Source organism: Meishania litoralis, assembly GCF_042611095.1.
Lineage (GTDB): Bacteria > Bacteroidota > Bacteroidia > Flavobacteriales > Flavobacteriaceae > Meishania > Meishania litoralis.
The window spans coordinates 573,751-630,942 of the sequence record NZ_JBHFPV010000002.1 but is presented as its reverse complement, the minus strand read 5'-3'; the positions used below and the strand labels follow the sequence as shown (position 1 = coordinate 630,942).

Genomic DNA, 57,192 nt, shown 5'->3' with positions numbered 1-57,192 from the left:
TGTTTATACCGAGGTTGTAAAAAACAATATCATAATAAAGATAAAGGATCAAGGTGCTGGTATGGGCAAGGCGGTCTTAAAAAAAGTATTTGAGAAGTTCTATCGAGAACATACGGGAAACATACACAACGTCAAGGGTCATGGCCTAGGTCTGGCCTACGTGAAAAAAATAATTGAAGATCATCAAGGGGAAGTTTATGCTGAAAGCGAAAAAGGGAAAGGAAGTACTTTTTTCATTAAACTGCCCTTAATATAAAAACTATGGAAACAGCAAACAAAAAGATTCTTTTGGTCGAGGACGACCCCAATTTTGGTATTGTACTTAAAGACTACCTGTCAATGAACGATTTTGATGTTACATTGGCCAAGAACGGTATGGAAGGTTTTGAAAAGTTCAAAAAGGACAATTATGATGTCTGTATTTTGGATGTTATGATGCCTTATAAAGATGGCTTTACATTGGCCAAGGAAATTCGTGAAAAGAACGAAAATGTACCAATCGTCTTTTTGACCGCCAAGACCATGAAAGAAGATGTGCTAAAAGGGTATAAGGCCGGTGCAGATGATTACCTGAACAAACCTTTTGATTCTGAAGTTCTTTTGATGAAACTTAAAGCAATAATTCAGAGAAAGGCATCGAATACGTTGGCAGATAGCAAGAAATTCGAATTTAAAATCGGAAACTTTCACTTAAATTCCAAATTACGTTTTTTAAAATATAAGGACAATGATGCGATTAAACTCTCACCAAAGGAGAATGAACTATTGCGGCTTTTGGCACTTCATGAAAACGATTTAATGCCGAGGGAATTGGCGTTGACCAAAATTTGGAGAGACGATAACTACTTCACTTCTCGAAGTATGGATGTTTACATTGCAAAATTGAGAAAGTACCTCAAGGTTGATGAAGATGTGGAAATTTTGAACATTCACGGCGAAGGATTTAGGTTGGTGGTGAAGAATGGAGAAGAATAAAAAGATAATTGCCAAAGATTACCGAGGGCGCTCTTTTTAATGAGCGCCTTATTTTTTGCCTAAAGTTCTTAGTATTTTTTCAACAATAATGTCCGGCGGATTGGCAATCGAAACGGTTATGGCCTCAATTGGGGGTTCCAAAGCTTCAAACTGCGATTTGAGTAATCCTGCTGGCATGAAGTGGTCGCTTCTCTTCTGCATACGCCGATGTATTTCATCGTAAGTACCTTTCAAATATATGTAGGTCACGCGTTCGAATATCGAATCTTCAAGTAGTTTTCGATAGCTTTCTTTTAAGGCCGAGCAACCAATTACGGCACCATGGGCCATATTTTCTATAGCCAGTTGGTTGAGTGTTCGTAACCAATCCATTCGATCCTCATCGGTCAGCGGTTTTCCATTTGACATCTTGGCCACATTTGCACTAGAATGGTAATCGTCTCCGTCAAAAAAGGGTATGTCAAGTTTTTTGGCCAACAATCGCCCAATGGTAGACTTTCCACATCCTGAAACACCCATTACAAAAAAGATCGTTGCGTTCGCTTCGTTCATGCCGATTCAAGCTTTTTTTCAATAACGGAAATGGCACCCGAAATATCATCCTGATAATCTACCCATAGGGTATTTTCGCCCTTTCTGAACCATGTTAATTGGCGTTTGGCAAACCTGCGGGTATTTTTTTTGATTTCAGAAATGGCGAATTCGAGAGACCACTCCCCATCGAGGTATTTGAACAATTCAGTATAACCCACAGTTTGCAAGGCGTTTAACGAGCGATATTTATATAGTCTTTCAGCCTCTTGGATCAGGCCTGTGGCGATCATGACGTCAACGCGTTCATTGATACGGTCATAGATTATTGGTCTATCGGCAGATATGCCAATGGTAAATGTCTCGAAAGGGCGCTCTACTCTTTTTTGGTTTAAAAAAGTAGAGTAGGGCGAACCTGTGCCCAAGCATATTTCCAAGGCCCTTATCAGTCGGTGCGGATTGGCTCTGTCTACTTTGGAATAATAGGTTGGGTCCAAGATTTTTAGCTGTTCTTGAAGGGCTTTAATACCATTTTTCTTATAAGTATCGTTAAGTTTGCTCCTTATTTTTGGGCTTACCTTGGGAAAATTGTCAAGACCTTTTGTGATCGCGTCAATATAAAGTCCACTTCCACCAACCATAACGGCAATATTCTTGATACGAAAAAGTTCATCGAGTTTGGCCATGGCCTCATGTTCAAAATCACCTACCGTATAAGGCTCTAAAATGCTCTTGTGCTGAATAAAATGATGCGGTACATCGGCCAGCTCATCCTTTGAAGGAACTGCGGTGCCAATTTTCATTTCCTTGTAAAACTGGCGTGAATCGGCCGAAATAATCTCTGTTCCGAAATATTTCGCCAAGGCAATGGCAAGGGTCGTTTTTCCTATGGCAGTGGGCCCAACTATTGCCAGTAGCAGCTTCACGCCTCATCGGTTATATCATACCCACATTTTCTGCAAAAATCGGCATCGGAGCGATAGATTTCGGCACTGCAATTCGGACAAGATCTTCCCTCATCCAAATCTTTGGCCTTGTTTTGTGCCGAGGCGTATTCGGCCGATACAATTCCTGTCGGTACCGCGATTATTCCATATCCAATGATCATGATCAATGTGGCAAGAAACTGTCCTAAAGCCGTTTCAGGTGAAATATCACCGTAGCCGACCGTTGTCAAGGTAACAATCGTCCAGTATACGCTATGGGGTATACTGTTAAAGCCATGTTCGGGCCCTTCAATAAGATACATTAGGGTGCCCAGAAGTACGGAAATGACCAATACAAAAAACACGAAAACAAAAATTTTCGTCCGACTGGCTTTCAAAGCTCTTACCAAATTATTCGACTCACCAACGAAACGGACCAATTTCAAGATCCTAAAAACCCTTAACAATCTCAGGGCCCTGAAAGCGGTAAGATATTGCGATCCTACCAAAAAATAAGAAAGATATTTCGGGATGGTGGACAATAGATCGACTATACCAAAAAAACTGAAAATATACTTTCTAGGCTTATTGATACAGATTACCCTGAGAATATACTCTATGGAAAATAGAATGGTGACCACCCATTCAGAGATGTTCAAGAATTCATGGTACTTAGTGTCAAATCGAGGAACGCTTTCAAGCATTACGACGATAATGCTGTAAAGTATAAGAACAAGCAGAAGAATATCGAACAGTTTTCCTGCAGGGGTATGTGTACCGTATATTACCTCATGGAGTTTTCTTCTCCATCCAGTATCAGATTTATCGTCTTTCAAACTATGTCTAATTCTATTTTCTTGATGACCTTTCTTTTTCTTAGGTACGAGTCGATAATGTGAGCGGTGTTTTCGTTGCTCTCCATCGGGGTAATCAATGATTCTAAGATATGAATATTATTGATTTGATGGTTAAGGTCGTAGTACCCCAATCCCTTAAAAATACCATTTTTGATAAGAATGGCACTGTATTCACCAATTTCACGCCCCTTGTCTACAAGAACAAAACTCTTTCCGTTCGAGCTATATTTTTTTAGTGCAGATTCAACTCGAGCATTATACTGCTCGACGGGTTCTTGGGCCGAACACGCCCCGTTACATTTTTCAGGATTATGCCCTGGGTCATTCGCACCGGTCCCGGCAAGACCATTTAGTTCGGGACACAATGTAAATTCTTCGTTTAATTTATCAAGGAAGTTAATGGCACTATGAATACCATTGAAAGTCATTAGGCCCTTTTTTGTTGGGGTCGCCTTAGCGATTTGCAGACAAATGTAGCCTCGATCATTTTCTTCGGCCAACATTATGTGGCTATAAAGCCGTTGTTTTGTATGTGAATTAAACTTGGGCGAGTTGCGCCGCAACTCTTCCTGTTCTTTAAGAATGGCCACGAGTTCGCTTCCAGTCTTTTCGAAGGTCACCTTTTTGGTTTCCTTTTGTAATCTGCGTGCCCGGTTTCCTTCTTGGGTGAAATGTTGATTTACCCTTTTTTTTATGTTATTGCTTTTGGCAAGGTAGATTATTTCCCCATCCTTATTATGCATATAATAAATACCGGTTTCAGAGGGCATTCGTTCCACGATATCAAGTTGCCTTTCAGATAGCTCGCCGTGGGCCTCTTTTCGTACAACGGTCTTGAGTATGGATTTGTCGCTGTCTTTGGCCAATAATAGTTTGAACAATTTTAGCGTCGCCAATGCATCACCATTGGCTCTATGCCTATCGCTTACCGCAATGCCCAACGAACGCACCAATTTGCCGAGACTGTAAGATTCGGCTTCTGGCAACAATGTTTTGGAAAGCTCCACCGTACAGAGCGTTTTACGTTCGAAATTATACCCCAAGCGCCTAAATTCGGTACGTAAAATTCGATAATCGAATTGCGAATTGTGGGCCACTAATACCGAGTCTTCGGTAATTTCAACGATTCTCTTGGCCACTTCATGAAATTTAGGGGCCGTTCGCAGCATCTTATTGTTAATGCCGGTAAGATTGACTACGAATGGCTGTATTTCACGTTCGGGATTGACCAAGCTTATGAATCGATCGATTACCTTATGCCCGTCAAATCTATGGATGGCGATTTCGGTGATGCCTTCCTCGTTATACTTTCCACCTGTTGTCTCTATATCAAGAATCGAATACATTGCTTTTTGTTCAATACATGTTACCGTAGACGATAGGTTAGCTATAGTTTCTAGAACCAAAGATACTACTTCCGATGCGGACCATTGTGCTGCCTTCTTCGATGGCGATTTCGTAATCACCGCTCATACCCATGGAAAGTATCGATATTTCAGGTAGTTGGGCATTCACCGCGTCAAACAGGTTTTTGAGGGCTTTGAATTCCCTTCTAATCTGTAACTGGTCTTCAGTGAACGTAGCCATACCCATTAGACCCACTATCTGGGCATTTGGCAACTGCGGTAACTCTTTCGATTCAACAAGTTCATTCAGCTCATCGGGGTCGAAACCAAATTTTGTATCCTCTTCCGCTATATGCACCTGTAAAAGACATTTGATGACCCGATTATGTTTTTTGGCCTGTTTGTCTATCTCTCTTAAAAGTTTAAGACTATCAACACCATGGATCAACGATACGAATTCGGCCAGATATTTTACCTTGTTTCGTTGTAGATGCCCGATCATGTGCCATTGAATATCCTTGGGCAATTGTTCCCATTTTGAAACCATCTCCTGTACTTTGTTCTCGCCGAAGGTCAAATGACCACTGTTATAGGCCCTAAGTATATCTTCAACAGGCTTGGTTTTCGATACCGCAACGAGTTCAACACCCGGGGGCAGCCCTTTTTTTATTCTTGCCAGATTATCGGTTATCGTCATTTCACAGTTAAATTTCGATTCTTTTTATACTCTAATTCATAAATGGCCAATCCACTTCTCAACTTGGGCTCGATATAAGTGCTTTTAGGGGGCATGACCAGGTTGGCATCGGCGATATCCTTGATTTCATCCATTGTTAATGGTACCAAGGTGAAACCAACCTTGTAGTTGCCCTTATCGATTTCATCCTTCATCCTTAATACATTGTGTTTGCCATATCCATAGGTGATACGTTTATCATTTCGCAGATCTGTAATACCCAAAATGGGTTCAAGGATGGTTTTATACAATATTTGCGTATCGAGTTCGCTCAACGGATCGGTAAAAGCGTACGCTTTCTTTCTTAAGTATAAGGAATAGAATTCCCCGTCTAGATACATCCCAAAATGATGTTTCCGTGTGGGCTTGTAAAGTATGACACCTTTGTTTTGAATGCGGAAGTATTCATCGAGACGAACCAAAAATTCCTCTTTGGTCAATCCGTTCAGGTCTTTTGCCATTCGGTTGAACTCATATATATAAATTTCGGATTCGGGAATCAAATACCCCATAAAATAATTGTAAGGTTCTTTGCCCGAATGTTCAGGGTTTGCCTTTTCGCTAATGTTGGCCAACAAATCTGAGGACGCACATCGATGATGGCCATCGGCTATATAAAGGGCGTTTATATCGGCGAACTCATCTTTTATTTTGCGTATGATCTTTTCGTCTGAGATTGGCCAGAGCCTATGCGTAACCTTATCAGTGGTGGTAAAGTGGTATTCGGGAGACCGTTGTTTCTCTTGGTCGAAAATTTTCGCAATGGAATCGGTGTCCGGGTATGTCATCAAGACCGGTTCGGCGTTGAATTTGACCGTTTGAAGGTAGTTTGCAAAAAGTTTTTCGCGTCGGCTTATGGTGTCCTCATGTTTTTTGATAACACCATTTCGATAATCCGCAACGCTGGTGGCCGCGAAAAGACCACAGCAACTGAAATTGTTCTTCTCAATCTGATACAGGTAGAAACAGTCTTGGGCGTCTTTCATCAGAACATCCTCCTCCAAAAACTCCAGGTACCTATTCCGAACTAATTTGAAGCGTTCGTTTCCAACGACCTTTTTATCGAATTTGAATCCAGGGTTGATAATATGTAAAAACGAAAACGGATTAAACTTTAAAGTAGCGTTCAGTTCTTTTTTTGAATAATCTTCGTACGAGCGTGAGACGACAAATGATGCCTTGTCATTTTTAGGGCGTATTGCCTTGAACGGTCTAACAACGGCCATAATTCTTATTTGAACTGTTCGGAAACAATTTCAGCTTTACGCGACGCTGAATAATCATAAAAACCCTCGCCCGATTTAATACCTAATTTCTTTGCCCTGACCATATTGACCAATAAAGGGCAAGGCGCATATTTTTGGTTTTTGAAACCCTCGTACATGACATTGAGAATCGAGAGGCATACGTCGAGACCTATGAAATCCGCCAATTGCAAGGGGCCCATTGGGTGGGCCATTCCCAATCTCATGACGGTATCGATTTCTTGAACCCCCGCAACCCCGTTATATAGGGTTTCGATAGCCTCGTTTATCATGGGCATCAAAATGCGGTTGGCCACAAAACCCGGGTAATCGTTTACCTCGGTCGGGGTTTTGCCCAATTTTTCAGCAAGTTCCATGATCGCTTTTGTGGTGTCGTTCGAAGTGCTATATCCTCGGATGATCTCAACCAGTTTCATAATGGGCACGGGGTTCATAAAATGCATGCCGATTACCATTTCGGGCCTATTTGTAGCTGCGGCGATCTGGGTTATGGAAATTGAGGAGGTATTGGTCGCTAAAATGGTCGTTGCCCCACATGCTGCGTCCAATTCCTTGAAAATGGCCAACTTCAGTTCGATATTTTCGGTGGCCGCCTCAACGACAAGATCAACATTTTTCACCCCTTCTACGAGTATCGTATTCGTAGTAATATTTGCCAAGGTAGCGGACTTGTCAGTTTCATTTATTTTTTCTTTGGCCACCATACGGTCAAGGTTCTTAGATATTGTCGCTAGAGCTGTATCAAGAGATTTCTGCGAAATGTCGATAAGGTTGACCTGAAACCCGCTTTGGGCAAAAACATGTGCGATACCATTACCCATGGTACCTGCTCCGATAACTGCAATTGTTTGCATGCGAATATGATTTAAAAAGATTCGATTATAGCCAATGCTACCTTTAGTGCCGCAGTACCCTGTTCCAATGTTACCACAGGAACCGTATCATTGTTAATGGCATCGGCAAATGTTTCGAGCTCATCTAAAATAGCATTGTTTTCAAAAATCTCAGGATTTTCGAAATAGATCTGTTTTTTTTCTCCTTCGGCATTCTGCAAGACCATATCAAAATCGCCAATGGTTTCGGGTGCATCCTTCATTTTGACGACCTCCACTTTTTTTTCCAAAAAATCGACCGATATATAGGCGTCTTTTTGAAAAAAGCGTGACTTGCGCATATTCTTCAGCGATATACGGCTCGCCGTTAAGTTGGCAACACATCCGTTTTCGAATTCAAGCCGTGCATTGGCAATGTCAGGAGATTTACTTATTACGGAAACCCCGCTCGCATTGATCTGTTTTACATCAGACGAGACCACGCTTAGAATGGCATCGATATCATGGATCATAAGGTCTAATACTACCGGAACATCGGTACCCCTCGGATTAAACTCTGCCAATCTATGGGTCTCTATGAACATCGGATCCTTGATACTCTCCTTGACGGCCTTAAAAGCGGGATTAAAACGCTCGACATGGCCCACTTGACCTTTTACACGATACTTTTTTTCCAGCAATAACAACTCGTTTGCTTCTTCGAGGGTATTGGTAATGGGCTTTTCGAGAAACACGTGTTTGCCCTGTTCCATCGCTTTTTTCGCGCACTTGTAATGGGAAAGGGTAGGGGTAACGATATCTACAACATCAACACTTTTGATGAGCTGGTTGATATTGTCAAAATAGGTATAACCGAATTCGGCGGCTACATTTTTGCCGTTGATCTCGTCAGCATCGTAAAAACCGATAAGTTCATATTTGGTCGATTCGTTCAGAAGGCGCAAATGAATCTTACCGAGATGGCCGGCACCCAAGACCCCTACTTTAAGCATAATTTTTATTTTGCCCAAAAATACATAATTGTTAAGAGTAAACGGTCCATGCCTTTAGGTTTAGTAGCTTCTTTTGGCCATAGCGATGAAGGCCCGGCAGTGAAAGTTGACGACATTTTGATACGGTAAACGTAGTTCGGCAAACTTTGTTTTGATTTTTATTTGAATTACTTCCCTAACTTTGGAATTCAAAAAAACCAAACCTTTGAAAGATACATTGAAGCATCGTGGTATGCGCAATAAGTTGGCAGAATTGTTGATTGCCAAAGGAATAAGCGATAAAAAAGTATTGAATGCCATCCGTGCCGTTCCCCGTCATTTGTTTATGGACAGTAGCTTTGAAGGCCATGCGTATCAGGACAAAGCTTTTCCCATTAGTGCTGAACAGACTATTTCACAACCTTATACTGTCGCCTTTCAAACAGAGCTTTTGCAGGTAGAACCGGGGGATAAGATTTTAGAAATAGGTACCGGAAGCGGGTACCAGACAGCAATATTATTGGCATTGAAAGCCAAGGTTTTTACCATTGAACGTCAAATAGAGCTCTTTAAAAAGACAAATATATTTTTCAAGAAAATGGGTTATCGCCCTAAAAAGTCCATCTTCGGAGATGGTTATAAAGGTTTGCCCGAAGAAGCCCCTTTTGATGGTATTATTGTGACCGCTGGAGCGCCTGAGACCCCGAAATCCCTATTGTCGCAGTTGAAAATGGGGGGCAGGTTGGTTATACCCGTGGGCGAAGATGACCAAACCATGACTCTATATATACGAACATCTGAGAAGGAGTTCGAGAAAAAGGAATTAGGGGTCTTTCGTTTCGTACCTATGTTAGAAGATAAAAACTAAGCTTTTCATTATAATCTTCAAAGGAGGAACGCGCATATAACGCCACTCTTGACCATATCATTAAACAACAAACCCATCACGGTAGGTTCTTCCAACAAATTGATTGGCTTCTTCAAGATTGGTAATGCGCATATTTTCGCCGTCCCATAACAATTTTTTGCGGCCGAAGAACTCCATTTGGTTTTTTTCGTTTTCCCTGCGGAGCAAATACGAGCGAATGGCCAAGTTGCCCATCAATACGGTCTCGGTCATAGGTCCGGCATAATCGAAGGAAGAAGTCAAACCTAAATGTTCTTCACTTCCGAAGCCTGCCTTACAGGCATCGACCCATTTACGTTGGTGGCCATATTCGGGTTCCTCGTTATCCTCGATTTCGGGGCCAAAGTCGGTAGTGCCGTCGTTTAAATACAGCTTCGGCATAATCGGAGAGCTATCGTTGATGTTCGTCGAAATGATTCCTTTTTCACCGATTATCAATACACCGTTCGCACTGTTCTTTCCTCCTATGTCATGGTCGGCGGGAATGATATCTGGGTGTGAAGGACGAATACCACCGTCGCTCCACGTCATTTCTATGGGCGACTTGCTTTTTTCGGTCGCATCGAAATGCAATGTGATGAACGAAGAGGCAGGACAGCCTTCAGGGTGATAATCAGGACTCCACATTTGAGAGAACACCGACCCCACACTACATTCGGCATCGGTCGGATATTTAAGGCCTAAAGTGCGGAATGGAATGTCTATCAAATGGCATCCGACATCGCCAAGGGCCCCTGTGCCGTAATCCCACCATCCTCTCCAACTAAAAGGATGTAGATTAGGAGTATATTCCTTGAACGGCGCCGGCCCCAACCATAGATCCCAATTTAGTGCCGATGGCTTTGAACTTGGGTCAGGAGCGGGCATTGCGCCTCCTTGGGGCCATACGGGGCGGTTGGTCCATACCTGGACTTTTGAAATGGCCCCGACCGCATCGGTATCGATCCAATTTTGTACCATATTCAAAAGTGGATTCGAACCTCCTTGATTCCCCATTTGGGTCACTATCTTCTTTTCACGGGCCATTTCGGTAAGCATTCGAGCTTCCCTGATATTATGTGTCATCGGTTTTTGAACATAAACGTGAATGCCGCGTTCCATAGCATATTTGGCGGCCGGACCATGAACATGATCGGGCGTAGAGATCGTTACCGCATCGATGTTTTTCTTTTTGTCCAACATCACACGGTAGTCGTCAAATAACTTGGCCTTCGGAAAATTTTCTACTGACCGCTTGGCCGAACCTGAAAAATCGACGTCACAGAGTGCAACTACTTTTTCGCGACCGTTGACCGAGGCGTTCTTGATGTCGCTGGCTCCTTTGCCTCCGGCACCGATGGCCGCCAAGGCTAAACGGTCACTGGGCGCAACGTACCCTACTCCTCCCAAAACATGCCTGGGAACTATGAAAATAGAGGAAGCCATTGCTCCTTGCTTGATAAATTTTCTTCTTGAATTGCCCGGTTTTTTGTCTTTGTCGTCTTTCATGATAGTGACCAGTTGATTTTATGACAACAAATTACAAAAGAATACCTTAACAAAGAATAGGATTTTTGGGAAGAACCATCAAGCCCGGATCTAGTTGTTGAAGTTTTTCTTGATCCTATCCAAATTCCTCTTGTTATCGCGATCCCTTATGGTTTCGCGTTTATCGTATAGTTTTTTTCCCTTGGCGAGAGCTATGGTCAATTTGGCGAGTCCTCGTTCGTTCAGAAAGAGGTTTAAGGGAATAATCGTATATCCCGAAGTAGTGACTTCTTTTCGAAGTTTTTTAAGTTCTTGTTTGTTGAGCAAGAGTTTGCGCTCTGCCTTGGGTCTATGGTTGTAATGGGTGCCATGCGAATATTCATCGATCTGCATATTGATGATAAAAAGCTCCCCGTGCTCATTGAACTCGCAAAAACTCTCTGCTATTGCGGCCTTGCTTAAACGTATTGATTTTATTTCGGTTCCCGAAAGCACGATTCCGGCCGTGTACTTGTCCAGCAATTCGTATTCGAATCGAGCCTTCTTATTTTTTATATTCACATTTTGTTGCATCGGGCAGCAAAAATAAAAACAAAATGTTGCCAATGGTGCTTCATTTTGGTTTTGCTTTAAAATATTTACTTATTTGAAGTAAGATAAGTGTCTTTAATCGAACTACTAACAAAATCAAAGATGAAAAAATACGCTCTACTATTGTTCTTCATATTGCTTTTTTCCTGTAGGCAAAAAAAGGATAGTTTATTAACGGCGCAGCAAATCGTTGACAAAAGTATCGAGGTCTGCGGGGGCGATCTGTACAAGACCAGTAACATTTCCTTTGATTTTAGGGATATTACATATACCCTCGATGTTACCAAGGGCCAACGAATACTTAAGCGCGTTATTACCGCGGACTCTTCGGTCGTTGTGGATGTACGCCATCCTCATAAATTTGAAAGATATATCAACGATAGTCTGGTGGTTCTGCACGATACCTTGGCCAATAAATATGCAAACTCGGTAAATTCCGTCCATTATTTCGCCTATTTGCCCTTTGGCTTGAACGACGCGGCCGTGAACAAAGAATTACTGGAAAAAGTTGCCATAGAGGGGCAAGATTATTACAAGGTCAAGGTAACATTTGATCAAAAAGGTGGCGGTAAGGATTTTGACGATATTTATGTGTATTGGTTTAATGCCGACACTTTTAAACCCGATTTTTTAGCTTATGAGTTTCATGTGGATGGAGGCGGAATGAGATTTCGCGAAGCTTACAATGAAAGGTCGATAGGAGGCATACGGTTTGTCGATTACAACAACTACGAACCAGAAGACCCGCTGCATTCGATTTATGACATCGATAGCTTGCTTATGGCGGGCAAACTTAAACTGCTTTCTAAAATCGAATTAAAAAATATTACTCTCGAGTAGGGCAACTGCAGTTGAACGTCAATTGCATATCGGTGGTCTTGCCATTGACAATTTGAACGATGAAAAGTTTGCCGTTCTCATGATCGTCAATATCAGGGTACTTGTCTTCACCTATCATTTTATTGACCAAAGCAGGCGTAGTATTACTATGTCCGACTACAAGAACATTTCTATTCAAGTTGTCTGCTTTAAATTGCTCAATATCAATAATTTCAGGGTCATAATATTGAACGGTAATATCTTGTTTCACAGATGTTGGCGCGGCCGTCATTGATGTACGCTCAAAATCAGTGGTATAAATGGCATCAAGTCTTACATCGTTAAGAATTTCTGCCCAGTGCATGGCACGGCCCAGACCGGCCTGATTTAGTTCTGGATCTTGATTTTCAGGATTGGATCTATCCTTCTCGGCATGTCGAATGAAGTAGAAGGTCGAAACTGTGGGCGGGTTGAAATCTACAGCGATTTTTTTATCTTCCTTACAGCTGGCCAATATTAATATCAGGCAACCGATGAACATGGTGAAACTTCGTTTCATTGAATGCTTTTTAGTAGTTTTTTGCAGTTTTATTAACATTTGTCAGCATAAACCTTTATAGGGGCTGATCGATGTAATGCACTGTTTGATGGCTATTTTCGGGGTATTTGATTATTTTTCTTTTACTCTAACTAAAATAATCGCAAAATAGTATGTAAAACTTAAGGTTTTTCGTTTTTTTTGCATATGCTGAGAACACTACCTACAATACTTTTCCTATTCCTCTTGTTTGTCGTACGGGCGCAAGATGTCACCTTGCCCGTAGACCTTCGACAGCACAATCTTACAGAATATAATTCGAGTTTTTTTCATCCTGCATTTTCATTGACAGCGAACAATCCGAGTTCTATTGCCGTATGGTCGCGTTGGCAATGGCAATCGCCAGATGCAGATCCAACGACCTTGTTTTTGAACTATACGCACAAGCTGAATGAAAGTTCTGTGGCGGGCGCTGGGTTTTATCAGCATAATACGGGTATATTTCTCAATACGGGAGGGGTATTGAATTATTCCTATGTAATGGAAATCAACGAAAGGGCAACGTTGGCTTTGGGCCTGAACCTTTTCGGTTTCAAGCAAAAATTATCAGATGATAGATTTCAACCAGACCCGCAGATACAGCTTCCCCAACTGGTGATAACCGATGATTTCGTACTGCAAATGGCTCCGGGGCTTCTTTTTTCTTTGGATAGGTTTAGCGTTGGCATTGCTTCCGAGAACCTTTTTGACTACAATTTCACAACCAATGAAAGACATTCAAAGCCAGAGGATAGAATCTATACGGCCTTGGCTTCCTATGCCTTTCCGTTGGGCCTTTTCAATTTTAAAGAAACCGTTTTAAGGCCGATGGTATATTATAAGTCCATTCCCGATAATGATGCGCAGATCGGACTAACAACCTTGCTTTCGACCGAAAAATTTTGGGCGCAAGCAGGTTATAATAACTTTTATGGAATCTCATTCGGAGGTGGGGGAAGGTTTTTTAAACGTGTTTCCATAGGTGCTTTAATGGAGCTGGGCATGGGTAATGATTTAAGCGGTAAGGATCCCACATTTGAGGTACTTGCGGCCTATCGTTTTATGAAATCGGATAAAGAAATAGAAGAAAATGCAGTTGCGGATGAGGATGTTGAAGATGAAAAATTAGAGAAGAAATTGGCCAAGGAAGAGGAGAAGGCCCAAAGACTTGCTGAGAAGGAACAGGAGAAACTGGCGAAGGAAAAGGCGAAAAGAACGAAGGACTCGCTCGACCTTGCTAAGAAACAACAAGACATCGATAGGAAAAAAGAATTGGAAGAACGTCAGAAAAGAATCAAGGATTCACTTGACCTGATCGAGAGAAACAACAAAGAAGTCATTGCCCTGCAAAGGGAACAACAAAGAAAACAAGATTCTATAAACAAAGTAAGGGAAGCCGAGGCATTGGCAGAGAAGCAACGTCAAGAACAATTACGCAAACAGGATTCGATCGCCAAGGCCGAAGCCTTGGCCGAGGCAGAACGACTAAGGGCCAAACGAGAAATCGATTCGTTGACGCAGGTAAGAATTGCAGAAGCGGAGGTTGCTAAAAAGGCCGAAGAAGAAAAAGCTGTGGAACAAGAGGAAGTCGTTGAAGTAGATCCAGCGGATAGACCTCAGGACGGAGAGAAATATGAGGAGGTAAATACCGAGGATGGACTTGAACCTGGCTACTATTTGATCACGAACGTATTCGGCACCAAAAAGTATTTCGATGCCTTTATGAAAGACTTGACCCGAAGAGGCCTAGAGCCAAAGTCGTTCTTAAGAAGCTTGAATAATTATAATTATGTTTACTTGAAGCGATATGACACCATGACCGAGGCCAGAAAGGCGAGAGATAGTAAGTTTGATGGACGCTATCAAGATAAAACCTGGATTTTCAGGGTTGTGGGCAAATAGTCCATTAATTTCCTAAATAAAAAGAGCCTTGGTAAGCACTGTCAAGGCTTTTTTATTTGCCAATAAAAAAGGCAAAGGAATATTATTTCTTTATTTCACGATTGATAAGTACCTCGAGATAGGCCACCGTATTCATTAAATATTTTCTGTCTCGAGTAATGGTAGTCATCGCTACCGCCCCCTGAAGCATGGTGTACATTTGTTTTGCGAACTGTAACGGGGTTACAGGAAGTCGAAGCTCATTGCCGTTCACACCGTTTTCAAGTACCAGCGCTATTTTACCCTCGATGGTCTTTATCGTTTCGCGCACAGCTGCCGCCAATAGCCTATTGTTGTTCTGTGCATCTACCCCCACGTTCAAAACGGGGCACCCACCCAACTCATCGGTAAAAATATCATAGTTGCGATAAAATTTTGTGAGCACAAAGAGCTTTTCCAGTGAGGTTCCTTCGGTATTCAATTGCTCATCAATGGCGCTCAACAAACGTTTGCTACTATATTCGAATGCCGATAAGGCCAGGGCCTCTTTATTTTCGAAGTTACCATAAAGTGCTCCCTTTGTGAGTCCGGTCGCCTCGGTGAGATCGCTCATACTCGTAGCAACATAGCCCAACTTATTAAAAATAGGCGCTACGGTCTCGATGATATATTTTGTGGTTTTTTCGGCTTTGGAGGTCATTTCGGGCAATTTTATACGAATATAAAAGATCTATATACTGTATGGTATATATTGTTGATAAAAAAAACACCCTTCCATTTGTGGTGGCTTGGGTGTTTTTTTCTTCTGTAAAAGGATTACCCTACAAGTTCTCCTTGATTTCTAAAGACGAGTTTTTCATCGAAAGAATCTATGAGCACGATGCTATCCGCTTTGATATTGCCACCCAACAATTCTTTTGAAAGGTTGTTGAGCACTTCTTTTTGAATGACCCTTTTGATGGGCCTGGCACCATATTGCGGATCATAACCTTTATTCGCCAAATAGGTTATGGCCTCTTCGGTAGCGTCGATAGTAATCTGTTGTTGCGACAACATTTTCTTTAAGGCGTTCAATTGCAACTTTACGATTTCTGTGATGTCTTCTTTGTTCAATGGCGTGAACATGATGATATCATCGATCCTGTTCAAGAACTCAGGGCGGATCGTTTTACGCAGCAATCCTAGAACTTCAACCCTTGCGGCTTCTGTGGCACTATAAATATCCTTGCTGTTCTCGAATTTCTCCTGAATAATATGGCTTCCCATATTACTGGTCATGATAATGATACTGTTCTTGAAATCGGCAAGCCTACCTTTGTTGTCGGTCAGGCGTCCTTCATCCAGGACCTGTAGCAGCACGTTAAAGGTGTCGGGATGCGCTTTTTCTATCTCGTCCAACAACACCACGGAGTATGGCCTTCTTCGAACGGCTTCGGTCAACTGGCCACCTTCATCATAGCCGACATATCCTGGAGGGGCACCTACCAAACGGCTGACCGAATGACGCTCTTGGTATTCGCTCATATCGATTCGGGTCATGGCGTTTTCATCATCGAAAAGGTAGGCTGCCAAGGTTTTGGCCAATTCGGTCTTACCGACCCCGGTCGTACCCAAGAATAGAAATGACCCTATTGGTTTTTTAGCATCCTGAAGCCCGGCGCGACTACGGCGTATGGCATCCGATACGGCCTGGATCGCTTCTTCTTGGCCCACAACCCTTTTATGCAGTACTTCTTCCAACTTTAAAAGTTTGTCCCTTTCAGATTGTAACATTTTGGTAACGGGTATTCCTGTCCATTTGGCCACCACCTCGGCAATATCCTCATTGGTAACTTCTTCTTTGATCAAAGTGCCTGAGCTTTGTTGCTCGTCGAGTTCTTTTTGAAGGTTTTCCAACCTTTCCTGGGCTTCCTTGATCTTTCCGTACCGCAGTTCGGCTACCTGCCCATAATCACCGTTGCGTTCTGCACGTTCTGCCTCCAGTTTAAATTCCTCGATGTCTTGCTTGGTCTTTTGAATATTGTCTACGACCGTTTTTTCGCTTTCCCATTGGGCGAAGATTTCATTGCGGTCTTCCTTCAAATTGGCCAAATCGGCATTAAGTGTTTTTAGCTTTACTTTGTCGTTTTCGCGCTTGATGGCCTCGATCTCGATTTCCAATTGCATTATTTTACGATCGAGCACGTCAAGTTCTTCGGGTTTTGAGTTGATTTCCATCCGTAGCTTAGACGCGGCCTCATCCATTAGGTCAATGGCCTTGTCGGGCAAGAACCGATTGGTGATATAACGCTGCGAAAGTTCGACCGCGGCTATGACGGCCTCGTCTTTGATCCGAACTTTGTGGTGCGCTTCGTACTTTTCCTTGATACCGCGTAATATTGAAATTGCACTCTCCGTATCGGGTTCATCGACCACCACTTTTTGAAATCTACGTTCAAGAGCCTTGTCTTTTTCAAAATACTTCTGATACTCGTCGAGAGTTGTGGCTCCGATGGCACGGAGCTCTCCTCTCGCCAACGCCGGTTTCAGAATGTTGGCCGCATCCATTGCTCCCTGTCCGCCACCGGCACCGACCAAGGTGTGTATTTCATCAATAAACAATACAATATCGCCATCTGAATTGGTAACCTCTTTGATGACCGATTTTAGACGTTCTTCAAACTCACCTTTGTACTTCGCCCCTGCGATCAGGGCACCCATATCCAAGGAATAGATAACTTTTTCTTTTAGGTTTTCGGGCACATCACCTTGTATGATACGATGCGCAAGACCTTCTGCGATAGCTGTTTTGCCCACCCCGGGTTCGCCAACCAACATAGGGTTGTTCTTGGTGCGCCTTGACAGAATCTGCAAGACACGGCGAATTTCCTCATCACGGCCAATGACCGGGTCAAGTTTGCCGCTATCTGCCAATTGGTTGAGATTTCTGGCATATTTATCCAATGAGTTATACGTATCCTCGGCACTTTGTGAGGTTACCTTTCCGCCTTTACGCAACTCTTCGATCGCCGTTTTTAAATCTTTTTCGTTTACGCCCTGGTCTTTTAATATCTGGGCAATTTTGCTTTTGGATTTAAAAATCGCCAAGATGAGATGTTCTATGGAAACGTACTCGTCTTCCATTTTTTTGGCGATAATGTTAGCCTCGTTAAGGGTTTTGCCCGCTTCTCGGGAAACCATGATCTCACCGCCGGATACTTTTGGAAAGCTTTCGAGCTCTTTTTCCAGAATCTGTTTCAGAATGGAAACATTGACGTTCAGTTTTTTTAAAATGAACGGCAGCACATTTTCCTCGACTTCCGAAATAGCCCTGAAAATATGTTCGTTCTCGATTTGTTGATGTCCCATTTCTTGCGCGATCAGCTGTGCTTGCTGAATGGCTTCCTGAGATTTTATAGTGAAATTATTAAAGTTCATATATCAATTCTTTTTGTTGTTATTGTTTACTTTTGGCTAGAATACGACAACAACCTTACCAATGCTTTTTACCAGACAAAATGTCTTGTAAAGTCAATAATAATCAGACATTTAGTCAGTTTGTAAGTTTGGGAGGGATGTACGGCAGGTACTAAAAATGATAGGTATGTTCGGTAAATTATTTGGAAAAAAAGATATTGGTGAAACCAAGGAAAATATTAAGATTCCCTGGGTACCTTTAACATCGACAGAGCAGTTGGATGAAATTATCGATAAGTCGGCATTACGGACCCAAATGCTGTTCAAGCACTCGACTACCTGTGGAATCAGTAGAATGGTGCTCAATAGGTTCGGAAAAAATTTTGACTTCAAGGAGAATCAGGTCGATCTCTACTATTTAGACCTACATAGTTTTCGCGGACTTTCGAACGAGATCGCTTCGAGATTTCAGGTCGCGCACCAATCACCGCAGTTGTTGGTCGTCAAAAATGGGGTAGTGGTGGCCCACGATTCCCATGGCGGAATCAACGACTTGGATCTAAAAACGTTGGTTTGAAAAAAAGGTCTTTCCAATTTCAGGAAAGACCTTTTTAACTATCGCGACGATAAGTTTCTATTCGGGTCGAATTTGTGCCGAAGTATTATGTTCTTGATTCGGTTTTTGATATCCTCACCTGCATCATAAACCATTTGCTCATCATTTGGAAAAGGCACTGCGGCCAAATCGAGTAAGGCAACGAGATCATTGTCCAGGGCACGTTTGTCGCCTTTGTAATTGGCATATGCATGCTCGAATACAAATTCGCTTGATAACGGATAGGTATTCAGTTGCTGTTTTGTTCTCAAATCGATATAACTGACATTGCCCGTGACCTGCGCGGCCTTGTGCTGCGTAAATTGATAAAAATCACAGCGAACCGTCTTGAATTTATCGACCTTGATCTTATTGCCAAGGCTATCTTTTACGATATTCCCGTTGGAATCATAGAGATATTTATATCCATCTTTGATCTGCTTCTCCTTAATGACCTGTTTTTCGTTGACACGTTCCGGTGATATATTGATCTCTTTAAAGGCGACCTGCATTTCATAATCGTAATCAACGTTTTTCAAAGCATTGGTATGGTACGTGGTCCATAGATCATCAAGGCCATAGGCGTTGAAATTCAACAATTCTTCTTCTAGTCGGGTCGGAACGATCTTGTCGGTATCGTTTACCATGCTGACTTTTACAAAATCGAGGCCTTTTCTATGGGCTTCTTCGATTCTAAGCTTGACATCGTCGTAACCGGGATTGATTTCCTCCAAATAAACGAAATCATCATAGGCCTTTCGATAATCGAATTTGCTGGTAGCGTTTTTCAAAAGATTCGAGGCGTTGTCATATAGATATTCCGACAGGTCATCTTTTGAATCAAGAATGGCATCTTGATAGTTGTTGAAAGAAAAATGCGCATCCCTGTTTTCTTCGTAGATATGCAAGGGAAGCAAAGGTTTGATCTGCTCCTGTATCGACCTCAGGTTTACATAGGTGTTGTAGATTGTTTCGTAATGAGCGGGATTTTCATCGTCTTCCAAGAAACCGATTCTTTCCAATTCTCTTGTGGTATTCTTTTCAAAAGCTTCTTCCAAAAGAATGATATAAGGCTGATTGCTCTTTTTCTCCTTGTTATTGGCCAAATTGTCTATGGCCTTGCGAATGGCACTGTCGTAATTACCCGTGTTAATGGCCTTTTGGGTATTTTTGACCCCTCCACAGGCAATTAAAACAAATGATATTACCGAAAATAGTATTGCTTTCTTCATGACGTTAGACTTTAAGGTTTAAGCATTGAATTTCAATTGCCATGCCAAAACCTGTCTAGACCATAACGAAAAACGGCCATCGATAGTATAAATCAGATGTGCGGACCGAAAAAAGGGTATTTTAGGCCTTAAGGGCAGGCAACAGTTTTGTGCTTAGGTCACCAAAACCGATTCTGATACCATTTTTTTCGCAATAGCCTTTCATTGTTACCGTATCACCGTCATGGACGAACTTACGTTCCTCCCCATTTTGTAGGGCAATGGGTTTGGTGCCTTGCCAAGCCAGTTCTAGCATGGAGCCGTAAGAATCGGGAGTTGGTCCAGATAGAGTGCCACTGCCCATCATGTCGCCACTGTTGACCTTACAGCCATTAATGGTATGGTGGGCCAACTGTTGGGCCATTGTCCAATACATATATTTGAAATTTGATCTGGTCACGGTAGTCGGGGAACCTCCTTCGGGAGTAAGATCGACTTCCAAGTGAATGTCAAAGCTATGCTTGCCAGATTGCTTTAGGTAAGGAAATGGTTCCGGATCCTGTTTCGGGCTCTCCACCCTAAAAGGCTCCAAGGCATCAAGGGTAACTATCCATGGAGAAATCGACGAAGCGAAGCTCTTGGCCAGAAAAGGGCCGAGCGGAACATATTCCCACTTTTGAATGTCACGGGCACTCCAATCGTTGAAAATTACCATTCCGAAAATGTAATCCTCGGCCTCGTTTATGTCGATAGGTTCACCCATGGCGTTGGCATCAGTCGTGATAAAGGCCATTTCAAGCTCAAAATCGACCAATCGCGATGGGCCGAACAATGGTTTTTCCGCCCCCTTGGGCAACGTTTGTCCCATGGGCCGACGTACCGCCGTTCCGCTGGGCACGATGGTAGAACTTCTACCGTGATAACCTACCGGGAGGTGCAACCAATTGGGCATAAGGGCATTTTCGGGATCACGGAACATCGTGCCAACGTTGGTGGCATGTTCCTTGCTCGAATAGAAATCGGTATAATCGCCGATCAATACGGGCAATTGCATTTCTATTTCATCGATTGCGAACAGCACGATTTTTTTATGTTCCTCATTGTGCTGAAGACCTGTACTATGAATATCGAAGATCTCACTTATACGATTACGTACCAAACGCCAGGTCTTTTTGCCATCGGAGATAAAATCGTTCAAGGTGTCTTGTAAAAATATGTCCTCGGTCAAGGGTATTCCCGAGAAATATCCCAGTTGGTGCAGCGCACCCAAATCTATGGCTGTATCACCGATTCGGGTACCGATGGTGATAATGTCATTGCGGGTCAGAAAGACCCCGAACGGGATGTTTTGAATTGGAAAATCCGAATTGTCGGGAACCGTGAGCCAAGTTTTTTTGTTAGGGTTGTTTGCTTTTAAAGACATGGACGATTTGTTAATTTTCGTTTGATAAATTCTTGATCAAATATATTCTTTTCTACCAATTAACGATTGTCAATTTGTATTTTTGCCACTCATTTAACAGTATATCCGACTATGCAACGAGATACCCGCGTCTTTGAACTTATCGAAGCAGAAAAACAACGCCAGATTAATGGAATCGAACTCATTGCCTCAGAGAACTTTACTAGTCCCCAGGTGATGGAAGCTGCCGGTTCGGTATTGACCAATAAATATGCCGAAGGCTATCCTGGCAAACGCTACTACGGAGGTTGTGAGGTAGTCGATGAGGTAGAACAGTTGGCCATCGATCGCGCAAAAGAACTATTTGGCGCCGAATATGCCAATGTACAGCCGCACTCGGGGTCTCAGGCTAATGCTTCGGTCTATCATGCATGCCTTAGCCCGGGAGATACCATTTTGGGTTTTGACCTATCGCATGGGGGGCATTTGACCCATGGTTCACCCGTGAACTTTTCAGGTAAGCTGTACAGGCCTGTTTTTTATGGTGTTGATGAAGAAACCGGAGTGTTGAATTACGAAAAGATACAAGAAATTGCCCTTAAGGAAAAACCGAAACTTATTATGGCAGGTGCTTCGGCATATTCGCGCGATATGGACTTTGCCAAGTTTCGCGAAATTGCCGACAGCGTCAATGCGATTTTAGTTGCGGACATCTCGCACCCGGCAGGTTTGATCGCCAAAGGTATCATGAACGACCCGATACCCCATTGCCATATCGTTACTACCACGACCCACAAAACCCTACGTGGGCCAAGGGGTGGATTGATTTTGATGGGAAAGGATTTCGACAACCCATTTGGAATCAAACTAAAGAACGGAAACCTTAGAAAAATGTCGGCACTTTTGGATTTGGCGGTTTTTCCCGGAAATCAAGGCGGGCCCTTGGAGCATATTATAGCCGCAAAAGCGGTGGCCTTTGGTGAAGCACTTTCAGATGATTTTTTACAATACCAATTGCGTGTCAAGAAAAATGCCGCTGCCATGGCCAAAGCTTTCGTGGCTAGGGGTTATCATATCATTTCCGGTGGAACCGATAACCACATGATGTTGATAGACCTGCGTAACAAGAACATCACGGGAAAGGATGCCGAAAAGGTGTTGGTCAAGGCAGATATCACGGCCAATAAGAATATGGTGCCCTTTGATGATAAATCTCCCTTTGTGACTTCAGGTATAAGGTTCGGTACGGCTGCAATTACCACAAGAGGACTCGAAGTTGAAGATATGGCCAAGATTGTGGATTTGGTCGATCGCGTACTGATGAACCCTGACGATGAAAGTATAATAGCATCAGTTAAAGGTGAGGTCAATGAAATGATGGGAACTAGGGCATTGTTCAATGCCTGAATTTTATTAAAAAACGCCTAAATAGTTGGTATGTTCATGGGAAAATGAACAGACTTCCGGGCAGCAACGCACGCTTCTCCAGTTCGTAAATAAGTGGATTTTTTTCCGATTCAAAATAGAGCCCCCAATACCTATAGTATTCCTTTTTATCCCTTTCAATGAATACAGGGCCGTCGAGCAAGCTATCGATATGTAGCTCTTCCTCATCAGAATCAAAGACAGGAATATATATTTCAAAAGGCATTTCACCCAACTCTTTCGTCATATATACATAATGCCTTCCAATCTCTGAAACGATATTCTGCAATTCAACGGTGATACTTCGGGAATGTATCCTATTGATGATAATCGCCGTATCTTTCAGAAAAATCGAAAATTCATCAACGTCAATGAAAAAGGGGTTCTTTGATTCAAGTATTTTAAGATGCCTTGTCAACGAATATCCCTTCGAATGAAATGCTCCCCATTCATCTTTCTTAAAATGGAACAACAGCCCTGCTAGGCTCAGGTTGCAGGTCAACTCCAAAGTCAGCAAGCACTCGTTCTTTTCGTTAAGTCTCTTTGTAAGGTAAATTGAGGAAAAAAAATCTTTTTCAAGGGCATTTACAAAGGCATCGAGCCCTAATAATTGAAATTCTTTCGAACCTCCCTTGAACAATGCATTTCTAAAATTATCAGGAGTGAATGGCATAGTTGGTTTGCAAAAGTCTGTCCTCTATCAAAGTTAGCAGTAAGCAACCATTTTCGACCACATAAAAACCTTGTAAAAAAGAAGGTTTTTGTCTAAAACATTCAATTTTTGTTTAAAATGCTTATTTACAAGTATTTAAAAATTAAAAATATTGACTATTTAGATGAAACCTTTTTCACGGGCACGCTCTATCAGGCTAAAATCATTACCATCATCTATTCCGAAAAGTGTTTTTATCTTTCTTTTTCTTGTCTCGATGGTAGTTAGTGATAAGGATAGCAACGGCGAAATGTCTTTTGTACGCACTCCTGTTGCAATATGATAAAGGATTTTTTTGTCGGTATCGTCTATTAAATCATTATTGGCCATTGTCTTTCTTATTACCGACAGGGCACTGGCCGTATAATATGGAGGGTCAGAGATGACTTTTTTCACCATGTGGATTAACGATTCCTCATCGATTTCAGACTTGACCATGTAACCGTCGGGATCTGTAGCTTGCAGAATGCTTTTGATTCTGAAAGCATCACTAAAGGATGACATGTAGACCAATTTTGTATTCGGCGCGACTTTACGCGCCAATTTACCCAAGTCTTCCCCCGAACGGGGGTCTTTTGTTTCTGGTGAGAACAATTGAATATCAAACAAAAAGATGTCGTAACGATAAAGCTTTTCAGATTCTTTTATTCTACGAGTTGCCTCATCAAAAGATTTGCAAGTATCCACCATTACTTCATAACCGTCGAAACTGGCACCCTCTAGGATATACTTATAACCCAAAGTTGTCATTTCATGGTCGTCGACTGCCAAAATACGTTTATACTCTTCCATGTAATAATATATACCTATACTTTTACTTTTATACCTTCTTGTTTCAATATATTATCCAGTTCTTCGGAATGATACATAATAGGTATTTTAAGATATAAGCCTGTTCCTTTACCTTTTTCGCTTTCAATATGCCAACTCCCTCCCAATTTATCGATTCGAGAACTTATGTTGCGCATACCAATGCCCTTTTTTCGTTTTTTCAAATCGAAACCTTTGCCGTCATCGATAATCGAAATATCGAGTAAATCATTTACCGCTGCAAAGTTAACCACTAAATTATTACTTTGTGCGTGTTTTACTACATTTTGAATACTTTCTTGAACAATTCGGTACAGATTTATTTTGATGTCACCGCTAAGACCGTCCCACTTAACTTGGTTGTCATGGTTGAAGGTAGTATTTATTTCCGATACATTTTCTGTGGTTTCCATAAGGTTTTGAATCGAATTGATAAAGTTCGGCATATCACTATAAGCCGTGTTGCTCAATTCATGCGAAATGGAACGTATTTCCCCCTCGATATTCCTTAAAAGTTCAAGGGCCTCTTTTTTTTGCCCTAAGGCCTCATCGTCCGACTTTTTATTAAGGCCGGTCAAGACCATGCGTGCACCCAACATTTTGCCCAAGACCCCATCGTGCAATTCTTCGGAAATTCTTTTTTGCTCCATTTTCTTGCCCTCATCGAATTTTTGCTGCTGAGAGAGCATCAAGTTGAAAATTTCTTGGTTGGCCGTTTGCTGGGCCCGTTGAAACCTTAATTTTTGGTTCTTTCGGCGCTGGTCGATTACTAAGTACCCTAAAAAGGCCATGACCAATACACCAATGGCAATACCGGCCCACAGACGCTTTTCTTTGGTAAGTGTTTCGTTCTCGGCAATAAACTCATCGGTCTCAAAGCGGATCCGGGCAAACTTGTCGCGCAATTTACGTTCGGCCAATTGCAGGCTGTCGTTAAGGTTAATGTATTCTCTTGTATAATTTGTGGCATTTTGCGGATCGACGCGGGTCAATAGCTGCAAAGTTTCCAATAAACGTTCGTTGTTTTCAATCTGAGCGGCATATTCTTTGGCTTTTTGGGCATGCGATAATGCAGTGATAGAATCTTGCTTACCCAAATAATACTCAGCAAGATAATAATAACTACCGGCCATACCTGTGAGGTCCCGAATACTATCCCTTGTTCGAAGGGCTTTCTTTAATAACCCTTCGACACCCACAATATCACCTGACTTATATTTACTTTCAGCTAAATTGTGCTGGGCCCTAGCATATAGGTCGGGCTTGGATTTTTTCAAAACATCTTGTTCTGTAATTTTGCTGAAATAAAAAATAGCCTGCTTATAATCACCCATTTCCATATAGACCACCCCCAAATTATTGTTTTCAAAGGCTTCGAAAGTCTTTTTGTTTTCTAACTTTTGAAGATAGTAGTTGGCGGTATTATAATAATCCAATGCGCGATCAAATTCCTTTAGATCTTTGGCTATGACCCCCAAAAGGTTATAACAGCTATATAAATCCTCATTGGCATCTAACGGTTTTAAAAGCTCAATGGCCTTGATGGTATTTGCTTCTCCACCCACATAATCCTTAACACTTTGTTGAATATTGGCCATAAAAAATAAAAACTTTGCGGCATTCAATTGATCGTTCAAACTGGCAAAGATTTTTTGGGCCTGGGCATAGTGGTAATAAGCACTGTCTTTTATGCCTTTTTTTTCAAAAAAATAAGCCAGGTCCCAAGTGCGCCTTGCCACGTTGGCCGAATCCCCTATGGAAATCCCAATCGATTTTGCCATTTTATTCGACTTTCTAAATTCGACCGAATCATCCAACATTAAAAACGACCATTGTATTCTCGAGAAGTATTTCAGTTTTACAGTGTCATCGGATTTTCCGGTTGCCGCTTCTCGCGCTCTTTTCAGTAGGGTCAATCGCTCCGAATTAGATTTTTGATTGTCAAGACTGTTCTCGATCCAAATCAAAACACTATCCTGGGCTACATTTTGCGCATCCGGTTTGGAATGATGTCCTTGTTTTCCACATGAATGTAATAGATATAAAAAGCAGATAGCCAATAACTTGGCATTATCAAGGCAATTATATGTTTTGGTCACAAAGTACATTTACTACAAGATAGAAAAAAAGCCTTAAATGGTCTATTTAAGGCTTTACATTTTAGGAGAAATGTGTTTTATTGACCACCACTACCATTGCTAGTTTGTGTCTGATCTTTATCATTGGCATCAACGTCTTGTAAATCATATAATGCTTGTGTTTCTTCTACACTGCTTTCAGGTTGGCAAGAAAACATACCCAATGCCATCAATACTACCGCAAAAATACTTACTGCTTTTTTCATCTTCATTAAAGTTTAAAAGGTTATTAACTAAAAGGTCAATGTTCTGTAGCTAAACTAACTTTAGTCTGAGAAAAGGGTAGGTACCAAAAATAAATACGAGTGAACAGGTGTATTTTAAGAGTGTATGAACCCAGTTTGAAAGAATCGGTTCAATTATAGGATGAGATTGACTTTTTTGACAACATTTTTTTCAACCCGTCTATGTTGCCACGATAACCTTTTGAGAAAGGTAGTTGTTTGGGTACATCTTTTAACGAGCAAATGTTCTTGCCGTAGTTGATGCGTGAGATATAATCTGTATTTACGATATAGCTCTGGTGAATTCTCACGAAGTTTTTGGGCAATTGGCCCTCAAAAGACTTCAAGGTCTTAAAGGCATTGGTGACCGACCCATCTTTCATAATGAATTCAGTGGTATTGTTGTCAGCTTTTAGGTATAGAATTTCACTGGTGTCGAGATATTGAAAATCGCTGTACGATTTTAAACAAAGTGTATGTGATTCTGCAGGTTTTGGTAGTTTCTTTTTCAGGCGTAACAACGATTTTCTGATGTCAAACTCATTATAGGGCTGTAGCCAATAGTCGAAGAAATCATTCTTGATGGCGTCATAGGCATAGGCCTTTGTCTTGGCCACGCCGATAATTAGCGGTATATCTTTAACGTAAAGGTGCATTTCGACCACCATCTGAAAATGTGCAGAAGCATCTTCATTGAGGTTGATAATAACCAGATCAGGCGAATGTTTTAGAATTTGATTCAGTCCGGTTTCGCTATTTTGCGCTAGACCACAGTGTACAAAGTCGCCATATTCCTCCAAATAGTGTCGCAGTTGCAAGTTGGAGGTGGCATCGGAATCGATTATGGTATAAGAGTATTCCAAGTACCTGAATTTGTTGTTGCAAAGTAGTGATAGTAAATTAAACCGGACACTAGTAAAACCTTCTAAATAAAAAGGTTTTTTGTTATAATGCGTTGAAAATGAACATTTTTGAAAGAAAAAACTTTCAATTTTAAGACTTTCTGAGACGGTCTATTCTTTTGGGGCATTTTGATAGGCCCCGATATCGGGTGATGGTGTTCGGTCGATTCCTAAGATATCGAAGGGCACCAAGATGGAATAATCCATTGAGGCATTTGCCTTGCCGAACGACGCTTCCCCGATTCGAAAATCGTTCATTTTTGCATCCCAAAAATCGGCATCCTCATTAAAAAAAGGTTGCTCAAAATGTGACGAATCTTGAAAATCGTAGAGTGGGTTTTCAGTAAAATTTCCATTGGGGTCCCTGAACTTGATCATGCAATGTGAAAAGTAGTAAGCAAAGGTGTTCGTTCCGTTGGAACGAAGGGCGAGCTCAAGGTTGGTATTTCCGTCAATAATGCAATTCAAGAACCGGGCCTGTTCTAGGTCGGCCGCGACCTCACCACTCTGCCCAATGGCATAATTGTCCAATTCGAGGGCAGCCCCCGACCGAAAACCGTTCTGCCAATAGTTTGCAATGGTCGAATGCGTGAAACTATAATCACCGCCGTTGTTCAGGTAGAGGGAAATATGTCCCGAATTTCCCAGCACACAGTTCTCACCGATGATCGATGTTGTTTTTCCCCAAAGGTTAATCAAAGCACAATTGTATAACCGGCTATTATTAAGGGTTAGGGTAGGAGATTCATTAAGGCCCTCGACATACAGACCAATGGTGGCATTTTTAAGGGTCAAGTGTTCGATGGTATTATCGATACTGCCCTGCGAGAGCCAAATCGCGCCCCATTGCCCAGTAATGTCGTCGAATTCAGGTTCAAGACGGTCTCCCTCGAAAACTACCTCGTTTTCCATTAAATCCTCATCAGAACTGAGAGTGCCATTTATCTTAATGGAGGCATTTTTAGAAACAAAGATGCCTGAATCTTTGTGAAAATGGACACGGCTTCCGGCTTCAACAGATAGCACCTTGTCTTCTGGTACAGCGGCATATCCGTAGATTACATAAGGCTTCTCGTTTGTGAAAGTCAATTGGTCGTCTTCAAGGTAGAACCCTTCGACCCGAATTTCGTTTCCTTCGTTATCCAGGTCGATCGGGACGGTTTCTTTCTTTCCATCGGCAAGTGTTCGTGGGAAAAGAAAAATCGCATCACGAACCAGGGTAACGAGTTGCACTTGTTGTAAATAGTCGCCAGAATCAAACTGTAGGGCGTCGGTATATAAAAAGGAATTTAGCCCCGAGGCACTTATATCATGCGTGGTCTCAATGAGTATGAAGAGGCTGTCTTCGGCAAAAATGGGGATATTGCGAAATTCCTTTCCGGCAACTCCATCGACGTTAAGTCGATAGTCACTGCTTTGACCTTTTGCCAATCGTATCGATGGAATCTCGATATCGTCGCGTGTACGGTTATAAACTTTTAGGGTATAGGTGCTACTAGCGATATTCGTAAAGATCGTATCCAAAAAAACGGTGTCTTTCGAGAATTCGAGGTTTCCGGCGCTAGGGGCATACTCAAGATCTTTACGGCACGAGGCCCAAAGAACGAGTAGAACGGCCAAAGGCAAAACATAGGTATACCTGGGCATCGTATCGCATATTGACTTTAAGAAGTTTGCCATATTTGTAACAGCTAGGCCTGCGCTTCGAATAGCTTCTTGACCGCATCTGGAATTCGCATCGGTCTTTGTGTTCTGGCGTTCAAAAGACACCATTCTGTAGTTGAACGCAATAAAAGTTCATTTGTTTTGTCATTGTGCATTTCGACAACGCGTTCAGACAGCGCACCTTTACTTTTGGCAATAGAGGTGTTTATTCTAATGGTATCGCCGAGTTTTGCGGCACTCTTGTAAGAAATATGATGGCTCATGACTACCCAGATGCTTTGTGAACGTATGTCTTCAGGGGCAACGGACGTCCAATGTTCTTTTGACACATCTTGGATCCACTGTACGTAGCGTACGTTGTTGACGTGTTGCAGGTCGTCGAGGTCGTCGTCTCGTACCGTCAACAATTTCTCGAAGTCGTTCATGGGTTACTTTTTTAAAATCTTGACTTCGAAGAGTTTGTCCCAGTTCTTTCCGGTCACAAAAAAGGTCTTTCGCTCGGGGTGATAGGCTACACCATTGAGAACATCGAGTTTTTCGTGTTGGGTAACCTTTTCTTTGAGTCCGCCAAAATTTATGACCCCTTCAATGGCACCACTTGAGGCGTTAATGATCATCATACTTTCTTTCTGATATACATTGGCGTACAACTTTCCATCAACGTACTCCAATTCGTTCGCTTTGTTGAACAGCGACTTGTTGGTAACGATCTGAATATATCCTTCCTCGATCAAGGTATCTGGGTTCAGGAGCCATATTTTTTCGGTTCCATCGCTTTTGTAAATGGTCTTCCCGTTATTGGTGAGCCCCCAACCTTCCTTGCTTTCGCCGTATTGAAAATTGTCCAGTTTTTTGAAATCCTTTAGGTCGTAGATGAACCCGGTGCGGTTTTGCCAGGTCAGTTGGTATATTTTTCCATCCATGATGGTAATTCCCTCTCCAAAATAGGTATCGTCCAGGTCGATTTGCTTAAGTACCTTACCGGACTTATAGTCGACTTTACGTAGCCATGAAGTCCCCTTATGGCCCGTACTTTCATATAAAGTGTCATTGTGAAATTCGAGCCCTTGGGTATACGCCTTTATATCGTGTGGATATTCGTTGACGATTTCATAAGTATATATTTCAGGTGTTTTGGCCGAAAGAACCCTTATTTCTTTTGATATTTCGGTGGACCCATCTTCGTGTTCAATCTTTGCCGTCAATGTTTTATTGCCCAGCGATTGAACATCGAGCATGATCTTACCATCTTTTTCAGGTAATGTTTTCGTGTCGATCGAATAGGTTATTTTATTGATTTCTTTATCCTTTGAATTCACTACGGATACTTCAACGGCTTCATTTTGTTCGAATTGATTTCCATCGGTCCGAAGCTCGAAAAGTTTGGCATTTTCATTTCCTCCGCAAGCTAAAAAGAATAGCATTGAGGTATTTAGCAAAAAGAATTTACCCATGTTCATGAAGTGCAATTTACGGTTAGCATATAGCTTTTTGGTGTTCATGCGGCAAATTAAAAGATTAAATTTACAATGTAAAAACATTGGGAAAGTTTTAAAACATCGTATCTTTGTGCTTGGCAAGTCCTACACGACCAGCTCCTGTAGAATCCCCCAGGGTGGGAACGCAGCAAGGGTATATGGTTGTAGCGGTGCGATGTAGGTAGCTTGCCATTTTTTGTGCGCTGGATTTTGATTTCAGCTCCTTTCGATTTTCAGACAGACACTTTATCACACCATCTTTTATTCGTTATTTTGTGCTGAACTTGACCTAAAATCGGCTCGAGTCTACAAGCTTATGAAACATAAAGTCGTACTCATTACCGGGGGGTCATCGGGCATCGGAAAGGCCATAGGATTCTATCTTAGATCACAAGGGTTCACGGTTTACGGCACGACCAGAAACCTTGGCAACTACCCTGATTTCGATGTTTTTGAACTGTTGCAGCTCGATGTTAGGGTGCCCGAATCGATAAAAGAAGCTATCGATCTGATCATTTCTAGGGAAGGAAGACTCGACGTTCTCATTAATAATGCCGGTGTCGGTATCACGGGCCCCATCGAGGAAACCCCACATGAAGAGATCTTGAATTCATTTGACATTAATTTCAATGGCCCATTGCATATGATAAAGGCGGTTTTGCCCCAAATGCGGAGGCAAAAGTCGGGACTGATAATCAATATTACTTCCATTGCCGGTTATATGGGTTTGCCGTTTAGGGGTGTTTATTCGGCATCAAAAGGTGCAATGTCTTTGGTTACCGAGGCCATTCGCATGGAAACAAAAGGTTTCGGAATTCATGTGACCACTTTGGCACCAGGTGATTTCGCCACCAATATAGCCGCCGGCCGATACCATGCGCCCATCGTTAAATCGTCACCTTACGAAAATGCTTACGCCAAGACTTTGCAAATGATCAATGACGATGTCGACAATGCCAAAGATCCGATCATCGTGGCCGAGAAGGTGCTTGAGATAATAAATACTGATAGACCAAAGGTGCATTACAAGGTCGGGGCGTTCATGCAGAAATTTTCACTTGTTCTGAAATACCTGCTTCCTGATAAAGTGTACGAGAAACTGCTGTTAAAGCATTATAAGTTGTAATTTTCGCGAACGAAAGAACCCGAAATAGAATCAAACCCTAAAAAATCAAAAGAAAAGATGAAATTTTTTATAGACACGGCGAATCTGGATCAAATAAGGGAAGCACAGGCACTTGGTGTTTTAGATGGCGTTACTACCAACCCTTCGCTTATGGCAAAGGAAGGCATTACCGGAAGAAATAATATTCTTAAGCACTATGTCGACATCTGCAGTATCGTTGATGGCGATGTCTCGGCAGAGGTAATCGCGACCGATTTCGATGGAATGGTAAAAGAAGGTGAAGAATTGGCCGACCTACATGAGCAGATCGTCGTAAAAGTACCGATGATCAAAGATGGGGTAAAGGCCCTTAAATATTTTGGAGACAAGGGTATTCGTACAAATTGCACATTGGTTTTTTCACCTGGGCAAGCATTGTTGGCCGCAAAGGCAGGTGCTACCTATGTATCACCTTTTATCGGCCGCTTGGACGATATTTCGACCGACGGCCTGAACCTGATAGGCGAGATTAGGCACATTTACGACAATTACGCTTTTGAGACACAGATTTTGGCGGCTTCGGTACGGCATACGATGCATGTAATCGATTGCGCTAAATTTGGTGCCGACGTAATGACAGGGCCTTTATCGTCGATCGAGGGTCTATTGAAACACCCATTGACCGATATCGGTCTTGAAAAGTTCTTGGCAGATTATAAGAAGGGAAATTAAACAGAAACTATAGAATGCTTGAAAGATCTAGACCTAGGCCTTGTTGCTTAGGTCTTTCTTATTAAATCAAAAGGAGGCATACATATCTGAGAAGGCATCAACGATTTTAGCGTCTTCGGTAATGATGCATTTGTTCGGATGGTCGATGATCAAAGTTCTTTTTAACGTAATGCCATCGTTGGACCAAAACTGAAGATTTTCGTCGAGGTTCTCCCTAGCCAATAACCCCTTCCAGGTTACTTCATCCGAAGCGGTACTGATGCCGACAAATGTATATTGGGGATTTTCCTTCGATAAGACCGAAACACGATTTGTTATATCCTTATAATGTTTCTTATAGGTAGCTGACCAAAAATAGAAAACGGCCTTTTTGCCTTTGGCAATATCATACAGAGAAACAGTTTCGCCTTCCACGTTTTTTACCTTAAGATTTGGGAGCTCCTTATTGGGCTGTATACTGCGAATACCTTCGTATAGGTCGTTTATCTCTTCAATATGCCTATTGTTTCCCGAAAGTTGATGAAATTCATCGATAAAGAGGGCATTGTTTTCTTCTTTGTCCCTAGACTTTAAGAGGTAATAGACGGCCACATTTCGAAATAAATTATCTTTGAGTTCTTTTTCACGCACAACACTATCGATAAGCTTTAACTTGTGCCTGTTGTAATGAAGCTGGTTCTTGACTATATCATCCTTAACGCCACATTCGTGTGAACAACCCATATAGGCAAGGTTCTCGATATGTGATTTCATGAAGTTGTAATAGGGTCTTAAATAGGTAAATTGTTTGGTGTCGTAAGTAACTTTCTTGCGATAGCCATAGAATTCATCGGTCAGCTTGTGCATTACCGGTTCTCCTGTAATTTTTCTATGCTCGTAGGGGTAACGTTCCTTATAATTATAATAGGTATAATCGATATTGGCTTGAGCAATATCCCTGGCTTCTTCTGAAAGATCTGCCTCTGAGGTCAATTGCTTTAGGGTTTTCAACTTCAGATTTCTTAACGAGTCCATTCTTCTTTCGAAATCCTTTGGTTCCATGGGGTAATAAATAGAGAACAGATCGCGCTCTTCCTCTTCGTTCAAAAGGTACAAGTTGATGAGATAATTGTTTATTTCCTCTCCAATGCCCGAAAAGACCAATGATTCGTCAAAATCGGTCGTATTCAGTCGGGCCATCAAACTATCGCCTTGTTCCAAATAAAGATATTGATATTCCCCAGGATGGAAAAAGTGGTAAAGGCCATTTGAAATGGAGTCAAGGTTGAACGTAAAGCGATTGCTGTCATCCAATTTGGCAGAATCGATAACCACGTCTCCCTTGTACAATACAACGTAGTCATTGGTAGGGTTCACAATCTCACCAGCGAAAAAAACACCGGGGGATTTTTTTTCCTCTTTACCACAACTTGCTAATACGAGAATAAATAGATAGAGTAATTTTCTTGGCATAGACCAGTATCTACTGTGTAACGCTCAAAATTAAGAAACGCGTATAGGTCGTGCTGTTAATAGTGCGTTAAAAATAAGCGGGTTAAGTTAACACTTGTTAAGTAGTGATAGATCTTTTTAAGAATAACCAAATTGTGGGGAAATTGACTTTTTATTTAGTTATTTTTGCACCGATTTTAAAAGAAAGTGCTATGCTGTCTGTTTCAAATTTATCGGTACAATTTGGCAAAAGGGTTTTGTTCGACGAGGTCAATGTATCCTTCACACAAGGAAATTGTTATGGGGTAATCGGTGCCAATGGAGCCGGCAAATCTACCTTTCTTAAAATTTTATCCGGTCAACAAGAGCCTACCTCGGGCCATGTCAACCTAGAACCTGGCAAACGTATGTCGATTTTGGAGCAGAACCACAACGCCCATGATCAATACACGGTTCTGGAAACTGTGGTTATGGGAAATAAACCGCTTTTCTCGATTAAAAAGGAGATCGATGCGCTTTATGCCGATTATAGCGATGAAAACGCGGATAAGATTGGGGAACTACAGGTACAATTCGAGGAAATGAACGGATGGAACGCCGATAGCGATGCTGCAGCCTTGCTTTCGAACTTGGGTATTTCTGAAGAGCTGCACTATACCGTAATGGCAGATTTGGATTCAAAATTGAAGGTTCGTGCCCTTTTGGCCCAAGCACTGTTCGGTAACCCCGATGTTTTGATAATGGACGAGCCCACCAATGACCTTGACTATGAGACCATTAGTTGGCTTGAAAATTTCTTGGCCAATTATGATAATACGGTAATCGTGGTTTCACACGACCGACATTTTTTAGATGCAGTTTGCACCCATATAGCCGACATTGATTTTGGCAAGATGAACTTGTATTCGGGCAACTATACTTTTTGGTACGAAAGTAGCCAGCTGGCAGCGCGCCAAAGGGCCCAGCAGAATAAGAAAGCAGAAGAAAAAGCAAAAGAACTGCAAGAGTTCATTATGCGTTTCAGTGCCAATGTCGCAAAAAGCAAACAAGCGACCTCTCGCAAAAAGATGCTTTCAAAATTGAATATTGCCGATATCAAACCTTCTAGTAGAAGGTATCCTGCGATAATATTCGAAAGGGAGCGTGAAGCGGGAGACCAAATCTTGAATATAGAAGGGCTCACAGCTTCTTCCGATGATGGTGATCTGCTTTTTGAGAATGTCAATATCAATTTGGCCAAGGGAGATAAGGTTGCCGTTATCTCAAGAGATTCTCGGGCAACGACCGCTTTTTATGAAATTCTGAATGGAAAAAAAAATGCCGACAAAGGTTCTTTTCAGTGGGGCATAACAACTACACAGTCGTATTTGCCGGCCGATAATTCGGACTTTTTTACGCAGAATATCAATTTGGTCGATTGGCTTCGTCAATGGGCAAAGACCGAAGAGGAACGCGAAGAGGTATATGTACGTGGATTTCTTGGTAAAATGTTGTTCAGTGGCGATGAGGCCCTCAAAAAGAGCACGGTGCTTTCGGGAGGTGAAAAAGTCAGGTGCATGTTGAGTCGCATGATGATGCTCCGTGCCAATGTACTTATGCTCGACGAGCCTACAAACCATCTTGACCTAGAGAGTATTACCACATTCAACAATTCGCTTAAAAATTTCAAGGGAACGGTACTTTTTACCACCCATGACCACGAATTTGCCCAAACTGTGGCAAATCGTATCGTAGAATTGACCCCTAAAGGCAACATTGACAGGTATTTGACGTTTGATGAGTATATGTCTGACAAGACCTTAAAGGGGCAGCGTGACAAGATGTACGCGGTCACAGTTTGACTTTTGTAGAACCCAAATTCTTACATTATGAAAACCTACAGAATTATTTATGCCGTCTTGGCATTGGCCGTTTTTGCTTGCAGTAAATCTAATGGCATTGAAGACACCCCGAAAGCGATTGGCGCGAGTGCTGATTACACCCTTCTTTTGAGTTCCAATGGTTTATTAAAGGCCCAGCCGCTGAATGCCACGAAGGAAGCTTTGACGATTAACCCTGGGGAAAGCCCTTTTCTCGATAGGGTAATGCCCCAATCTACTTTTAAGAAAGGATCGGTATTGAGCATGTACCAGAAAACCACAGCCTGTGGCGGAGAATTTATGAAATACAATTTTAACGACCATACTTCGACCCTTTTTGAAGTTTTTGCCGATTTGGGAAGTTGTGATTTGAACGTAACTGCCATTGCACATTCCGAAACATCGAATTTCATAGCCTATTCAGTAGGTACAGATGAAGAGGTTGGTCACTTTGTCCGCGTATTGGATGCAACGGGATCTGGCTTTGTCGATGTTGAATTGACCAAGGCGGCGATTCAATTGGCCATTACCAATAATCGCCTCTTTATATTGAACAAAGATGAAGAGGTTACTGGAGAATATGGTATGACCGTGATGGATTTGGCCAGCAATGGCCTGATACGTGATGTGAACCTGGGCTATGATGTCGGTAAAATTTTGGTCGGCAAAGACGGTAATTTAGTAATCGGCTACGATACTTTGCACACTGTAATGAACCCGCAGACGTTTGAGGTGCAATATGTGAATTACCAAAGCGGACTCGAACCAAAATTCGCGAATTCGAATACCGCCCAGTTCGATGCAAACGGAAAATTGTATTATGAACGGCCTCCGATAGGGGAAAGTGCCCAAGCATATATTCCCGCCATTTATGACTTTTCGACCAATACGGGTTACTTGTACATTTATCAGAACTTTTTGACCGGGGAACAAATCGATTTCGAATACGAAATCGGGGATACCACAATGGTGGGGTTCGATGAAAAGAACGGCTTTATGCTAATAGGATATAGAAAGGCAGGCAGTACCACCAAAGGAGGCGTGCTTAGGGTAAAACCGGTACCCGAGCCAGCATTTATCGATAATATCGACGTCGATGGAATACCCTACGACATTTACGTAAAATAAAAAGGGGATTAAAAAATGTACTGGTGTCCTGAATTAATAGGATGCCCTTAACCTCTTAGGCATTAAAATATTTACTGCGCCAAATCTGCGGATTGAAATTCTTGCCCAGTGCGAAGCCGTAAAAAATGACTACTGAAGCAATGCATTTGAACATAAAAAAAAACATAATCATAAACTCCGCCAAAGAACTGTTCTTCGAAAATAACCCTTCTGGCACCATAAGCGTTATAAGATAGCTAATAAAGACCACGAGCAGGGTCAAATTGACGACACTTTTAAAGGGCCACATCAACAACTTCCTTAGTGCATGTAGGTCATTGCCCCACTTATGCACAAGATAATAGAAATCATTGCCCATTGGTATAAAAAGCAAAGGGTCATCCTTATCTTTCAATTTGAACAACTTTGAGGGAGCCATTATTTTGAAACCCGTAAGTTGGCCGCCATGTTTCTTCTCTAGCTCGTTGATTTTTGAGATCGCCTCGACCGGAATCTCACCTTTGAAGTAATTCGAATCTAAAAAACGCAACCGATAGTCGATGCATATCTGCCGGATTACGTCGATATGAAAAATACGGTCTCGTTCGAGTAGTTCATGGTCAAAGGTATTCTCGAACGAGGATCGATGCTGGTCGACCAAATTGTTTTCGATTCTTTCATGTTGTTTCGAGGTGTCCTCAAGAATCTGAATGACCTGTTTGAAAATTGCTTCTTCAGAAGGCCCATTTTTATCCTTGGCCCTTATCAGGCGATCATGAATGTTTGTTTTTCTTAGAATCATGTGGCTTTGATGTGAATTTCAAATTTAGCAATTTCCGAGACACTTGTTTTTAAGCTAAAAATCCGAAATGTTAATATTTTGTTAATTTATATAAAGTACATAGCCGCTTGACATGGATAAGAGCCTATAAAGTGTATATTGCCGATGAACTTTTACTGTTCATCGACACTTAACCGTTTTTAACAATAGCATTACGAGAACATATGCAACGTTTGGCACTTCCCCTATGTTTTTTTTTAATTCTTTTTTCACTGCCCGTCATTGCCCAGACCAATAATTCGAATCCTGAAACATCGATTTTGACAAGTACCGAAAGTTCGGTCAATCACAAGACTTTATTGGCAGCTATGCGCGCAACGGAGCTTGACAAACTTCTAAGTTTTGACGGTCAGTACACGGTTTTCGCTCCTTCCGATAAGGCTTTTCAAGAATTATCACATGCCGAGATTTCGGAGTTGTTGAAACCTGAAAACAGGAAAAAACTGCACGAATTGGTAGCCTATCATATTGTGGCCGGTAAGCTTTCTGCGTCAAAAATTTTAAGGGCCATGTGCAGGGGTAACGGCAAAGCCACTTTTACCACGGTTCAAGGTGAGAAAATTACGGCGACAATGGATGGCATCGATATTGTGTTGACCGACCCTCTAGGCAATCGGGCCAAAATAATAATGGCCGATGCGGATCAATGCAATGGCGTTATCCATGAAATAGACAGTGTAATACTACCGCGAAAAATATAACCTTATCGCAATGTGGCGTTCAACTCGGTTTCATAGCGTTCTTGAAGCCGCTTCATGATTTTGTCTATCTGTTTGTCGGTAAGTGTACTTTTTTCATCTTGCAAGGTAAAACCGACCGCATACGATTTTTTTCCCTCTGGCAGCTTTTCACCGTTGTAAACATCGAACAAGGTAACCTTCTTGAGTAGCTTCTTTTCGGTCTCAAAGGCAATGTCATGTAGTTTTTCGAAGGATACATTCTGATCCAATAAAAGTGCAAGATCCCTTTTGACTTCCGGATATTTCGGTATGTCTTTAACAACTATTTGGTTTCTTTTGGCGATACCCATTATTTCTTCCCAATCCATTTGTGCATAGAGCAGCTCTTGTTTGATGTCGAAATTTTTGAGCAAAGTGTTCTTGACCACGCCATAGCGCACTATTTTCTTATTGCCGATCAATATCGCAAGTCCTTCTGAAAAATAATCATCGTTCAGCGGCTCGGTGCGTGTTGTTGGAATACCTAGCCTTTCTAGCACGATTTCAACGAAAGATTTCAAAAAGAAGAAATTTGACCTTGTACTCGGCATCGACCAACTTTCCTCATGACGATTACCCGTTATGTAAAGTGCCAAATGTTTATTTTCAATGAACCGATTATCTAATTTACGATAGGTGTTTCCGAATTCGAAGAATTTAAGGTTTTGGTTCTTGCGATTAATGTTATAAGAAACGACTTCCAAACCTGTGAAAAGCATTGATTCTCTCATGACCGAAAGATCTGAACTCAGCGGATTCAGCATTTTTATGCCCTGCTCATCAAACAGATCTTTTTTTAAGGCACTGTGATTTGCGGAAGTCAGGCTATTTGTCAAAATTTCGTAAAAACCCCATGAGGCCAAAAGATTGCCGATAACGTTTTGAACTTTGTGATCTTCAAACCTGGAAACCGTTGCAATAGAAGCGTTCAATTTTGTGCCAAAGGCAATATTATTGTACCCATAGACCCGCAGAATCTCCTCGATAACATCGGCTTGGCGCCTAACATCGACGCGATACGAAGGTACTACAAGCCCCATTCCCGATTCCGTGACGTTCTTGACCTTTATTTCCAATGAGGCCAATATGCGTTTGATGGTATCCTTCGGAATTTCCTGGCCGATAAGACGGTTTATTTTATCGAAGGCCAAGAATACCTCATAGTCCTGTTTCTTCTTGGGATAAAGGTCTATGATATCAGATGTAATATCTCCCCCCGCTATTTCCTTTATCAGCAGTGCTGCCCTTTTTAGGCTGTATTCTACATTTTCGATATCGATACCACGCTCAAACCTGAATGATGCATCTGTGTTCAAACCATGCCGCTTTGCCGTTTTTCGGATTGAAACCGGGTCGAAGTAGGCGCTCTCTAAAAAAATCGAGGTGGTATTTTCGGTGACCCCTGAATAAATGCCCCCGAAGACCCCGGCGATACACATGGGTTTTTCAGCATCACAGATCATAAGGTCTTCTTCGTGCAACTCGCGTTCCTCACCCTCTAAAGTCATGAATTTTGTGCCTTTTGGCAGGGTCTTGACAATAATTTTTTTGCCATATATACGATCCGCATCGAATGCATGTAAGGGCTGGCCCAGCTCATGTAATACATAGTTCGTGGCATCGACCAAATTGTTCTTTGGGGTAATGCCAATGGCCTTCAACCTATTCTGCAACCAATGGGGAGAAGGTTGTACGATCAGATTGCTAAGGGTGACCCCACAGTAGCGAGGGGCCAATTCGTTATTCTCTACCGTTACATCGATTTTCAACGAGCGATTGTCCACATTGAAATGACTTGTCGGCGGGGTAATCAGTTCTTTAAAGATTTCTTTTTGCTGCAGGCCGGCCTTTAAATCGCGTGCAACGCCATAATGGCTCATTGCGTCGGCACGATTCGGGGTAAGACCGATCTCGAAGACTTCGTCGTTTTCGATTTCAAAGATTTCAGAACAAGGCGTTCCGGGTTTTATCGCATCATTGAGCACCATAATACCATCGTGGCCATTGCCCAGACCCAGTTCATCTTCGGCACAGATCATACCATGGCTAACTTCGCCTCTTATCTTACCTTTTTTGATGGTCACTGGATCTCCTTCGGAAGGATAAAGCTTTGTTCCGACGGTTGCAACGGGTACCTTTTGCCCCTTGGCAACGTTCGGCGCACCACAAACGATTTGCACCGGTTCTTTTTCGCCGATATCCACCAATGTCAATTTAAGCCGGTCGGCATTGGGGTGTTGCACACAACTGAGAACGTGACCGACAACGACCCCGTTCAATCCTCCTTTTAACGATTCAAATACCGAAACGCCTTCTACCTCCAATCCTAGGTCGGTCAAAAGTTCGGCGGTTTGCTCTGAGCTCCAATCCAGTTTTAAGAATTGTTTCAACCAGTTATATGATATGTGCATGGTTCGTTTTTAAAGGCGGTAAAGATAAAGAATGAACACGTCAAACTTTTTCAATTGGCCACAAAATTACTTGATCGGCCGTAATTTTCGCCGTTTTTTTGTTCTGTATCGGTAGACTGCAAATTTATTAAAAGAACTCGGCCCTAGAGAAAGCAGTTTTCCCAATTGTGCGTCACAAATTTGTATGCTTACAATTATTTGAAAATCGAATAGGTTACGCACTGACATTATTATCGTAATTTTCTCGGAGCGCATGCGACCCATATAAAGCAAAAATGCGATATGAAAAAAATTATCATTCTATTACTATTTCTTTGCGTATCATCCTGCAAAGAACCAAAGAAAATTAAATCTTTGGACGGTATTTGGTTGGCGCAGCTCGAGGTAATGGATGATGAAGTATTGCCTTTTAATTTTAGGTTGATTTCTGACGAGGCGGGACGGTATAAAATGGAGATCTACAATGCAGATGAGGTTATCATTGTCGATGAAATAGAGATTATCGACGACTCGGTTACCGTTAGAACCCCTGTCTTTGAAGGTTATTTGGGAGGCAAGTTTTCGGAAAATACCATGGAAGGCGAGTTCATAAAGGAAAGTTTGGACCGAATCGTTCCGTTTAAGGCCATTCGAGGAGTAAAACAACGTTTCAAAACACGTAACAAACCCATTGGAGAAATATCAGGAATCTGGGAAACCGAATTTAGCCCCGGCACCGAGGATGCTTATTTGGCCAAAGGAATCTTCAGCCAAACCGATAACATTGTCAAAGGAACATTTAGGACCACCACAGGTGATTATCGTTATCTTGAAGGTGTCATGGACGGTGATTCGGTTAAGTTGTCGACCTTTGATGGAGCACATGCCTTTCTGTTCACCGCAAAGGTTTCCGATAGCGCATTAAATGGAACATTCTATTCGGGAAACCACTTTAAAGAACCTTTTGTGGCCGTTAGAAACGAGTTTTACGAGTTGCCTTCCGAAGATTCGTTGACCTACCTAAAAGAAGGATATGATAAGCTGACCTTTTCTTTCCCAGATGTTTCGGGAAAGGTGGTCTCATTGGATGATGGGCAATTTAAGAACAAGGTCGTCGTCGTGCAGATTATGGGTACTTGGTGCCCGAATTGCCTTGATGAAACCAAGTTTCTGGTCACATATTTAAAAAATAATCCGAACCTTGAGGTCGAGGTAGTCGCTCTTGCATTTGAATATGCAAAAACATCTGCCGGGGCCTTTAAAAGTATTCAACGCCTACGCGATAGAATAGGGGTCGAATACCCTATTCTTTTGGCACAATTTGGAACCTCGGACAAGGAAGAAGCACAAAAGAAACTGCCTATGTTGAACCACGTATTATCTTATCCTACAACGATATTTATTGATAGGCAGGGCAATGTTCGTAAAATCCATACAGGCTTTAACGGACCTGCCACAGGTGAAAAATCCGATGAATTCAAAACCGGGTTTGACGCTTTCATAAAAAAACTCTTGGCAGAATAAATCCCGAGAAAGGTCAGATTATGGTAGACTTGCCCAACCATATATTTTCATCGTTCATGGTCAGAATATCGCCGGTATCGACAATATTGTTGGCAATATAGTCGCCCACGTAGTCGGTGCCGTACTTGCTACTGCCCAGAATATCAGATGTGACCACCTCTTTGTTGAAAGACAATAGTACCGAAGAAACGACCGCGTTAGACTCCTCTTCAAGTCCAAAATGCTGCAATAGCAGCGCGACACTGAGAATCGATGCGACCGGGTTCGCAATGTTTTTACCGGCAGCTTGCGGATACGACCCATGCACCGGTTCGAACATCGCGGTGTCTGAACCGATCGAGGCCGAAGGTAGTATTCCTGTGGAGCCCAAAAGCACGCTTGCTTGATCATTTAAGATATCGCCGAAAAAACTATCGGTCAAAATAACGTCAAATCGGCTGGGATCAAGCATCATTTGCGTTGTTGCTTTGTCAATATAAATACATTCCAATGCCACTTCTGGGTAGCTTTTGGCTATCGCCATGACCACTCGGCGCCAAAGTCTAGAGGTTTCGAGCACATTTGCCTTGTCGACCAGCGTTAGTTTCTTGCTTCTTTTTTTGGCAGCTTTGAAAGCCAAGTGCGCTATTTGGCTGATTTCGCCCTCTGAATATTCGTAAAGGTCCGAGGCATGGGTACCATCGCGATCCAATTTTTTTTCACCGAAATAAATGCCATTGGTCAACTCTCTGAAAATCACAAAATCGGTTCCTTTGATAATGTGCCTCTTTAATGGAGAACCGGGGATAAGATGGTGAAACACCTTTATGGGCCTAATGTTGGCATAGAGTCCTAACTCCTTTCGAAGTTGAAGCAAGCCTTGTTCCGGTCTTACTTGGGCATCTGGGTCGTTATCATATTCAAGTGAACCTATCGCTCCGAACAGCACGGCATCACATTCGCGACAGATATCAATGGTTTCCTGGGGTAGGGGACTTCTAGAATCGTTTATGGCCTTTGCCCCGATCACCGCCTTTTTAAATGTGAAATTATGGCCAAAAATGTCGGCCACGGATCGTAATGTTTTTACGGCCTCCGCAAGAACCTCGGGACCGATACCATCCCCGCCCAAAAGGGCAATCTTCAAATGCATTTAGGTAAGGCTTTCGATGTTGATTTTACTGGCCTCTACAATTTCATGGATATCTTCGTCCATGACTTCTTTTTTACGGTCAGCATAATTTAGAAATTCCTGGTAAACGACATCCAACTGCACTTTGGTGAGTTCATACCCGACTTTTTTGGCCCTGTACGCTAGGGCGGCCCTTCCGCTTCTTGCGGTAAGTACAATCGAAGATTCGTTGACGCCGACATCGGCAGGGTCTATTATTTCGTATGTCTCGCGGTTCTTGATGACGCCGTCTTGATGAATGCCTGAACTATGGGCAAAGGCATTGGCCCCAACGATGGCCTTGTTGGGCTGTACCATCACCCCCATTTTCTGGGAGACCATTTGACTGGTGTCGTACAGCAATCGGCTGTTTACGTTGGTGTCCAATCCCAAATCAGGATGTTGCCTCAAAATCATGACCACTTCTTCAAGTGATGTGTTTCCGGCCCTTTCGCCAAGTCCGTTGATGGTACATTCGATCTGTCTCGCTCCGTTGACCACTCCGGCAATCGAATTCGCCGTTGCAAGTCCAAGGTCATTGTGGCAATGGCAAGATAGTCTTGCCTTGTGTATTCCCTTTACGTTTTCTTTTAGATACTTCATTTTCGCCCCGTATTCTTCTGGGAGACAATATCCCGTCGTATCTGGAATATTGAGCACGGTGGCACCTGCCTTGATGACGGCCTCGCATACCCTGGCAAGAAAATCATTATCGGTTCTTCCGGCATCTTCCGCATAAAATTCCACATCCTCTACAAACTTCTTCGCATAACTTACCGCCTCTACAGCTCTTTCGATTATAGCTTCGCGGTTCGAGTTGAATTTGTGTTTAATGTGGGAGTCTGAGGTTCCGATGCCTGTATGGATTCTTGGTCTTTTGGCATTTTTGAGTGCTTCGGCAGCCACCTCGATGTCTTTTTTTACCGCGCGGGTCAACCCGCATACCGTGGCGTTCTTGACAATTTTCGAAATTTGGTCCACAGAGTTAAAGTCCCCCGGACTTGAAATTGGAAATCCGGCCTCTATGATGTCCACCCCCAATTCATCCAGCCGTTCGGCGATGACCAATTTCTGCTCGGTGTCAAGTTTGCAGCCCGGCACTTGCTCCCCATCGCGAAGCGTTGTATCAAAAATGTGTACTATATCTTTACTCATTATATTTACGTAGTTTTAAGACTCGTCTTAACGAAGATATGACCAGTAGGGCGAAGATAGCGAAAGTAGACTTTTCATTTACAATGTTAATGAACTTTTTAGATATAATAATTTACTGGCTTGCAATAACTTAAATACTTTTTTTTACGATGACAAATGCGCATAAAGATGCCCTGTTCATATTGGTAAAATCGCTCTCAAAGTCCGAAAAAAGGCAGTTTAAGTTGTATGTTGGCCGTTTGGGGGTCAATGCCGACGCCAAATTTTTGGCCCTTTTCAATCTGTTGGACAAGATAAAACGATACGATGAAAAAGTAATTCTGGGAAGCGGCATCGTAAAAAAGGCACAGCTTTCAAACCTAAAGGCGCATCTTTACAAACAGATATTGGTCAGTTTGAGGTTGAATCCCGTGAATCAAAACATCAGGGTTCAGATTCGCGAACAGCTTGATTTTGCGACCATTCTGTATCAAAAGGGACTTTACAAACAGAGCCTGAAGATTTTGGATAAGGCCAAATCATTGGCCATCGACAATGAGGAAAAGAACATCGCGTACGAAATCGTCGAGTTCGAGAAAATAATCGAGACCCAATACATTACGCGCAGTATACCTGATAGGGCCGATGAGTTGGCCGTTCAGGCCAAAGAGCTATCCGCCCAGAACGTAATGACGAGCAAACTTTCGAACCTATCGCTGCAACTTTACGGAATGATGCTGAAAATCGGTTATGTTCAGAGCGATGAGGACTATCAGCGCATAAAAAGGTATTTTGAAAGGCATTTACCGAAATACGATATTGAAAAACTGGGTTTTCGAGAAAAGCTATGGCTCTATAAGGCCCATTTATGGTATAGTTTTTTGATTCAAGACTTCCTTTCGTGCTATAAATACTCAAGTAAATGGGTAGATCTTTTTTATGAGCACAAAGATATGATCCAATTGAATCCTGTCTTCTTTTTGAAAGGAAATCATTATTTGCTTGAATCCTTGTTTTATGTACGTTATGCTTCCCAATTTAAAGAAACACTCAAACAATTGGAAGCGGTGGTCGAAGGCTCCGATTTTCCTAAGAACGATAATATTGCTTCCCTGAGTTTTCTCTACATCAACGCAAATCGGCTGAACCAACATTTTTTGGAAGGCACATTTGCAAAAGGACTATACCTCGTACGGATCATTGAGTACGGAATCAACAAGCATAAGGGGCGTATCGATGCCCATCATATTATGGTCTTGTACTATAAAATAGCCTGCCTGTATTTTGGCAATGGCGATAATAAGAACTGTATTGTCTATCTCAAAAAAATCATCAATAACAAGAATCTGAAAATGCGTGAAGACCTTATGTGTTTTGCACGTGTTCTGAGTCTGGTCGCCCATTATGAGGCGGGTATGGACTATCACCTCGAAGTACAGTTGAAAAGTACCTATAAATTCTTGCTTAAGATGAACGATCTGCATGCGGTACAGCGAGAAATGATCAAATTTTTAAGGAATCTGGGCAATATCTACCCTCATGAATTGCAGGAGGAGTTCAGAAAATTACATGCCGAGCTGAAAAAATATGAAGAACACCCCTATGAGCGACGGGCGTTTCTTTACCTTGACATCATTTCTTGGTTGGAAAGCCATTTGGAGAATAAGCCCGTGGCGCAGATTATTCGTGAAAAGTCTATGGAAATTACCCGATAAGTAGGTGAGGAGAGATAGCGGTCATGTTTCACATTTGCTAGAGATCAATCTGGCCATGCTGTTCATAAGCACCTCGGGTGCCTTGGGGCGTTATGTCGATTTGCCCGTACCCATAACGATCGGCATTCGTGCCCTTTTGGCCTTTGCCCTGTTATGGATCTATTGTAGGTGGAAGGGCCTTTCATTTTACATTGAGATCAAGGACCGTCTGCACATTTTTTTGACAGGGGTATTGATGGGCCTGCATTGGATCTTTTATTTCTATTCGTTGCGATTGTCGAATGTGGCGATCGGCATGCTCTCATTGTTCACCTACCCGATACTGACCTCTTTTTTGGAACCTTTGATATTGAAGGTCAAATTGCAGCGTGTTCATCTGCTACTCGGACTTCTAGTACTCTTCGGAATTTACTTTTTGGTGCCCGATTTTGACTTGGAAAACGACTATTCCATTGCGGTTCTATTGGGTATGCTCTCCGCGTTTTTTTATGCACTGCGCAATATATTATTGAAGACAAAAGTGAACAATTACAATGGTTCGGTCTTGATGACCTACCAAGCCGCGATTATCGGTATTCTGTTGTTGCCCGCATTGTATCGGGCCGATTTTGAACTTGTGTTGGGGCAATGGAAAGGATTGGCCGCCCTTGCCTTATTGACCACAGCCATAGGGCATACGTTGTTCTTGAGGAGCTTTCAACATTTTTCGATTACCACAGCCAGTATAATCAGCAGCATTCAACCCGTTTACGGTATTTTGATCGGTGCCTTGTTCCTTTCCGAAATTCCTTCATGGACAACCATTTTTGGAGGAATATTAATACTCGGTTCCGTGATTATCGAAAGTGTCCGCTCTTATAAAAAATAAAAGAAGCCTAAAAAATCTCCCTTGGCGATGCTCTAATTTTGATCTGGATTATCTTTTTCGTTTATTCCCGGGGTACCCATATTGAATTGATCGATGAGGCCGTCTCCGAGCTTTTGAAATTCTTCGCTCCGTGCCATCTCGCGGACCTTCACGGGGTCGAAATTGCCATTGAAATATAGAAATGAACCGCGGGCCGCGTTGTTGTTGTAGATCAATATTTCTTTGACCGCATTTCGTTTTTCCCGTATCGAAACGATATTGCGCTTCAGGTCGTCGTTCTTTCGGTATACTTCGATGAACGAACTTCCGGTAATTCCGTTCATTTGCTTGTTCAAGAATTGAGTTCTCGCAGGTGTGGTACTCGGAAACTGCATATACCGCAAATCTCTCGTGTTGCCGATCAACGATTGCATCTCAGGTGATATGTTGCCGATCAATGACAACATGAACTGGGGTACCCGAATTGCGGTAACCTGGTCATCGTTTTTGTGGGCCTCGTAAAACGAATCTATCGAATTGTACGTACTACAGGCGCTGAGCAGCATGAGACCGCCTAATATCAGTGTTCTTTTGATCATGGTCGTGTGTTTAGAATATATGTTTAAATATAAAGAAATTAACAACAAGCGTTCCAAACTGGATCTTGTGGCGGGTCGGCGACGATTTCCAACATTTCCTTTTTTACCGGATGGACAAAAGCGAGCCTACGTGCGTGTAAATGAATGCTGCCATCGGTATTGCTACGATCGAAGCCGTACTTAAGGTCCCCCTTGATAGGGCAACCGATGGCCGCCAATTGTGCGCGTATCTGATGGTGCCTTCCGGTCTGCAGATCGATTTCCAACAAGGCATAGCGGTCGAGTTTTTTGGCGATCCGGTATTCGAGAACCGCTCTTTTACTGTCGTGGACTTCTTTGGTATGGGCGTACGATTTGTTCTGTTTGGTATTCCGCTTTAACCAATGGATCAAGGTATCATGCTGATTTTCAGGATTGTTCTTGACAATGGCCCAATACGTTTTTTTCGTTGCCTTTTCGGCGAACAATCGGTTCATTCGTGTGAGGGCCTTTGACGTTTTGGCAAAGACCACGATACCTGAAGTAGGGCGATCTAAACGATGGGCCACTCCCAAATACACATTGCCCGGCTTATCGTACTTTTTCTTGATATATGCCTTTACCACCTCGCTTAATGGCGCATCACCGGTCTTATCGCCCTGAACGATATCGCCCGGACGCTTGTTGACCGCGATCAAATGGTTGTCTTCGTAGAGCACTAGAAGATTCTCAGGATTGGAAAGTGTTTTAACGGCCACTAAATTGCCAAATTTTTATTCCTGAAAGATAATAATAGAATCAGTAGAACGCCCACGGTGACCGAAACATCCGCCATATTGAAAATACCTGTTTTTAGAAATCCGATCTTGATCTGAAAGAAGTCCGTTACCGAGCCATATAGAATGCGGTCTATTAGATTTCCGATACCTCCACCGATGACAAAGGCAAATGCGATGATCAACCAATTATCAAGATTTGTTTTTTGTAAAATTCGAAAAAGTAAGATCATAAGTACCAATACGGGCAGTATCTGTAGCAGAATGACTTTGAGGATAGGGGGCAGGTTACGTCCGAAACCCAGCATGGCACCGGTGTTCTCGACATTGGTAAGAATAAATTTGTCTTGAATGACCTGTATGTAATCATTGGGATCTACATTTTTGCGAACCACATCTTTTGAGATTTGGTCGCAACCAATGTTCAGCAATACGATCAATAAAATAATTGTTCTTCGCATCAATTTCATGCTTGTTACGTGTCACGTGGAATATCAAAAGATGACATCAATATTGTTCATCATCGTTCGGAAAATCCCGGTTTTTGACATCTTTTACATAGTTTGAAATCGCATTGCCCATTTCTTCGTACAGGTTCATATAGCGGCGCAGAAATCTTGGGTTGAACTCATGGGTCATGCCCAATAGGTCATGAATGACCAGTACCTGGCCATCGGCATATTTTCCGCCGCCGATCCCTATGGTCGGTATGCTGATACTTTCGGAGACTTTTTTGGTCAATGCTGCCGGAATCTTTTCGAGTACGATGCCAAAACAGCCCAGCTTTTCAAGCAGTTTGGCGTCTTCCAACAATTTCTCGGCCTCTTCGTCTTCTTTGGCCCGTACACTGTAGGTTCCGAATTTATATATCGACTGGGGCGTAAGCCCCAAGTGCCCCATAACCGGAATGCCCGCATTTAGAATACGTTTGACCGATTCTTTGATCTCGATGCCGCCTTCCAATTTCACGGCATGGGCGCCACTTTCCTTCATGATCCGAATGGCGGAACGCAACGCCTCCTTTGGGTCGCTCTGATAACTGCCAAAAGGAATATCGACTACGACCAGGGCGCGGTGTACCGCTCGTATCACCGATGAGGCATGGTATATCATTTGGTCCAGCGTTATGGGCAGGGTGGTCTCGTGACCGGCCATCACGTTACTTGCTGAATCGCCCACTAGAATGACATCGACATGGGCATCGTCGACGATTTTGGCCATGCTGTAGTCATAGGAGGTGAGCATCGAAATTTTTTCCCCATTTCGTTTCATCTCGATCAATGACTTGGTGGTGATCCTTTTGTATTCTTTTTTCGCCGTTGACATACCCTTTTGTTTTGGTGCGATAAATGTAAGGAAATTGTTGAGATTCCTCCTGACGGGGTGTACGGCAAATTTCGCTTGTGGCAACCAACAATGATTTATTTTGATTTCTTCTTTCCTTGTTGTCCCCTCTCCAATCTCCCCGGCGGGGAGAGGTTTCCCTCTTTAGGAGGAATCAAGGGAGGACTTTTTAGTAAGCGGTGAAATTTGTCGTGTACCCTTCTGACGTCATACAGGTAACACCAATAAGGCCATTTCGAACGAAAGTAATACAGCGCGGAATCTTTTACTATTTTTACAAAAATCCACAAAATGAAAAAAATAGTTTTTGCAATTGCGACCCTAGCTTCTTTTTGGGCGAATGCCCAAGCGGATGAAAAAATGGCCGTACAAAAGACCGTTGAAGATTTTTTCGAGGCCTTTCATGCGCAAGACTCCGTAAAAATAAGGGCTTTGACGGCCAAGGACATTACCTTGCAGAGTATCGGCACGAACAAGGCCGGGAAAACCCAATTGCGCATCGACGATTTTGATGCTTTTTTAAATGGGATCGTGGGCATACCCAAAGAGCGCAAGTTTCAGGAAAAAATCAATTCGTACAGTATTCAGGTCGATGGCCCGATGGCCAATGCTTGGACGGAATATGAATTCTGGATCGATGGTAAACTGAGCCATTGCGGGGTCAATTCATTTCAAATGATCGACGAAGGCGATGGTTGGAAGATCATCTATTTAATCGATACGCGCCGCAGAGAAGGGTGCGGGTCACCGTAATCAAAACTTGGTACATCATTAGTACCCTGTTGTATGTCCTTTGAAAAAAAAATTAGCGTTCCAAATAAGCCCACGTGAAATTTGGATGATGTCCATTTGCTCGAACCATTTTTACCCAGAGTAACGTCATATGTTCTAAATGAAGCGATTGAGATAAATCACCGACATCTATTGTTTCGAATCCTAGATCGGTATTGAGTAAACTCACTTTGCCTTTTGCTTCTGAGTTATTTCCTGCAATAAGCATAGCAGGTTTGACCGTGTGATTTGGAAAAATTGGATTTTCTAAATTTTCAAATCCATATATGGTATAGGCTTTTACTACACGGGCATTTTTTGCCCATTCTTGCACTTTTTCAGCACCCGAAATTTTACTTTCCAGTCCGTGTGAAATTCCAGCACCAACAGGATTGGTACAATCTATCAGAGTTTTGCCTTTAAATTCTAATGGTTTTAAAATATCTTCATTGAATTTGAACGGCGTTGCTAAGAAAATCACTTCCGAAGCATCAATAGCTTCCTGAATTGGTAGTGCTAAAAACGAAGTGTTTTTAGCCTGTGCTTTTGTCACGCTACCACTTTCTACATCATTGTGAGCTATTATTATTTCGTGCCCTTTTTTCTGAAAATTATTGGCCAATGAAAAGCCTACATTGCCAATTCCTATAAATGCTAATTTCATTATTGTAGTTTAAAATTGTTTTCTTATAAATACACCAGGATTCACATCTGTATCGGAAAATCTACTTTCATTAAAATTCACTGCTAATCCAAATTGATACCCTTTTCTATCTAATCCAAGTCGAACTCTTTGAACACTGTTTAAATGTCCTATTTGTCCGAATGCCGAAAATAATTCTAAACTTGAATATAATTTCCAATCATTCTTCAAGTTAGGCGTAAACCGAAGAATAGAAAACCAACTGTAAAGCAATTCATCACTTAAATTGATAGACGGCAAAGCGTAAATCATAAAATTATTGGTTACTTTAAAATAGTGAATTCCAGCATCTATACCAGAATTGGTGGAAGAAATACGACCAAGTATCGTTCCACCAAAACCAGATTTTGTAGTATAATTTAAGTAAGCACCTGTAAATAAATCTGTTCGTTGTTCATCGTATTGTGCGGTAGCTCTCGCTCTTGAGAAAAGTGATACTCGATTCTGCTCGTCAAAAAATTTAAGGTATTGTGCATCAATAAAAATGCGCTCTGTACCAGTCATAAGCTCGAAACTTTGCGCCTTGCTTGTTGAACAAATTATGGTTAAAAAGAAGAACAATAAAACCTCCTTCATTGAGAATATACCGATAACTATTTAGATAATTGACTTATAAGCATTCTTGCGGCAGCCGCACCAGAGTTTTGCTGCTGCCCTGTGATTAGGTTTCCATCTTCGATAGCATAAGAACTAAATGGTGCAGCTACTTTAAAAGTCGTGTTTGGTAACTTTTGTGCTTCCTCTTCTATCCAATAGGGTTGTATTTTTTGACCAACAGCTTTATCTGCATATTCTTCTTCTGCATTGGCAAAGCCAGTCCAAGTTTTACCATCTACAATGAGTTTTCCATCAGATGTTTTAGCTTCCAATAGCAAGGTTGCCGAATGACAAACAGCTGCACTTGGCTTTCCAGACTCGTAGAAATTAGCAAAGAGCTTTTGTAAATCTTTATTTCCTTTAAAAGTATACATTGGACCTTGGCCACCTACCAAAAAGATAGCGTCATAATCGTTGTAATTAACCTCATTTAATGATTTGGTGTTTTCGAGCATTTTGTTGAACCAATCCAATTGCATATATCCCAATGAAATAACATCGTGTGCCGAATAACCACTTGCGTCTGTTGGGTTAGAATAACCGTCCATTACAATTTTGCCACCTTTGGTTGAAACCAATTCTACTTCATATCCTGCTTCCTGAAAAACGTGTAGAGGATGTGTTAATTCGGCAGCCCAAAATCCTATTGGCCATCCTGTTTGTTCTGAAACGGTTGGACTACTTGCAACCATCAAGATTTTACCTTTGTAAGGCATTCCGTGAGCGTGTACATAACTGTTAGTCTCGTTTACTTTAGCTTCCATTTTTTCATTTTTTGAATTATTACTTGTCTGAGATTGACATGAACTGAATGTGAAAAGAGACAGTATCGTGAGAATTAAAATGTTTGATTTCATCTGAATTTGATTTTTATTTAATTATTAGGCAAATGTCAGATATCTACTTACTTTTGACAATATACTTACTCGTTTGAGAGGTACTAACTTTTTAGAAAGTAATAAGTAAATCAATTGATTATGCCAGATTTTATTTATAACAATAAAGTATATTACAATCCGGTAGAGTTCGCTATGGACAGAATAGGCGGCACTTGGAAAATGCCAATACTGTGGCGTTTGAAAGAAAGGGTTTTCCGATTTGGAGAATTAAAAAAAGACATTCCCCACATAACGGACAAAATGCTCACAAGCCAGTTGAGACAATTAGAGGCAGAGGGATTTATTCACCGAAAGGTTTACCCAGTTGTCCCACCTAAAGTAGAGTATACAATAACTGAAAAAGGATTGACTTCAATACCAATTATAGAAACAATCCGAAATTATGGACTCGAACTTATGAAAAAGGAAGGATTGAAAGAAAAATGATAAGCGGTATAGAACATTGTGTACTATAAGTAATAGCGGTTTAAGTGATTAAGCGAAAAACAATATATAAATCAAAGGTCAGTCTAAGACTGAAAAGTTAGTGAGTAGAAATCCGCCACTTTTCATATGTAAGACAGTTGCCATTAATACTGAAAAACAATGAGACAAATTTCTATCTTCCTGTTTTTGATTTTAGTAGGTTGTAAAAACGAAACCAAAAACCAAAATAAAATCGGAACTGACAATCAATCTGAAATGACTACTGAAACCGAGGATGGAATTGATAAATCAGTATCTGAAATGTGGAACGACTTTATCGAATCAAATCCTGAATGTAAAAACGACGGAATACCTGAATCGGACTTTTTTCATAATAACGAAGCTGACGCAAACCGATTGGCGAAATTGACTCTGACTGGAGAAAAAAGAGCTTCATCAGGCCTATATAGCTTGTACGAACAATACAATGCGGATTTACCAGCTGTTGGAGCAAAACAAATCGTAACCGACTTTAATGGAAAGGCAATAGCAATTATAGAAAATGTAAAAGTGGACACAATTCCGTTCAATAAAATTTCCAAAGAATATGCTGAAATGGATATGGGAACGGATATTGAACCACTTGAAAAATGGAAAAAAGCGCATTGGGAGTTTTTTGAAAATTTCTTAAACGAAAGCGGAGGAAAACCGACTGAGGAAATGCTAATAGTAGCCGTGGAATTTAAAAAAATATGGCCGTTATAAGGAATAAAGTACTAATGGCACCACGGCATACAACTAATTGCTATCCGAATTGCCATACTTCGACTACGCTTAGCGCAGTATTGAAAATTCCTGCAATCGATCATCTTTAGGGTCGGGCGTATATTTTTCGTTGAAAAAGTCAGTAACGATCATACGGAGGACACTTATCAACAATCGCTTAAGAATACGCCGATCGCGAGGCCGCCCGTTGATGTTTCCTTATATTTCGCGTTCATGTCCTTGGCAGTTTCCCACATGGTCTGTACCACTTTATCGAATGGTACTTTCGCTTCAGAGGCATCGGAACCCAAGGCCAGCTCGGCCGCATTGATCGCTTTTATGGCGCCCATGCTGTTGCGTTCGATACAAGGTATCTGAACCAGTCCGCCAATGGGGTCGCAGGTAAGTCCTAAATGGTGCTCCATGGCAATTTCTGCGGCCATGAGAACCTGTTCGGGTGTTCCGCCCAAAAGCTCGGTCAGGGCCCCGGCCGCCATGGCCGATGACACCCCGATTTCGGCCTGGCATCCACCCATGGCCGCCGAAATGGTCGCTCCCTTTTTGAAGATACTTCCTATTTCGCCGGCGACGAGCAAGAATTTTTTGATATGTTCGAAATCGGCCCGATGGTTTTCGATGACCATATAATACATGAGCACGGCAGGGATCACGCCCGCGCTGCCATTGGTGGGTGCCGTAACCACTCTTCCCAACGAGGCGTTGACTTCATTGACCGAAAGCGCAAAGCAACTGACCCATTTTAGGATCTGTCTGAATTTCACCTCTGTTTTTCGAATGGTCTGTAGCCAATTTTCCGGGGAATCATAACTGGCTGCACCCGCCATTAAATTCTTGTGTATATCAAAAGCCCTACGACGAACGTTTAGGCCGCCCGGAAGGTTGCCTTCGGTATGGCAACCGATATACATGCACTCGAGCATCGTTTCCCAAATACGGCGGATCTCGGTATCGATTTTCGCATCGTCCCTCAAAGAGCGTTCATTTTCCAAGACGATTTCCGAAATCGTTTTCTGCTCTTTTTGGCAATAGGAAAGAAGTTCAGTGCCCTTTTGAATCGGGAAGGGCAGTAATTTAAAATCTTCGATTTTCTTTTTGGCGTTTTTGCGGGCCTCCGTTACAACAAAACCCCCACCTATGGAATAGTAGGTTTTGGTCTTCTTTTTTCCGGATGAAAGAATCGCCTCGAATTTGAGTCCGTTCGCATGGAATGGTAAAAACTTCCGATGGAAAATAATATTCGATTTGGGATCAAAGGGCAATTTTTTTTCACCCGCGAAATGAAGTACTTGATCGTCTTTGATCTTTTGTACAACGTATTGAATATCCGAGGGTTCGATGGTTACGGGATCCGTTCCCGATAGCCCCAGCATAATGGCATAATCGGTGGCATGGCCCTTGCCGGTGAGCGACAAAGATCCATAGACATGTGCCGTTACTTGTTCTATTTCTTCAAAGAGTGCCGCGGCCTTCATTTCTGCGATCCATCGTTCAGCCGCGCGCCAAGGTCCCAAGGTGTGCGAACTAGAAGGCCCGATTCCGATTTTTAGCATGTCGAAAATACTGATGGACTCCAACTTTTATGCAGAATTTAATTTGGGATAAAGATAGGCAATATGCGTTGTCGAAAAAGAAAATTTTATCACAACGGACTTATGGACAAAATGGACTTAGCACCTAAACGATAGGTTTTTCACCCCTTTAATTTATGGGCGATTTTTTGTCCGGTCAACGCAAGTTCGGTGGCCAAAAAACAATGGTCTTGGGTCATCGCTGTTTCAGTGCGGTGCACCACGTCGCTCACCAATTGTTCGCCATAGGGCATGTGCACATTGTTGCAGTCAAAGTACTTGGTCTCTTTCTGGTTGACCAAGAACAAGTGGTTGCCGCCTTCCCTTCCCGCGATATCGATATATTTTCGCATCTCTATGTATCCTTCGGTACCCAAGATAAACGTGCGGCCATCGCCCCAGGTGCCGAGTCCTTCAGGTGTGAACCAGTCGATTCGGATATAACCGGTCGCATGATCGCTGCGCACGCTCATATCTCCAAAATCTTGATAATCGGGATAATCTGGAATATTGAAATTTCCGGTCTGCGCAAAACTTACCTCCGCTTGTTTCGAGTTGGTATAATAAAGAAACTGATCGCATTGGTGCGAACCAATATCACATAAGATGCCCCCTGCCTTTTCAGGATAAAAGAACCAATCTGGCCGGTTTTCGGGCCGCATGCGATGGGGCCCCAGCCCTATGAGTTGTACCACTTTGCCAATGGCTCCCTCTTGCACGAGTTTTCCGGCCATTACCGAAGCAGGATTTCCCAACCGCTCACTGTACTTTATCGAATAGATCCGTTTTGTCTCTTTTTGTACTTTTTTTACTTCATTGAACTGTTCAAAAGTGACAATGCCCGGTTTATCTGCCATATAGTCCTTACCCGATTGCATCACACGAATACCGATGGGGGCACGGTCTACGGGTATGGCCGCACTGGCGACCAATTGTATGGAGTTGTCTTCAATGATCTCGTCCTCGCTTTTGGCGATTTTCACATCAGGGTATCGCTTTTTGAAGTTTTCCAATAAATCAGGTTCCTTGGCGTACACGGCAACCAAAGTTCCACCTCCGTTCAGCAATGCGTTGACCATGCCATAGATATGCCCATGGTTGAGACCGATGACGGAGAATCTAATGGCGTCTTTTGGTTTTGTTCGCTTTTCAGGTTTCACGATAACAGTTTCGGGCCTGGCGGTTGCATGTAGGTCATGCCAGAACATGTCATAGGGCATAATCGATGCCGCGGCGATTCCTGCGGCTGAAGATAATCCGCGGGTCAAAAAATTACGTCTGTCCGTTTTCATTTAAGATACCAATTTAAACTTTGGTTTATAGTGCATTGTAAATTATGAAAATAAAATCATTTTGTCCGGCTCCATGCCATAAACATAGGAAGAGGGAAGGTGAAATTCCTTTTTGGTATCGGAAACGCTGTTTAGAAGGCCCCAAAAATACTCTAGGGAACAATAAATGACATCATGTCATGTCGCCATTGCTTGGCATATTGTTTGACATTTACCTACCGACAAAAAAAAGCACTAATATTTAATACATATAGAATGAGCAAAATCATAGGTATAGAT

General features: G+C 42.2%; 56 protein-coding genes and 1 other RNA gene (2 of these 57 cut by a window edge). 20 read left to right on the top strand and 37 right to left on the bottom strand.

The window, feature by feature from the left end; all coding sequences use genetic code 11:
- Together ACEZ3G_RS11895 and ACEZ3G_RS11890 are read left to right on the top strand one after the other, a co-directional pair.
- On the top strand, positions 1–256 hold the final stretch of the coding sequence (locus ACEZ3G_RS11895; RefSeq protein WP_432425712.1) for a sensor histidine kinase. Its footprint begins 1,325 nt before the window's first position; the window shows 256 of its 1,581 coding nt (coding positions 1,326–1,581); its start codon lies beyond the left edge, outside the window; the stop codon is at positions 254–256.
- A 5-nt stretch (positions 257–261) separates the two neighbouring features.
- Positions 262–975, top strand: a complete 714-nt coding sequence (locus ACEZ3G_RS11890; protein ID WP_432425711.1) for a response regulator transcription factor — start codon at positions 262–264, stop codon at positions 973–975.
- Between the two features lie 48 nt (positions 976–1,023).
- On the opposite strand, the gene ACEZ3G_RS11885 is transcribed toward ACEZ3G_RS11890, so the two are convergent.
- The 8 genes from ACEZ3G_RS11885 to ACEZ3G_RS11850 are packed head-to-tail and all read right to left on the bottom strand — an operon-like array spanning position 1,024 to position 8,461.
- Complete coding sequence (locus ACEZ3G_RS11885) at positions 1,024–1,527, bottom strand: gluconokinase (protein ID WP_432425710.1); 504 nt, start codon at positions 1,525–1,527, stop codon at positions 1,024–1,026.
- Positions 1,524–2,432, bottom strand: coding sequence for a tRNA (adenosine(37)-N6)-dimethylallyltransferase MiaA (gene miaA / locus ACEZ3G_RS11880; RefSeq protein WP_432425709.1), 909 nt, complete (start codon positions 2,430–2,432; stop codon positions 1,524–1,526). The genes ACEZ3G_RS11885 and miaA overlap by 4 nt, the downstream gene beginning before the upstream one ends.
- Complete coding sequence (locus tag ACEZ3G_RS11875) at positions 2,429–3,268, bottom strand: ion transporter (RefSeq protein ID WP_432425708.1); 840 nt, start codon at positions 3,266–3,268, stop codon at positions 2,429–2,431. Before ACEZ3G_RS11875 ends, miaA begins: the two co-directional genes overlap by 4 nt.
- On the bottom strand, positions 3,265–4,635 hold the full coding sequence (locus ACEZ3G_RS11870) for an exonuclease domain-containing protein (protein ID WP_432425707.1): 1,371 nt from the start codon (positions 4,633–4,635) through the stop codon (positions 3,265–3,267). The genes ACEZ3G_RS11875 and ACEZ3G_RS11870 overlap by 4 nt, the downstream gene beginning before the upstream one ends.
- A gap of 37 nt (positions 4,636–4,672) precedes the next feature.
- Positions 4,673–5,332 carry a YggS family pyridoxal phosphate-dependent enzyme gene (locus tag ACEZ3G_RS11865; RefSeq protein WP_432425706.1) on the bottom strand — a complete coding sequence of 220 codons (660 nt, stop codon included), beginning with the start codon at positions 5,330–5,332 and terminating at the stop codon, positions 4,673–4,675.
- Positions 5,329–6,597, bottom strand: a complete 1,269-nt coding sequence (locus tag ACEZ3G_RS11860; RefSeq protein WP_432425705.1) for a DUF1015 domain-containing protein — start codon at positions 6,595–6,597, stop codon at positions 5,329–5,331. Before ACEZ3G_RS11860 ends, ACEZ3G_RS11865 begins: the two co-directional genes overlap by 4 nt.
- Before the next feature lie 5 nt (positions 6,598–6,602).
- Positions 6,603–7,490 carry a 3-hydroxybutyryl-CoA dehydrogenase gene (locus ACEZ3G_RS11855; RefSeq protein ID WP_432425704.1) on the bottom strand — a complete coding sequence of 296 codons (888 nt, stop codon included), beginning with the start codon at positions 7,488–7,490 and terminating at the stop codon, positions 6,603–6,605.
- An 11-nt stretch (positions 7,491–7,501) separates the two neighbouring features.
- On the bottom strand, positions 7,502–8,461 hold the full coding sequence (locus tag ACEZ3G_RS11850; protein ID WP_432425703.1) for a Gfo/Idh/MocA family protein: 960 nt from the start codon (positions 8,459–8,461) through the stop codon (positions 7,502–7,504).
- Positions 8,462–8,666: 205 nt separating this feature from the next.
- Between ACEZ3G_RS11850 and ACEZ3G_RS11845 the strand changes: the two genes are divergently transcribed.
- Positions 8,667–9,308 carry a protein-L-isoaspartate(D-aspartate) O-methyltransferase gene (locus tag ACEZ3G_RS11845; protein WP_432425702.1) on the top strand — a complete coding sequence of 214 codons (642 nt, stop codon included), beginning with the start codon at positions 8,667–8,669 and terminating at the stop codon, positions 9,306–9,308.
- A gap of 60 nt (positions 9,309–9,368) precedes the next feature.
- Here the strand turns inward: ACEZ3G_RS11845 and ACEZ3G_RS11840 are convergent, their stop codons facing one another.
- Entirely contained in the window at positions 9,369–10,835 is a 1,467-nt protein-coding gene (locus tag ACEZ3G_RS11840; RefSeq protein ID WP_432425701.1) for a Gfo/Idh/MocA family protein, read from the bottom strand.
- 90 nt (positions 10,836–10,925) lie between these two features.
- A complete protein-coding gene (smpB, locus tag ACEZ3G_RS11835; RefSeq protein ID WP_432426066.1) occupies positions 10,926–11,387 on the bottom strand; it encodes an SsrA-binding protein SmpB in 462 nt (153 codons plus the stop codon).
- A gap of 120 nt (positions 11,388–11,507) precedes the next feature.
- Between smpB and ACEZ3G_RS11830 the strand changes: the two genes are divergently transcribed.
- Positions 11,508–12,245 (top strand): DUF6503 family protein, encoded by a 738-nt coding sequence (locus ACEZ3G_RS11830; protein ID WP_432425700.1) that lies wholly within the window; start codon positions 11,508–11,510, stop codon positions 12,243–12,245.
- Here the strand turns inward: ACEZ3G_RS11830 and ACEZ3G_RS11825 are convergent.
- Positions 12,232–12,783 carry a SixA phosphatase family protein gene (locus ACEZ3G_RS11825; protein WP_432425699.1) on the bottom strand — a complete coding sequence of 184 codons (552 nt, stop codon included), beginning with the start codon at positions 12,781–12,783 and terminating at the stop codon, positions 12,232–12,234. The two genes, ACEZ3G_RS11830 and ACEZ3G_RS11825, sit on opposite strands and share 14 nt — an antisense overlap.
- 186 nt (positions 12,784–12,969) lie before the next feature.
- On the opposite strand from ACEZ3G_RS11825, the gene ACEZ3G_RS11820 reads away from it, so the two are divergent.
- Entirely contained in the window at positions 12,970–14,703 is a 1,734-nt protein-coding gene (locus ACEZ3G_RS11820; protein ID WP_432425698.1) for a PorP/SprF family type IX secretion system membrane protein, read from the top strand.
- Between the two features lie 82 nt (positions 14,704–14,785).
- Here the strand turns inward: ACEZ3G_RS11820 and ACEZ3G_RS11815 are convergent, their stop codons facing one another.
- Both ACEZ3G_RS11815 and clpB read right to left on the bottom strand, forming a co-directional pair.
- On the bottom strand, positions 14,786–15,382 hold the full coding sequence (locus tag ACEZ3G_RS11815) for a TetR family transcriptional regulator C-terminal domain-containing protein (RefSeq protein WP_432425697.1): 597 nt from the start codon (positions 15,380–15,382) through the stop codon (positions 14,786–14,788).
- 116 nt (positions 15,383–15,498) lie between these two features.
- The gene (gene clpB, locus ACEZ3G_RS11810) at positions 15,499–18,099 is read right to left on the bottom strand and encodes an ATP-dependent chaperone ClpB (protein WP_432425696.1); all 2,601 of its coding nucleotides are present in this window, start codon (positions 18,097–18,099) and stop codon (positions 15,499–15,501) included.
- A 166-nt stretch (positions 18,100–18,265) separates the two neighbouring features.
- Here clpB and ytxJ point away from each other — a divergent pair, with 166 nt between their 5' ends.
- Positions 18,266–18,655, top strand: a complete 390-nt coding sequence (ytxJ, locus tag ACEZ3G_RS11805; RefSeq protein ID WP_432425695.1) for a bacillithiol system redox-active protein YtxJ — start codon at positions 18,266–18,268, stop codon at positions 18,653–18,655.
- Positions 18,656–18,693: 38 nt separating this feature from the next.
- Here ytxJ and ACEZ3G_RS11800 read toward each other — a convergent pair whose 3' ends face one another.
- A complete protein-coding gene (locus ACEZ3G_RS11800; protein WP_432425694.1) occupies positions 18,694–19,905 on the bottom strand; it encodes a hypothetical protein in 1,212 nt (403 codons plus the stop codon).
- A gap of 121 nt (positions 19,906–20,026) precedes the next feature.
- Positions 20,027–21,307, bottom strand: coding sequence for a fumarylacetoacetase (fahA, locus tag ACEZ3G_RS11795; RefSeq protein ID WP_432425693.1), 1,281 nt, complete (start codon positions 21,305–21,307; stop codon positions 20,027–20,029).
- Positions 21,308–21,418: 111 nt separating this feature from the next.
- On the opposite strand from fahA, the gene glyA reads away from it, so the two are divergent.
- On the top strand, positions 21,419–22,693 hold the full coding sequence (gene glyA / locus ACEZ3G_RS11790) for a serine hydroxymethyltransferase (RefSeq protein WP_432425692.1): 1,275 nt from the start codon (positions 21,419–21,421) through the stop codon (positions 22,691–22,693).
- 34 nt (positions 22,694–22,727) lie between these two features.
- Here glyA and ACEZ3G_RS11785 read toward each other — a convergent pair whose 3' ends face one another.
- The 8 genes from ACEZ3G_RS11785 to ACEZ3G_RS11750 all read right to left on the bottom strand — a co-directional run bounded on the left by ACEZ3G_RS11785 (position 22,728) and on the right by ACEZ3G_RS11750 (position 30,622).
- Positions 22,728–23,384: a hypothetical protein gene (locus tag ACEZ3G_RS11785; protein WP_432425691.1), complete on the bottom strand. Its 657-nt coding sequence runs from the start codon at positions 23,382–23,384 to the stop codon at positions 22,728–22,730.
- Positions 23,385–23,543: 159 nt separating this feature from the next.
- Positions 23,544–24,215 (bottom strand): histidine kinase, encoded by a 672-nt coding sequence (locus tag ACEZ3G_RS11780; protein WP_432425690.1) that lies wholly within the window; start codon positions 24,213–24,215, stop codon positions 23,544–23,546.
- A gap of 14 nt (positions 24,216–24,229) precedes the next feature.
- Positions 24,230–26,332, bottom strand: coding sequence for a tetratricopeptide repeat-containing sensor histidine kinase (locus ACEZ3G_RS11775; protein ID WP_432425689.1), 2,103 nt, complete (start codon positions 26,330–26,332; stop codon positions 24,230–24,232).
- A 77-nt stretch (positions 26,333–26,409) separates the two neighbouring features.
- Positions 26,410–26,577, bottom strand: a complete 168-nt coding sequence (locus tag ACEZ3G_RS11770; protein ID WP_432425688.1) for a hypothetical protein — start codon at positions 26,575–26,577, stop codon at positions 26,410–26,412.
- Between the two features lie 149 nt (positions 26,578–26,726).
- The gene (locus ACEZ3G_RS11765; protein WP_432425687.1) at positions 26,727–27,458 is read right to left on the bottom strand and encodes a LytR/AlgR family response regulator transcription factor; all 732 of its coding nucleotides are present in this window, start codon (positions 27,456–27,458) and stop codon (positions 26,727–26,729) included.
- 150 nt (positions 27,459–27,608) lie between these two features.
- Positions 27,609–29,177, bottom strand: a complete 1,569-nt coding sequence (locus ACEZ3G_RS11760; RefSeq protein ID WP_432425686.1) for a hypothetical protein — start codon at positions 29,175–29,177, stop codon at positions 27,609–27,611.
- A gap of 11 nt (positions 29,178–29,188) precedes the next feature.
- Positions 29,189–29,587 (bottom strand): acyl-CoA thioesterase, encoded by a 399-nt coding sequence (locus ACEZ3G_RS11755; protein ID WP_432425685.1) that lies wholly within the window; start codon positions 29,585–29,587, stop codon positions 29,189–29,191.
- A gap of 3 nt (positions 29,588–29,590) precedes the next feature.
- Positions 29,591–30,622: a glutaminyl-peptide cyclotransferase gene (locus ACEZ3G_RS11750; RefSeq protein ID WP_432426065.1), complete on the bottom strand. Its 1,032-nt coding sequence runs from the start codon at positions 30,620–30,622 to the stop codon at positions 29,591–29,593.
- 114 nt (positions 30,623–30,736) lie between these two features.
- On the opposite strand from ACEZ3G_RS11750, the gene ffs reads away from it, so the two are divergent.
- The 3 genes from ffs to fsa all read left to right on the top strand — a co-directional run bounded on the left by ffs (position 30,737) and on the right by fsa (position 32,477).
- Positions 30,737–30,835: signal recognition particle sRNA small type (gene ffs, locus ACEZ3G_RS11745), an RNA gene on the top strand.
- A gap of 121 nt (positions 30,836–30,956) precedes the next feature.
- Complete coding sequence (locus ACEZ3G_RS11740) at positions 30,957–31,766, top strand: SDR family oxidoreductase (RefSeq protein ID WP_432425684.1); 810 nt, start codon at positions 30,957–30,959, stop codon at positions 31,764–31,766.
- A 57-nt stretch (positions 31,767–31,823) separates the two neighbouring features.
- A complete protein-coding gene (gene fsa / locus ACEZ3G_RS11735; RefSeq protein ID WP_432425683.1) occupies positions 31,824–32,477 on the top strand; it encodes a fructose-6-phosphate aldolase in 654 nt (217 codons plus the stop codon).
- 66 nt (positions 32,478–32,543) lie between these two features.
- Here the strand turns inward: fsa and ACEZ3G_RS11730 are convergent, their stop codons facing one another.
- Complete coding sequence (locus ACEZ3G_RS11730; protein ID WP_432425682.1) at positions 32,544–33,929, bottom strand: peroxiredoxin family protein; 1,386 nt, start codon at positions 33,927–33,929, stop codon at positions 32,544–32,546.
- Between the two features lie 191 nt (positions 33,930–34,120).
- Here ACEZ3G_RS11730 and ACEZ3G_RS11725 point away from each other — a divergent pair, with 191 nt between their 5' ends.
- Positions 34,121–35,749, top strand: a complete 1,629-nt coding sequence (locus ACEZ3G_RS11725; protein WP_432425681.1) for an ABC-F family ATP-binding cassette domain-containing protein — start codon at positions 34,121–34,123, stop codon at positions 35,747–35,749.
- 27 nt (positions 35,750–35,776) lie between these two features.
- Complete coding sequence (locus ACEZ3G_RS11720) at positions 35,777–36,895, top strand: hypothetical protein (protein WP_432425680.1); 1,119 nt, start codon at positions 35,777–35,779, stop codon at positions 36,893–36,895.
- Positions 36,896–36,950: 55 nt separating this feature from the next.
- On the opposite strand, the gene ACEZ3G_RS11715 is transcribed toward ACEZ3G_RS11720, so the two are convergent.
- Positions 36,951–37,676: a hypothetical protein gene (locus ACEZ3G_RS11715; protein WP_432425679.1), complete on the bottom strand. Its 726-nt coding sequence runs from the start codon at positions 37,674–37,676 to the stop codon at positions 36,951–36,953.
- A 203-nt stretch (positions 37,677–37,879) separates the two neighbouring features.
- On the opposite strand from ACEZ3G_RS11715, the gene ACEZ3G_RS11710 reads away from it, so the two are divergent.
- Complete coding sequence (locus ACEZ3G_RS11710) at positions 37,880–38,416, top strand: fasciclin domain-containing protein (protein ID WP_432425678.1); 537 nt, start codon at positions 37,880–37,882, stop codon at positions 38,414–38,416.
- Positions 38,417–38,418: 2 nt separating this feature from the next.
- Here ACEZ3G_RS11710 and pheT read toward each other — a convergent pair whose 3' ends face one another.
- On the bottom strand, positions 38,419–40,845 hold the full coding sequence (gene pheT / locus ACEZ3G_RS11705; RefSeq protein WP_432425677.1) for a phenylalanine--tRNA ligase subunit beta: 2,427 nt from the start codon (positions 40,843–40,845) through the stop codon (positions 38,419–38,421).
- Between the two features lie 282 nt (positions 40,846–41,127).
- Here pheT and ACEZ3G_RS11700 point away from each other — a divergent pair, with 282 nt between their 5' ends.
- Positions 41,128–42,348 carry a peroxiredoxin family protein gene (locus ACEZ3G_RS11700; protein ID WP_432425676.1) on the top strand — a complete coding sequence of 407 codons (1,221 nt, stop codon included), beginning with the start codon at positions 41,128–41,130 and terminating at the stop codon, positions 42,346–42,348.
- A 13-nt stretch (positions 42,349–42,361) separates the two neighbouring features.
- Here ACEZ3G_RS11700 and leuB read toward each other — a convergent pair whose 3' ends face one another.
- Together leuB and ACEZ3G_RS11690 are read right to left on the bottom strand one after the other, a co-directional pair.
- Positions 42,362–43,480: a 3-isopropylmalate dehydrogenase gene (leuB, locus tag ACEZ3G_RS11695; RefSeq protein WP_432425675.1), complete on the bottom strand. Its 1,119-nt coding sequence runs from the start codon at positions 43,478–43,480 to the stop codon at positions 42,362–42,364.
- Positions 43,481–44,653, bottom strand: coding sequence for a 2-isopropylmalate synthase (locus tag ACEZ3G_RS11690; RefSeq protein WP_432425674.1), 1,173 nt, complete (start codon positions 44,651–44,653; stop codon positions 43,481–43,483).
- 149 nt (positions 44,654–44,802) lie between these two features.
- Between ACEZ3G_RS11690 and ACEZ3G_RS11685 the strand changes: the two genes are divergently transcribed.
- Together ACEZ3G_RS11685 and ACEZ3G_RS11680 are read left to right on the top strand one after the other, a co-directional pair.
- Positions 44,803–46,347, top strand: a complete 1,545-nt coding sequence (locus tag ACEZ3G_RS11685; protein ID WP_432425673.1) for a hypothetical protein — start codon at positions 44,803–44,805, stop codon at positions 46,345–46,347.
- Between the two features lie 4 nt (positions 46,348–46,351).
- The gene (locus ACEZ3G_RS11680) at positions 46,352–47,215 is read left to right on the top strand and encodes a DMT family transporter (protein WP_432425672.1); all 864 of its coding nucleotides are present in this window, start codon (positions 46,352–46,354) and stop codon (positions 47,213–47,215) included.
- A gap of 32 nt (positions 47,216–47,247) precedes the next feature.
- Here ACEZ3G_RS11680 and ACEZ3G_RS11675 read toward each other — a convergent pair whose 3' ends face one another.
- From ACEZ3G_RS11675 to panB, 4 genes are read right to left on the bottom strand one after another with little or no spacing between them, the layout of a single operon-like run.
- On the bottom strand, positions 47,248–47,793 hold the full coding sequence (locus tag ACEZ3G_RS11675) for a DUF4252 domain-containing protein (RefSeq protein WP_432425671.1): 546 nt from the start codon (positions 47,791–47,793) through the stop codon (positions 47,248–47,250).
- 38 nt (positions 47,794–47,831) lie between these two features.
- On the bottom strand, positions 47,832–48,530 hold the full coding sequence (locus ACEZ3G_RS11670; RefSeq protein WP_432425670.1) for an RluA family pseudouridine synthase: 699 nt from the start codon (positions 48,528–48,530) through the stop codon (positions 47,832–47,834).
- Positions 48,530–49,009 carry a signal peptidase II gene (lspA, locus tag ACEZ3G_RS11665; protein ID WP_432425669.1) on the bottom strand — a complete coding sequence of 160 codons (480 nt, stop codon included), beginning with the start codon at positions 49,007–49,009 and terminating at the stop codon, positions 48,530–48,532. The genes ACEZ3G_RS11670 and lspA overlap by 1 nt, the downstream gene beginning before the upstream one ends.
- 46 nt (positions 49,010–49,055) lie before the next feature.
- Complete coding sequence (gene panB, locus ACEZ3G_RS11660) at positions 49,056–49,874, bottom strand: 3-methyl-2-oxobutanoate hydroxymethyltransferase (RefSeq protein WP_432425668.1); 819 nt, start codon at positions 49,872–49,874, stop codon at positions 49,056–49,058.
- A gap of 309 nt (positions 49,875–50,183) precedes the next feature.
- On the opposite strand from panB, the gene ACEZ3G_RS11655 reads away from it, so the two are divergent.
- Entirely contained in the window at positions 50,184–50,645 is a 462-nt protein-coding gene (locus ACEZ3G_RS11655; protein ID WP_432425667.1) for a nuclear transport factor 2 family protein, read from the top strand.
- A 52-nt stretch (positions 50,646–50,697) separates the two neighbouring features.
- On the opposite strand, the gene ACEZ3G_RS11650 is transcribed toward ACEZ3G_RS11655, so the two are convergent.
- The 3 genes from ACEZ3G_RS11650 to ACEZ3G_RS11640 all read right to left on the bottom strand — a co-directional run bounded on the left by ACEZ3G_RS11650 (position 50,698) and on the right by ACEZ3G_RS11640 (position 52,727).
- Positions 50,698–51,327 (bottom strand): NADPH-dependent F420 reductase, encoded by a 630-nt coding sequence (locus tag ACEZ3G_RS11650; protein ID WP_432425666.1) that lies wholly within the window; start codon positions 51,325–51,327, stop codon positions 50,698–50,700.
- A 9-nt stretch (positions 51,328–51,336) separates the two neighbouring features.
- Complete coding sequence (locus ACEZ3G_RS11645) at positions 51,337–51,870, bottom strand: hypothetical protein (protein WP_432425665.1); 534 nt, start codon at positions 51,868–51,870, stop codon at positions 51,337–51,339.
- 89 nt (positions 51,871–51,959) lie between these two features.
- Positions 51,960–52,727, bottom strand: a complete 768-nt coding sequence (locus ACEZ3G_RS11640) for a type 1 glutamine amidotransferase domain-containing protein (RefSeq protein WP_432425664.1) — start codon at positions 52,725–52,727, stop codon at positions 51,960–51,962.
- 213 nt (positions 52,728–52,940) lie between these two features.
- Between ACEZ3G_RS11640 and ACEZ3G_RS11635 the strand changes: the two genes are divergently transcribed.
- Complete coding sequence (locus tag ACEZ3G_RS11635; RefSeq protein ID WP_432425663.1) at positions 52,941–53,288, top strand: winged helix-turn-helix transcriptional regulator; 348 nt, start codon at positions 52,941–52,943, stop codon at positions 53,286–53,288.
- A gap of 159 nt (positions 53,289–53,447) precedes the next feature.
- On the top strand, positions 53,448–54,032 hold the full coding sequence (locus tag ACEZ3G_RS11630) for an ASCH domain-containing protein (protein ID WP_432425662.1): 585 nt from the start codon (positions 53,448–53,450) through the stop codon (positions 54,030–54,032).
- Positions 54,033–54,199: 167 nt separating this feature from the next.
- On the opposite strand, the gene ACEZ3G_RS11625 is transcribed toward ACEZ3G_RS11630, so the two are convergent.
- Both ACEZ3G_RS11625 and ACEZ3G_RS11620 read right to left on the bottom strand, forming a co-directional pair.
- On the bottom strand, positions 54,200–55,627 hold the full coding sequence (locus ACEZ3G_RS11625; RefSeq protein WP_432425661.1) for an L-serine ammonia-lyase: 1,428 nt from the start codon (positions 55,625–55,627) through the stop codon (positions 54,200–54,202).
- A gap of 116 nt (positions 55,628–55,743) precedes the next feature.
- Positions 55,744–56,913, bottom strand: coding sequence for a Gfo/Idh/MocA family protein (locus tag ACEZ3G_RS11620; protein ID WP_432425660.1), 1,170 nt, complete (start codon positions 56,911–56,913; stop codon positions 55,744–55,746).
- A 255-nt stretch (positions 56,914–57,168) separates the two neighbouring features.
- On the opposite strand from ACEZ3G_RS11620, the gene dnaK reads away from it, so the two are divergent.
- Positions 57,169–57,192, top strand: the beginning of a protein-coding gene (gene dnaK / locus ACEZ3G_RS11615; RefSeq protein ID WP_432425659.1) for a molecular chaperone DnaK. 1,884 nt of this gene lie beyond the right edge of the window; 24 of the gene's 1,908 nt are visible here — the first part of the coding sequence; it begins with the start codon at positions 57,169–57,171; its stop codon lies off the right edge, out of view.

What these genes read in the sequence shown, in the direction of transcription:
- ACEZ3G_RS11770 (WP_432425688.1), bottom strand. Translation starts at nt 26,577, where the DNA reads ATGAAAAAAGCAGTAAGTATTTTTGCGGTAGTATTGATGGCATTGGGT.
- ytxJ (WP_432425695.1), top strand. Translation starts at nt 18,266, where the DNA reads ATGTTCGGTAAATTATTTGGAAAAAAAGATATTGGTGAAACCAAGGAA.
- ACEZ3G_RS11655 (WP_432425667.1), top strand. Translation starts at nt 50,184, where the DNA reads ATGAAAAAAATAGTTTTTGCAATTGCGACCCTAGCTTCTTTTTGGGCG.
- ACEZ3G_RS11850 (WP_432425703.1), bottom strand. Translation starts at nt 8,461, where the DNA reads ATGCTTAAAGTAGGGGTCTTGGGTGCCGGCCATCTCGGTAAGATTCAT.
- ACEZ3G_RS11685 (WP_432425673.1), top strand. Translation starts at nt 44,803, where the DNA reads ATGACAAATGCGCATAAAGATGCCCTGTTCATATTGGTAAAATCGCTC.
- ACEZ3G_RS11815 (WP_432425697.1), bottom strand. Translation starts at nt 15,382, where the DNA reads ATGACCTCCAAAGCCGAAAAAACCACAAAATATATCATCGAGACCGTA.
- ACEZ3G_RS11855 (WP_432425704.1), bottom strand. Translation starts at nt 7,490, where the DNA reads ATGCAAACAATTGCAGTTATCGGAGCAGGTACCATGGGTAATGGTATC.
- ACEZ3G_RS11885 (WP_432425710.1), bottom strand. Translation starts at nt 1,527, where the DNA reads ATGAACGAAGCGAACGCAACGATCTTTTTTGTAATGGGTGTTTCAGGA.
- fahA (WP_432425693.1), bottom strand. Translation starts at nt 21,307, where the DNA reads ATGTCTTTAAAAGCAAACAACCCTAACAAAAAAACTTGGCTCACGGTT.
- ACEZ3G_RS11715 (WP_432425679.1), bottom strand. Translation starts at nt 37,676, where the DNA reads ATGATTCTAAGAAAAACAAACATTCATGATCGCCTGATAAGGGCCAAG.
- glyA (WP_432425692.1), top strand. Translation starts at nt 21,419, where the DNA reads ATGCAACGAGATACCCGCGTCTTTGAACTTATCGAAGCAGAAAAACAA.
- panB (WP_432425668.1), bottom strand. Translation starts at nt 49,874, where the DNA reads ATGTCAACGGCGAAAAAAGAATACAAAAGGATCACCACCAAGTCATTG.
- ACEZ3G_RS11870 (WP_432425707.1), bottom strand. Translation starts at nt 4,635, where the DNA reads ATGTATTCGATTCTTGATATAGAGACAACAGGTGGAAAGTATAACGAG.
- ACEZ3G_RS11820 (WP_432425698.1), top strand. Translation starts at nt 12,970, where the DNA reads ATGCTGAGAACACTACCTACAATACTTTTCCTATTCCTCTTGTTTGTC.
- ACEZ3G_RS11740 (WP_432425684.1), top strand. Translation starts at nt 30,957, where the DNA reads ATGAAACATAAAGTCGTACTCATTACCGGGGGGTCATCGGGCATCGGA.
- leuB (WP_432425675.1), bottom strand. Translation starts at nt 43,480, where the DNA reads ATGCATTTGAAGATTGCCCTTTTGGGCGGGGATGGTATCGGTCCCGAG.
- ACEZ3G_RS11645 (WP_432425665.1), bottom strand. Translation starts at nt 51,870, where the DNA reads ATGACTGGTACAGAGCGCATTTTTATTGATGCACAATACCTTAAATTT.
- ACEZ3G_RS11650 (WP_432425666.1), bottom strand. Translation starts at nt 51,327, where the DNA reads ATGAAATTAGCATTTATAGGAATTGGCAATGTAGGCTTTTCATTGGCC.
- ACEZ3G_RS11700 (WP_432425676.1), top strand. Translation starts at nt 41,128, where the DNA reads ATGAAAAAAATTATCATTCTATTACTATTTCTTTGCGTATCATCCTGC.
- ACEZ3G_RS11620 (WP_432425660.1), bottom strand. Translation starts at nt 56,913, where the DNA reads ATGAAAACGGACAGACGTAATTTTTTGACCCGCGGATTATCTTCAGCC.
- smpB (WP_432426066.1), bottom strand. Translation starts at nt 11,387, where the DNA reads ATGCAACAAAATGTGAATATAAAAAATAAGAAGGCTCGATTCGAATAC.
- ACEZ3G_RS11780 (WP_432425690.1), bottom strand. Translation starts at nt 24,215, where the DNA reads ATGGAAGAGTATAAACGTATTTTGGCAGTCGACGACCATGAAATGACA.
- pheT (WP_432425677.1), bottom strand. Translation starts at nt 40,845, where the DNA reads ATGCACATATCATATAACTGGTTGAAACAATTCTTAAAACTGGATTGG.
- ACEZ3G_RS11690 (WP_432425674.1), bottom strand. Translation starts at nt 44,653, where the DNA reads ATGAGTAAAGATATAGTACACATTTTTGATACAACGCTTCGCGATGGG.
- ACEZ3G_RS11720 (WP_432425680.1), top strand. Translation starts at nt 35,777, where the DNA reads ATGAAAACCTACAGAATTATTTATGCCGTCTTGGCATTGGCCGTTTTT.
- fsa (WP_432425683.1), top strand. Translation starts at nt 31,824, where the DNA reads ATGAAATTTTTTATAGACACGGCGAATCTGGATCAAATAAGGGAAGCA.
- clpB (WP_432425696.1), bottom strand. Translation starts at nt 18,099, where the DNA reads ATGAACTTTAATAATTTCACTATAAAATCTCAGGAAGCCATTCAGCAA.
- lspA (WP_432425669.1), bottom strand. Translation starts at nt 49,009, where the DNA reads ATGCGAAGAACAATTATTTTATTGATCGTATTGCTGAACATTGGTTGC.
- ACEZ3G_RS11725 (WP_432425681.1), top strand. Translation starts at nt 34,121, where the DNA reads ATGCTGTCTGTTTCAAATTTATCGGTACAATTTGGCAAAAGGGTTTTG.
- ACEZ3G_RS11865 (WP_432425706.1), bottom strand. Translation starts at nt 5,332, where the DNA reads ATGACGATAACCGATAATCTGGCAAGAATAAAAAAAGGGCTGCCCCCG.
- ACEZ3G_RS11630 (WP_432425662.1), top strand. Translation starts at nt 53,448, where the DNA reads ATGAGACAAATTTCTATCTTCCTGTTTTTGATTTTAGTAGGTTGTAAA.
- ACEZ3G_RS11890 (WP_432425711.1), top strand. Translation starts at nt 262, where the DNA reads ATGGAAACAGCAAACAAAAAGATTCTTTTGGTCGAGGACGACCCCAAT.
- ACEZ3G_RS11830 (WP_432425700.1), top strand. Translation starts at nt 11,508, where the DNA reads ATGAAAAAATACGCTCTACTATTGTTCTTCATATTGCTTTTTTCCTGT.
- ACEZ3G_RS11675 (WP_432425671.1), bottom strand. Translation starts at nt 47,793, where the DNA reads ATGATCAAAAGAACACTGATATTAGGCGGTCTCATGCTGCTCAGCGCC.
- ACEZ3G_RS11760 (WP_432425686.1), bottom strand. Translation starts at nt 29,177, where the DNA reads ATGGCAAACTTCTTAAAGTCAATATGCGATACGATGCCCAGGTATACC.
- ACEZ3G_RS11635 (WP_432425663.1), top strand. Translation starts at nt 52,941, where the DNA reads ATGCCAGATTTTATTTATAACAATAAAGTATATTACAATCCGGTAGAG.
- ACEZ3G_RS11785 (WP_432425691.1), bottom strand. Translation starts at nt 23,384, where the DNA reads ATGCCATTCACTCCTGATAATTTTAGAAATGCATTGTTCAAGGGAGGT.
- ACEZ3G_RS11750 (WP_432426065.1), bottom strand. Translation starts at nt 30,622, where the DNA reads ATGAACATGGGTAAATTCTTTTTGCTAAATACCTCAATGCTATTCTTT.
- ACEZ3G_RS11730 (WP_432425682.1), bottom strand. Translation starts at nt 33,929, where the DNA reads ATGCCAAGAAAATTACTCTATCTATTTATTCTCGTATTAGCAAGTTGT.
- ACEZ3G_RS11840 (WP_432425701.1), bottom strand. Translation starts at nt 10,835, where the DNA reads ATGAAAGACGACAAAGACAAAAAACCGGGCAATTCAAGAAGAAAATTT.
- ACEZ3G_RS11800 (WP_432425694.1), bottom strand. Translation starts at nt 19,905, where the DNA reads ATGAAGAAAGCAATACTATTTTCGGTAATATCATTTGTTTTAATTGCC.
- ACEZ3G_RS11640 (WP_432425664.1), bottom strand. Translation starts at nt 52,727, where the DNA reads ATGGAAGCTAAAGTAAACGAGACTAACAGTTATGTACACGCTCACGGA.
- ACEZ3G_RS11825 (WP_432425699.1), bottom strand. Translation starts at nt 12,783, where the DNA reads ATGAAACGAAGTTTCACCATGTTCATCGGTTGCCTGATATTAATATTG.
- ACEZ3G_RS11710 (WP_432425678.1), top strand. Translation starts at nt 37,880, where the DNA reads ATGCAACGTTTGGCACTTCCCCTATGTTTTTTTTTAATTCTTTTTTCA.
- ACEZ3G_RS11860 (WP_432425705.1), bottom strand. Translation starts at nt 6,597, where the DNA reads ATGGCCGTTGTTAGACCGTTCAAGGCAATACGCCCTAAAAATGACAAG.
- ACEZ3G_RS11755 (WP_432425685.1), bottom strand. Translation starts at nt 29,587, where the DNA reads ATGAACGACTTCGAGAAATTGTTGACGGTACGAGACGACGACCTCGAC.